Here is a 51669-nt window from a genome sequence, read left to right as displayed (position 1 = left end):
GGCCGACGCCCCCGGAGGGGGCGGGTGGGTGGGAGATGGGCAGGGGAGAGGAACCGAGGTTGACGGCATTGCGCCTGCTGAGGAGCAGGTGGAGGGCGCGGGGCAACCGGGCCCGCTCGTGGGCGAGAGGCACGAGCCCGAAGGGCGACGGGGTCCGGGGTGCAGCCCCGAGGCGTGGGAACGGTTGGCCGTGACGCCGGCGGAGCCCTGAGGTGTGTGGTGGGTGGCCGGGGCGGCGGCGGGGTCTTGGGGCTGCACCGCGGTTGGGACCGGGGTGGAGGCCCGGGGCCGGGGAGCGGTCCCGGTGGGGCCGGAGGCCGTGGCGGAATGCGTACGCTGAAGCGTGCAGAGCGGGCGAGGAAAGGCGGCTGGGGTGGGCGGCGAGGTGCGGTCCGGGGTGGTGCGGCAGAAGAGGATGCCGCGGGCCGAGCGGGAGCGGCAGATGCTGGACGCCGCGGTGCGGGTGTTCGGGAAGCGGGGGTACCGGGCCGCGTCGATGGACGAGATCGCCGAACTGGCGGGCGTGTCCAAGCCGTTGGTGTACCTGTACCTGAACTCGAAGGAAGACCTGTTCAGCGCCTGCATCCGACGCGAGGCGAAGGCCCTGGTCGACGCGGTGCGGGCGGGCGTACGTACGGACGTGGCCGCAGACCGGCAGCTGTGGGAGGGCCTGACCGCCTTCTTCACGCACACCGCCGAACGACCCGACGGCTGGGCGGTGCTGCACAGCCAGGCGCGCTCCGGCGGGGGGCCTGCGTCAGAGTCTCAGCTTCCTTCGAGCAAGGGAGAGCCCGTTGTCGCGGAGGTCGGCGCGATGCGCGAGGAGATCGTGGCGTTCGTGACCCATCTGATCGCGGAGGCCGCACGCGAGGCGCACGACAATCCGGAGCTGGCCGAGCGGGAGGTCGCGGGCCTCGCCCAGGCCCTCGTCGGCGCGGCGGAGGCACTGGCGGACTGGGCGAACGGCGACGCGTCGGTGTCCGCGAAGGAGGCCGCCACGACGTTGATGAACTTCTCCTGGTCGGGCCTCGGCAACCTGATGGACGGGGAGCGCTGGTCGGCCCGTTAGGGCCCTAGTCCGCCAACCCGTGCACCTCGCCGGTGACGTGCACCCGGTCGCCCTCGGCGGCCCGCAGCTCGAAGGCCGGGCCCTGCGCCGCGTACACCACCTCGCCAGGCAGCAGCACCGGCGCCTTGAAGCGCGCCTGGACGTGGACGGGCCCGTTCGTCTTGTGCTCCGCCAGGCAGCGGGCCACCGTCCACATGCCGTGGGCGATGGCGCGCGGGAACCCGAAGAGGCGGGCCGTGAGCGGGTGCAGGTGGATGGGGTTGCGGTCGCCGGACGCGGCGGCGTAGCGGCGGCCGAGGTCGTCGCCGAGCCGCCAGCGGGCCTGCTCGGGGAGCGGTTCGGCGGGGGTGTCCTGCTGGGGTGTGTCCTGCTGGGGTGCCGCGCCCTTCGGCGCGGACGTCTTGTGGCGGGCCAGATACGTACTGGTCGACTGCCACACCGGAGCCCCCTCGGCATGCAGCTCGGTGACGACGACGGCCTCCGTGCCGCGGCGGTGCGGCTGCAACTCCCTTACGTAGACGCTCAGTTCGAACGTTTCGGTGGGTGACAGGTCGCGCTGCTGCGTGATCGCGATCGACGTGTGGACGAGGCCGAGCACCGGCAGTGGGAACGCGCGCTCCGACATCAGCCGCATGGCCAGGGGGAAGCCCAGGATGTGCGGATACGTGACGGGCAGCTCGGGCCGCTCGGTCGCGAACCCGCAGGCACGTTCGTACGCGGTGAGGTGGTTCTGCGCGATGCGGAGGCCGGGGACGGTGAGCCGGGTGTCGGGCAGCGGTGCGTCCTGGCGGGGCCGCTTGAGCGGGGAGAGGGCGGCGCCGCGGAGCATGAGGGGGAGGAGGGAGGGGGTGCGGTCGAGGGTGACGGTGCGGGGGGTCATGGCGGGTCCTCGTGGGGTGAGGGGTGCGGGTGGCGTTGCGGGGGTTGTGGTGTGGGCTGCGACGGGGCTGGGGCCGGTCGGAGGCGCTGCCCGCGCCGGGGTGCCGCCTTGCCCACCCTGCCGCCCCTGGCGGCAGATTGCCCAAGGCGGCCGGGGCGGCGGCGGATTGCCCAAGGCGGGGTCACCCCGGAGGGCTTACGCGCCCAGCAAGGACTGCCCGCACACCCGCACCACCTGGCCGTTCACCGCCCCCGAGCCCGGGGATGCGAACCACGACGTCGTTTCCGCCACGTCCACCGGAAGCCCGCCCTGGCCAAGGGAGTTCATCCGCCGTCCGGCCTCCCGGATGAACAGCGGGACGGCCGCCGTCATCTTGGTCTCGATGAAACCGGGGGCCACCGCGTTCACCGTCACACCGTGCTCCGCGGCGGCCCGCGGCGCGAGCGACCGTACGAGGCCGACGATGCCCGCCTTGCTCGCCGCGTAGTTGGTCTGCCCGGCGTTGCCCGCGATCCCGGCGATGGAGGCGGTGGCGACGATCGACCCGCCGCGGCGCACGGCCCCCGCCTCGAGCAGCGAGTCCGTCGTCCGCAGCACGCTCGCGAGGTTGACCTCGAGCACCGAACTCCAGCGCTCCGCAGGCATGTTGGCCAGGCGCCGGTCGCGCGTGATGCCCGCGTTGTGCACGAGCACGTCCAGGCCGTCCGGTACGAACTCCGCGATCCGCTCGCCCGCGTCGGCCGCCGTGATGTCCAGCGGCAGCGCGCGCCCGCCGAGCCGCTCCGCCACCTTCGCGAGGTCGGCCTCGGCGGACGGCACGTCAAGCAGGACGACCTCGGCCCCGTCCCGTACGAGGGTCTCGGCGACGGCCTCGCCGATGCCGCGGGCGGCGCCGGTGACGAGCGCGGTGCGCCCGGCGAGCGGCCGGTCCCAGTCCCCGGGAGCAACCAACTCGCCCTCGACGACGCCGACTTGAATCACCTGCCCGCTCACATACGCCGACTTCGGCGACAGCAGGAAGCGCAGGGTCGACTCGGCGCCGGCCACCGGCCCCGCGACGCGCACCAGGTTCACGGTGCGGCCGCGCCCGATCTCCTTGCCGAGCGAGCGCACGAAGCCTTCGAGGCCCTGCTGCACGGCCGCCTGGTGGTGGTCGTCGGCCGATGGCTGCGCGCCGAGGACGACCACGCGGCCGCCCGCCGCGAGGGAGCGGACGACCGGGTGCAGCGCGGCGTGCACATCGGCGAGGGAGTCGAGGCCGGTCACGGCGGTGGCGTCCACGACGGCGGCGACGGGCCGCGCGCCCGCGGAGGCGGTCGACACGACGTCGAGGCCGGTGCCGGAGAGCAGCTTCGCGAGTTCCTCGCGGTGCGTGGACTCGCCCGCCGTGAGGTGCAGCAACTGCCCTTCCAGGCGCGGGCGTTCAGAGCTGAAGCGGTGCAGCGGCGCCGGCTGCGGCAGGCCGAGGCGGCGGGTCAAGAAGCGGCCGGGGGCCGTGCCCGTGAAGTTCAGATAGCGGTCGGCCATTGTCCAGCTCCCAGCTCGGTCGTAAATTTACTACAGAGTAAGGTTACTCATTGGTCAGAACTTGTCGAGAGCTCAGGAGCTGCCGAACATGGCGCGAACCCCGAAGGCCTCTGCCGCAGGAAAGGGGCCGGCCGCCCCGCTCGTAGGAAACGCCCCGCGTCGTGTCGCCGTCGTCGCCGGCAACCGGATCCCGTTCGCGCGCTCCGACGGCCCGTACGCGACCGCGTCCAACCAGGACATGCTGACCGCCGCGCTCGACGGCCTCGTCGGGCGGATGAAGCTCCACGAGCCGGGCGCCGTCGGCGAGTTCGTGGCGGGCGCCGTGCTCAAGCACAGCCGCGACTTCAACCTCGCGCGCGAGACCGTGCTCGGCTCGATGCTGGATGCGCGCACGCCCGCGTACGACATCCAGCAGGCCTGCGGCACCGGTCTGCAGGCCGTGATCGCCGCCGCCAACAAGATCGCGCTCGGCCAGACCGAGAGCGCGATCGCGGGCGGCTCCGACACCGCGAGCGACGCCCCGCTGGGCGTCAACGACGAGCTGCGCAAGATCCTCCTCGAGGCCCGCCGCGCCAAGTCGACGGGTGCCAGGATCAAGGCGCTCACCAAGGTCAGGCCGGGGCACCTGATCCCCGACATCCCGCGCAACGCCGAGCCGCGCACCCGCCTGTCCATGGGCGAGCACGCCGCCGTCACCGCGCGCGCGTGGGGCATCGCGCGCGAGGCCCAGGACGAGCTGGCCGCCACCAGCCATCAGCGGCTCGCGGCGGCGTACGACCGCGGGTTCCTGGACGAACTCGTCGTGCCGTACCGGGGACTTGAGCGCGACCAGAATCTGCGGCCGGGCTCGACGGTCGAGAAACTCGGCACGCTGAAGCCGGTGTTCGGGGTCAAGGGCGACAACCCGACCATGACGGCCGGGAATTCGACGCCGCTGACGGACGGCGCGGCGGTGGTGCTGCTCGCGAGCGAGGAGTGGGCGGCCGCGCGAGGCCTTGAACCCTTGGCGTACCTGACCGCGTACGAAACGGCCGTGGTGGACTTCGTCGACGGTGACGTCACCGGTGGCGACGGCGACGGGCTGCTCATGGCGCCCGCGTACGCCGTGCCGCGGATGCTGGAGCGGGCCGGGCTCGGGGTCGAGGACTTCGACCTGTTCGAGGTCCACGAGGCGTTCGCCTCACAGGTGCTTGCGACGCTCGCGGCGTGGGAGAAGGCGGGGCTCGCGCCGGTCGACCGGGAACGGTTGAACGTGGCGGGGTCGTCCCTCGCGACCGGGCATCCCTTCGCGGCGACGGGGGCGCGGATCGTTGCCACGCTGGCGAAGTTGCTTGCGGAGCGCGGGGGTTCGGGTCGTGGGCTGATCTCGATCTGCGCCGCGGGTGGGCAGGGCGTGACGGCGATTCTGGAGCGCGCCTAACGGGGTTGACGCCTCGGAGCTCTGCCCCGGCCCCCGCGCCTCAATCGCCGGCGGGGCTTGAATGGGCCGGGTCCAACTTCAGCACCGCCTCCTCGTCCGCCGACCCCGCAGGGGCCTGGTAGACGACCATGCGCTGGCCGCCCGTACGGGCCAGTTGCATCACCTCGAAGGTGAGCGTCATCGCGCCGACCTTCGGGTGGTCGAAGGACTTCGTGCCGCCGCTGCGCTCATGGACGTCGTACCGGTCCCAGATGCGGGCGAAGTCCGGTGACTTCAGGAGGAGTTCGCCGACCAGCGCCGCCATCCGCGGATCGTCCGCGTCCGTGCCGCCGATGGCCCGCAGGTGGGCGACCGACGCGGTCACCGTCTCCTCCCACGGCACGTACAGGGACCGCCCGACCGGGTGCAGGAAGAGATAGCGGGTGATGTTGCGCTGCTCGGCCGGCAGGTCCCACAGGCCGGGCAGCAGGCGGCGGCCCGCGGGGTTCGCCGCGAGTACGTAGTTGAAGCGGCTGACCACGTACGCGGGCAGCGGCCGCAGCGCCTCCAGCATCCGGAGCACGGACTCGCGCACCGTGTCGTCGGTGGTGGGGCGGGGCTCGGTGTGCCGGCCCGAGGCCATCTCGGCCAGGTCGTGCAGCCGCTCGTGCGCGTCGCCGCGCAGCCGCAGCGCGTGGGCGATGGCGTCGATCACGGCGGGGGAGGGGTTCGTCTCGCGGCCCCGCTCCAGACGCGTGTAGTAGTCGACGCTCACTCCGGCGAGCGTCGCCAGCTCCTCGCGCCGAAGCCCCGGCGTGCGCCGCAGGCCCGTGCCGGCGGGCAGGCCCGCGTCGGCCGGTGTCACCTGCCCCCTGCGGGCCCGCAGGTAGCGGCCCAATTCCGTGGTCTCAGCCATACGTGCATTGTCCATCGTCGTCGAGTGCGGTGGGGGGCCGTGTCAGGGCCAGGAACGCGGCACCCCGGTGCGGCACGGTCTGCCACCTTTCGCGCGGCGGCCGCAGAGTTGTCCTCGCTGCGGGTGGCCGGCAGGCAAGGGCCCTTCACGTAAGGGCCCGGGGGCCCAGGGAGTGCATGTCACAGGGCCGCGGCCCGTGCCTGCCGCCCACCCGCACTTCGCACACCGCGCCCCAGGAGGACAGCGTGACCACCGTCGCCGCCAGAGCCCGTACTCGTACCCGTACGCAACCCGTACGCGAAGCCGGGGCCGCACCCGGCCGCACCGGCCGGACCCCCGCCCTCCTCGCCGCGCTGCTCGGCTTCGCCGTGATCACGATCGACGTGTCGGCCGTGAACATCGCCCTGCCCGGCATCCGCGACGACCTGCACGGCGGCATGACCGGACTGCAGTGGGTGGCGGACGCGTACACGCTGATGTTCGCCGGTCTGATGCTGTCGGCCGGCGCGCTCAGCGACCGCACCGGTGCCCGCCGCGCTTACGTCCTCGGCACCACCCTGTTCACCCTCGCCTCGCTGGCCTGCGCCGTCGCCCCCGGCCTCGGCGCGCTGATCGCGGCCCGCGTCGTCCAGGGCGGGGCGGCGGCCGTCCTGATGCCGGCCTCGCTCGCGCTGATCCGGGAGGCGTACGACGACGCGCGGCGGCGGGCGCGGGCGATCGCCCTGTGGACGGTCGGCGGTTCGGTGTCGATGGCGGCGGGCCCGGTGCTCGGCGGCGTACTCACCGAACACGTGGGCTGGCGTGCGGTGTTCTTCCTCAACCTGCCCGTGGGCGCGGCCATCCTGCTCCTGCTCACGAAGGTCGCCCCCTCGCCGCGTCGCCCCGCACCACTGGACATCCCCGGCCAGATCACTGCGGTCCTCACCCTCGCGGGCCTGACCTTCGCGGTGATCGAGGGCGGCGGCGCGGGTCTCGCGGCGCTGGCGGTGGCGGTGGTGTCGGCGATCACCTTCTACGTGACCGAGAAGCGCCACCGAGCCCCGATGGTCCCGCTGACCATGCTGCGCGACCGCACGGTCTCGGTCTCCCTCGCGGTCGGCTTCGCCATCAACGTCGGCTTCTACGGTGTGGTGTTCCTGCTCGGCCTCTACCTTCAGCAGCTCCGGGGCATGTCCGCGACGGCGGCGGGCCTGGTCTTCGTACCGCTGGCCGTACTGATCACCGGCACGAACCTGATCTCCCCGCGCGTCGCCGAACGCTTCGGCCGCCGCCCGGTCGTCGTCATCGGCCAACTCGTCCTGGCCCTCGCGATGTTCGCGCTGCTGCCACTGACCGCGCACACCCCGACCTGGCTGCTCCTGACCCTCCTCGTCCCGACGGGCCTCGGCGGAGCGTTCGCCATCCCGGCGGTGACGGCGATGCTGATGGACTCCGTCCCCGGCCCGCGCGTGGGCACGGCATCCGGCCTCCTCAACGCCCTCCGCCAAACCGGCGGCGCCCTCGCGGTAGCCCTCTTCGGCACCCTCCTCGCATCCAACGGCGAGGGAACGTTCTCCCTGACCGGCATGCGGGTGAGCCTGCTGGTGGCGGGCGTACTGCTGGTGGCGACGGCGGTGCTGAGCGGGGTGGCGCTGCGCAAATCAAGCCCCGCCGGCGATTGAGGCGCGGGGTCCGGGGCAGCGCCCCGAGACGTCAACCCCGCCTGGGCGCAACGTCACCGGCCCCGCGCATAGCGCCCCGGCGGAACCCCCACCACCCGCTTAAAGCACCGCGTCAAATGCGCCTGATCGTAAAACCCACACGCCTCCGCCACCCCGGCAGGCGCCTGCCCATCGAGCAACATCCGCCGCGCCCGATCCACCCGCCTCGACATCAGGTACCGGTGCGGAGCAATCCCGTACGCCGCACCGAACGACCGCACCAGATGCGCCGGATGCGCATGCACAAGCCCCGCCGCCTCCTTCAGCTCGACGCCCTCGACGAGCCGCGCGTCGAGCAGCTCCCGCAGCGCCACCGCCACACGCCGGTCGGGCACGGCCTTCGGGGCGTCGGCGAGCGCGGGCCGCAGCCGCTCACGGAGCCGCTCCCCGACGAGCGCGAGCCGCGCCGCCGCCTCCAACTCGTCCCCGGGGTGCGCGAGCGCGGCGTGGAGCTGCCCGATACGTCGCCGTAGCAGCGGATCAACGAGGTCGGGCGTGTCCACCGCGGCACCGATGAACGACGCGTCCAGCGGCCCGTCGTCCCCCGCCGCCTCCAGATACAGCACCCGCTTGCGGAACCCCTCCGGCGTGGCGGCCTGCCCATTGTGCGGAACCTGCGGGGGCAGCAGCGAGACGGTGCCGAGCGGCGTCCCGTGCTCGTGCCGCTCCAGGTCGTAGCGGACGGCGCCCTCGTCGACGATGAGCAGCGTCCAGGTGTCGTGCACGTGCATCGGGTAGGCGTGCCGCGTGAAGTGGGCGTGGAAGACCTCCGTGACGCCCGGTACGCGGGGCCGCCACGCTGTGATCTCTTCCCCCGTAGAACCGCCGACTGCCATGCAAAAAACGTACAAGACCGGACGGGAAGGTGGGCGGCAGTCTCAAGCCATGAGCACCGAGATGACCACCACCCCCGCCGCCCCCGCCCCCGTCCGCTTCGACACGAAGATCGCCGTGCTGCTCCGGGACGACCTGGAGACTTGGCAGCGCCTGAACGTCACGGCGTTCCTCGTCAGCGGCCTCGGCACCCAGCTGCCCGAGGTGATCGGCGAACCGTACGAGGACGCGGACGGCACACCGTACCTGCCGATGCTGCGGCAGCCGGTGCTGGTTTTCGAGGGTGGCAAGGAACTCCTGAAGACCGCCCACGAACGCGCCCTGCGCCGCGCCCTGCCCCGCGCCGTCTTCACGTCCGACCTGTTCGCGACCGGCAACGACACGGACAACAGGGCAGCCGTACGAGCCGTGGGGACGGCCGACCTCGACCTGGTGGGCCTCGCGGTCTACGGCGCGCGCAACGCGGTGGACAAGGTGCTGAAGGGGGCCCGGATGCACCCGTGAGGAACGACGGGACCGGGAACGGGGTGACCTGGACGGTCGGGACACAGGGGGTCGGCACAGGACACGGAGTGGCCGGCACGATTACGGAAGCCCCGCCAGCCGCAGCAGCCCCGTGACCGCCGCCGCCCCCACGACCACCACCGCGAACGGCGCCCGCCGCCACACGAGCACCCCGCCCACCAGCACCCCGGCGGGCCGCGCCCACCCGGCGAACTCGTGCCCCTCCATCAGGGCGCCGGTGGCGAGCAGCGCGACGAGCAGGACCGTCGCGCCGTCGGTGAGCAACTCCTGTACGCGTACGGGGAGTTGGACCCGGCCGTGCAACAGCGGCCCGGCCAGGCGGAAGACGTAGGTTCCCGCCGCGAGCGCGAGTACGGCGATGAGCTGGGCGTTCACACGGCCCTCCCGGCGGACTCCTCGGCGGTCTCCGCGGGCGACAGCGTGCACAGCAGCCCGGCGAGGGCGAGCAGCACCGGCACGCCCGCGGGCAGGAACGGCGTGGCGGCGACCGCGAGCACGGCACCCGCCGCAGCGGCCCGCCGCACCCCGCGCCCGTCCCGCAGCGCGGGCAGCACCAGGGCGAGCAGCACCGCGGGGAACGCGGCGTCGAGCCCGAACCGGTTGGTGTCCCCGAGGGCGGATCCGGCGAAGGCGCCGAGCGCGACACTCACGTTCCAGGCGACGAAAAGGCCGACGCCCGAGACCCAGAAGGCGGTGCGCCGCCGGGCCGGATCCTTCTCCGCCATCACGAACGCGGCCGTCTCGTCGGTCACCAGGTGCGCGCCCACGAGCCGTGCGAACCAGGACGTGCCGAGCGCGTCGGAGATCGCGAGGCTGAAGGCGGCGTTGCGGGTGTTGAGCACCAGCCCGGTGACGGCCGCGGCGAAGGGCCCGCCCCCTGCGGCGAACACCCCTACGGCGCTGAACTGCGCGGACCCCGCGAACACGAGCAGCGACATCGCCACGGGCACCCACACGGGCAGCCCGCTCGCGACCGCGACCGCACCGAACGACAGCCCTACGACGGCGTCGGCGAGCCACACAAGGGCGCAGTCGCGCATCAGTCGGGGGTCGGTGACGGGTGTTCGGTGTGACGGGCTGAGTGTTCGGTCTGGCGAACGCATGACAGGAGAATGCGCGCACTCCCGCCCGTTCGTCAAGCCGAACGATAGGCTCGCTACGGCGAACGCCGTGACCGGCCGAGGACAGGAGTACTCATGGACGAGCGCAATCCAGCCCCGCCGGCGTTTGAGGCGCGGGGTCCGGGGCGGAGCCCCGAGTCGTCAACCCCGCCCCGCCTCCCCCTGGACCGCATCGCCGCGGCCCTCCGCCGCGAACGCACCCGCGCCGGCCTCTCCCTCTCCGAGCTGGCCAAACGCGCCGGCATCGCCAAGTCCACGCTGTCCCAGCTGGAGGCGGCGAACGGCAAGCCGGGCCTGGAGACCTTGTGGGCGCTGAGCGTCGCCCTGGACGTTCCGCCGAGCGTCCTGCTCGACCCGCCGCGCGCCGCCGTCCACGTCATCCGCGCGGGCCAGGGCCCGGCCGTCCCCTCCGAAGTGGCCAACTACAGCGCGGCGTTGCTCTCCGCGAGTCCGCCGGGCGCCCGCCGCGACCTGTACTTCCTCCAGGTCGAGCCGGGCAGTCCGCGTGACTCGGACGCGCATTCGCCCGGCACCACGGAACACCTGATCGTCGCGACGGGCCGGGTCCTCGCGGGCCCGACGGAGGACCCCGTCGAGCTCGCCCCCGGCGACTACCTCTCGTACCCCGGCGACGCGCCCCACACGTGCCAGGCCCTGGAGCCGGGCACAACCTGCGTACTGGTGATGCAGCACACGTAAGGGACCCGGGAGGCCCCGGAAGGTTTACTTCTTCTTCGGTCGCAGCAACTGCTCCCGCAACACCGTGAGCTGGTGCGACGTCGCCACGGCGCGCCCCTCGTCCAGCGTCGTCATCGCCAGCAGCAGCGCGTCCGCCACCACCAGCGCCGTCAGCGCCTCCGTGGTGATCCCCGTGGGTGTGTGCGGGGCGGTGAGCACCGCGTCGACCCGGTCCCCGTACCGCTCGGCCAGCTCGTCCGTGACCAGGACGACCCGCGCGCCCACCGCCCGCGACGCGGTCGCCGCCCGCGCCGCACTCACGTAGAGGACACCGCGTAGAAGACACCAGGAGAAGGGCAAAAAAGGCAGGAGCCCCGCTGCCGTAAGGCGCGGGGCTCCTTGGGTACTGCACTAGGTTCCGGATCAGAACACGGCAACTACCACCGTGTGATCGCGAACGATCAGACGGGGGTGACGTTCTCCGCCTGCGGGCCCTTCGGGCCCTGCGTGACGTCGAAGCTCACGGCCTGGTTCTCCTCGAGGGAGCGGAAGCCGCTTGCGTTGATCGCGGAGTAGTGGACGAAAACGTCCGGGCCGCCGCCTTCCTGGGCGATGAAGCCAAAGCCCTTTTCAGCGTTGAACCACTTCACGGTTCCGGTAGCCATAAGCCCTCCTATGGGCCATAGGGTCGCCCTGCTCCAGAACCTGCAAATGCACTTGCGAACAACTGCAAAAGTCTGAAAACGACGAGAGCCCGCGGTCACATGCTCCGCAGGCTCTGTACTGCAAGGGAAACCAAACTGCAACTTGCGGCGAGCCTAGCACGCAGGCAGCCGAATGCAATAGAGGGCAAGATCACGTCACTCGCAGGTTTGAAGGGGTCCCGGTGAGGGTTGACCCGAGGACGTGGCTGACCCGGATCCTGCACCGTACCGCATGGGGTTTAGTGTCGCGATGTGGACAATTCTCCCGAGACCCTGAAGGCCGCGCGGCGCACTCGTCCGCGAGTGGGCCACATCCAGTTCCTGAACTGCATGCCTCTGTACTGGGGACTTGCCAGGACGGGCTCGCTCCTGGACTTCGAGCTGACGAAGGACACGCCGGAGAAGCTGAGCGAGCAGCTGGTGAACGGTGACCTCGACATCGGTCCCATCACCCTCGTCGAGTTCCTCAAGGCGGCCGACGACCTCGTCGCGTTCCCGAATCTGGCCGTGGGCTGCGACGGCCCCGTGATGTCCTGCGTGATCGTCTCGCAGGTCCCTCTCGACCAGCTCGACGGCCGGCGGGTGGCCCTCGGGTCCACCTCCCGTACGTCGGTCAGGCTGGCGCAGCTGCTGCTGGCCGAGCGCTTCGGCGTACAGCCCGACTACTACACGTGCCCGCCGGACCTCGGCCTGATGATGCAGGACGCGGAGGCGGCCGTGCTCATCGGGGACGCGGCGCTGCGGGCCAATCTGCACGACGCCCCGCGGCTCGGCCTCCAGGTGCACGACCTGGGCGCGCTGTGGAAGGAGTGGACGGGGCTGCCCTTCGTCTTCGCGGTGTGGGCGGCGCGCAAGGAGTACGTGGAGCGCGAGCCGGAGATCACCCAGAAGGTGCACGAGGCGTTCCTGGCGTCGCGCGACGTCTCCCTTGAGGAGGTCGCCAAGGTCGCAGAGCAGGCGGCGCGCTGGGAGGTCTTCGACGAGAAGATCCTCGAGGAGTACTTCACGACGCTCGACTTCCGCTTCGGGCCCGCGCAGCTGGAAGGCGTCACGGAGTTCGCGCGGCGGGTCGGCCCCACGACGGGATTTCCCGCGGATGTACGGGTCGAGCTGCTGACGCCGTGAATTCCACCTGAGCGCTCTCGTGGTCCGGCGGAGTTCGTCGCCTTCGGTGTTCTACGGCGTTCCCCGGCGCGGGATTCCCGGAACCTTGTACGGGAATTCCGCGCCGGTGGGTGAATTCGGTATGAATTCACGGTGATCGGCCCTGTGGTCCCGATTGGTTCCGGATGTGTTCCGGAGCGTTCGAGAGGCATGTGCGCGGACGATGCGCGGGGCTACGCTGCTGGTGCGTGCGTGCACATTGGGGGAGGTCCGCATCATGCAGCCGCTTCAGACCGGCGAACCCACGGCTGTGGGGCCCTACCGGTTGCTGGGCAGGATCGGTTCGGGCGGCATGGGCCGGGTGTATCTGGGCCGCAGCGCTGGAGGGCGCACCGTCGCCGTGAAGATCGTGCACCCGCACTTCGCGCTCGACGAAGAATTCCGGGCGCGCTTCAAGCGTGAGGTGCAGGCGGCCCGCCGGGTGGGCGGCGCCTGGACGGCGCCGGTGCTCGACGCCGACCCGGACGCCGAGGTGCCGTGGGTCGCGACGGGATACGTCGCGGGCCCCTCGCTCACCCAGGCCGCGGGCGACGGCGCGGGCCTGCCCGAGCGCTCCGTACGGGTCCTGGGGGCCGGCCTCGCCGAGGCGCTCGCGGCGGTGCACGGCCTGGGGCTCGTGCACCGCGACGTAAAACCCTCGAACGTGCTGCTGACCCTGGACGGGCCGCGGCTCATCGACTTCGGCATCGCCCGCGCCACCGACGGCACGGCCTCGCTCACGTCCACCGGCGTCTCCATCGGCTCGCCCGGCTACATGTCGCCCGAGCAGATCCTCGGCAAGGCCGTCACGGGCGCCGCCGATGTCTTCTCGCTCGGCGCGGTCCTCGTGTACGCGGCGTCGGGGTCGTCCCCCTTTCCCGGTGACTCGTCGGCCGCGCTGCTCTACAAGGTCGTCCACGAGCAGCCCGAACTGGGCTCGCTGACCGGGGAGCTGCGCGAGGTCGCCGCGGCCTGCCTCTCGAAGGACCCGGCCGCGCGCCCCACTCCTGAGGAGGTCGCCCGGCGCCTCGCCCCGGACGGCGCGGCGCGTCTCGTACAGGCGGGGTGGCTGCCGGGCCCGATGGTGGAGGAGGTCTCGCGCGGCGCGGTGCGGCTCCTGGACCTGGACGGCGCACCGGCCGACGTCCCGCACTCGGGGCCGACGCAGTTCAGCAGCCCTGCGGTGTCAGGGAGTTCGCGGCCTTCGGAGTTCAGTAGCCCCGCTGGCCCCGGGAGTTCGCGGCCGGGAGAGTTCAGCAACCCCGCCACTCCCGGGAGTTCGCTGCCTGCGGGTGTCTTCGGGCCGCCGGATCCCGCGTACGCGTCCGTGCCCACGCCCCGTACGGAGGGGGCACCCACCGAGGGGGCGCCGCAGGACGCCGTGCCGGGGCGTCTGTCGATGTCCGTGACGGCGACCTCGACCCCCGACAAGCCGAACGGCCGGGGTCGCCGGGTCAGTTGCACGCTGGCGCTCTCCGTGGCGGGCGCGCTGGCGGCGGTGACCGTCGGCGGGGTGGTCCTGCTCAACGTGCTGCCGGGCGACGGCGGCGGCGACCAGGGCAGCGCGAGCGATGCCAGGCCCACGGCTTCCGCCGCGTCGAAGGCACCGGGCGTGCCGAAGTTCTACGTGGGGTCGTGGAACGGGCCCGCGAAGCAGGCGGGGGTCTCCTTCGGCACGTTCCGTGTCGACCTGAAGCAGGCCTGGGCGGGCAAGCAGGTCGGCAAGGTGACGTCGACGGACCCGCTGGGCATCCAGTGCGTCGACGTACTGACCCTGAAGTCCGCCGACGGCAGGGCGCTGGTCGCCGAGGGGAAGGCCGCACCCGGCAATCCGGGGACCTGCGCGACCGGCCCGCACACCGTGCGCCTCACCCGGCACGGCGCGTCCCTCAAGTACACCTCGCAGTACCCGGCCGCCGGCAATCCCACGGCGGACCTCGACCGGGTCAAGAGCGGCTGAGACGGCGCGGGGGACAGGGGGCAGGGGAACGTGGTGCAGGGGGACGTACTGATCGCCACCGAGGCCGGTGCACCGGTCGTGCTGGTCGCGCTCGCCGCACTGTGGGGCGCGGCCTGCGGGCTGCTCCTGCCGCGGCCCGCGTACCGGCTGTCCGTCGAACCGGGGGAGCCGTGGCGCATGGCGCGCGGCTGGCTGGGGGCCCGGCCGGGGCCGAGCGCGCTCGGGCTCGCCGCCGTCACCGCGCTCGTCTGCGCGCTGCTCGCCGTCGCCACCGGCACCCGCCCCGAACTCGGCGCCTGGCTGCTGCTCGCGCCGCTCGGCGTGCTCCTGGCCACCGTCGACTTCGCGGTGAAGCGGCTGCCGGACGTGCTCACGCTGCCGCTCGCCGGGCTCACCCTGCTCGCGCTCGGCGGGGCGGCGCTGCTGCCGGAGGCCGGCGGATCGTTCAGCGGCGCGCTGTGGGGCGCGCTCGGGCTCGGCGGCGGATATCTGCTGCTTCTGCTCGCCTACCCGAAGGGGATGGGCTTCGGGGACGTGAAGCTGGCGGTGGGGCTCGGCGCGGCGCTCGGCTGGTACGGGTGGGGCGTGCTGTTCCTGGGGGCGTTCGCCGGGGTGTTGTTCAACGGCCTGTACGCCCTGGTGCTCGTCGTCGCGCGGCGGGCGGGGCGCAAGAGCGAGATCCCTTTCGGCCCCTTCATGATTCTGGGCGCCCTCACGGGGGTTCTGCTGGGTGGCCTGGGGGCCTGACGTACGCTGAGATTTCAGCTCAGACTCGTCGAGACTCCGGCTCGGACTCGGCAGAATCCTCCGAAAGGGGCTCGCCCGGTGACCGAGAAGGCCGCGCTTCAGTCCGTCCTCGACCGCGCCGCCGACGGTGGGCGGATCACCCCCGAGGAGGCCGTCGCCCTCTACCGCGACGCCCCGCTGCACGCGCTCGGCGCCGCCGCCGACGCGATCCGCCGCCGCAAGTACGCGGGCATCGAGCACATCGCGACGTACATCATCGAGCGGAACATCAACTACACGAACGTGTGCGTCACGGCGTGCAAGTTCTGCGCCTTCTACGCGGCCCCCAAGGACACCAAGAAGGGCTGGAGCCGCGACCTCGAGGACATCCTGCGCCGCTGCGCCGAGACCATCGAGCTCGGTGGCACGCAGATCATGTTCCAGGGCGGGCACCACCCGGACTACGGGGTCGAGTACTACGAGAAGCACTTCGGCGCCATCAAGAAGGAGTACCCGGAGCTCGTCATCCACAGCCTGGGGGCTTCGGAGGTCGAGCACATGGCGCGGATCAGCGGTGTGTCGGTCGAGGAGGCCATCACCCGCATCCACGCCGCCGGGCTCGACTCCTTCGCGGGCGCCGGCGCGGAGCTGCTGCCCGCGCGGCCGCGCAAGGCGATCGCCCCGCTGAAGGAGTCCGGCGAGCGCTGGCTGGAGATCATGGAGACCGCGCACCGCCTCGGTGTCGAGTCCACCTCCACCATGCTCATGGGTACCGGCGAGACGAATGCCGAGCGCATCGAGCACCTGCGCATGATCCGCGACACGCAGGACAAGACGGGTGGCTTCCGCGCCTTCATCCCGTACACGTACCAGCCGGAGAACAACCACCTGAAGGGCCGCACGCAGGCGACGCTCTTCGAGTACCTGCGGATGATCGCGATCGCCCGGATCTTCCTGGACAACGTCCAGCACATCCAGGGCTCGTGGCTGACCACCGGCAAGGAGGTCGGCCAGCTGTCGCTGCACTACGGCGCGGACGACCTCGGCTCGATCATGCTGGAGGAGAACGTCGTCTCCTCCGCCGGTGCCAAGCACCGCTCCAACCGCATGGAGATCATCGAGCTGATCCGCAAGGCGGGCCGCGTCCCCGCGCAGCGCGCCACCACGTACGAGCACCTCGTCGTGCACGACGACCCGGCGAACGACCCGGTCGACGACCGCGTCACCTCGCACATCTCGTCGACGGCGATCGACGGCGGGACGGCTCACCCCGAGCTGAAGCTCGTCTCCACCAACTGAGCCCGCCTTGGCGACACTTCACGTCGACGGCGACGGATTCGCGGTGCTCGTCGAGGGCGAGTCCGTAAAGGCGCTCGGACCGTACGAGGAGCTGGCCGACGCCCTTCCCCAAGCTCTCGGCTCCGCTCGAGCAGGGGAGACCCCATTGCAGGCGCGGGTGCGGCGCTGGCCCGGCATCCTGACGCCGGGTCTCCTCAACCCGTACGGTCCCGAGATCCTCGAGCACACGTACCACCCGGACCCGCGTGAGGCGGACACGTACGGGACGGTGCCGATCGGTGGCGAACGGGCGCGGGAGATCTTCCGCGCGGACCCGTCCCGGCTGGGCGCGAGTGCGCGGCGGGGCGTGCAGCGGTTGTTCGCGCACGGGACGGTGGCCCTCGCGGGCGAGCTGCGCTCCAAGGCGGTCCTCGAGGTGGCCCGGCGCTCCGGGCTGGCGTTCGGCGGCCGTCCCGAGCGGCTGCCGGGGCCGGTGTCCCTGTCCCCGAGGCCGATGGTGCTGTTGCCTGCGCTGGCGGTGGGCGGGGCGGCGCGCTTCGCGGTCTTCGACGTCGCGGACCGCGCGGAACTGGTCGCCAAGGGGGCGTCCACGTGCGTGGCGACGGTCGTCGCGGGCCGCTTGGTGTACCGGGGCCGGTAGCCGGGCTACGGGGCGCTGCCTGGACCTCGGCCGGTCCTACGCCACGGGGCTCTGCCCCGGACCCCGCGCCTCAATCGCCGGCGGGGCTGATTGTGCCGAACCGGCGTTACGGGCCGGGGGCGCCGCCCCGACCGGGCCGAATTCACCGACCCGGCGTTACGGCCACGGGGCTCTGCCCCGGCCCCCGCTGCTCAAGCGCCGCAGAGGCTTGATTTGCCCACCCGCCGCGGGGGTTGAATGTCCCGCCACCCGCCGGCGATCGCCCGGCTCCCGCCCATCTCCCACCCACCCGCCCCCTCCGGGGGCGTCGGCCCGCCGGGGTCCCGCACCCGACTTGGGCGATCCGGCGTCGGCCGCGGCTCCCCATCCATTGAGGTCGACGCAGCCCCAGCCTTGGGCAACGCCAACCACGGCTCCCCGCCCGTCGTGGTCGACGCTGCCCCCGCCTCGGGCAATCCGCCGCACGCCCGGCTCCCCACCCGTTGCGGTCGGCCGCAGCCGACTTGGGCAATCTGCCGCCTGGGGCGGCAGGGTGGGCAAGGCGGCGCCACGGTGCCGCGCAATCAGGACGGTGGGCGTCGACCACGGCGCGGTCCACGGGCCCCGGTACCGTCCGTCGGCGACCGGGGGCCGCCTGCCACAATGGCCGGGTGACCCGTGCATCCCTGGACAAGCAGCCCCACGAAGTCGCCTCGATGTTCGACGACGTGGCGGAGAAGTACGACCTCACCAACGACGTGCTGTCCCTGGGACAGACCCGGCTGTGGCGCAAGGAGGTCGCCAGGGCCGTCGACGCCCGCCCCGCGCAGAAGGTCCTCGACCTCGCCGCCGGCACCGCCACCTCCTCGCAGCCCTTCGCCCAGGCCGGCGCCTACGTCGTGCCCTGCGACTTCTCCCTCGGCATGCTGCGCGTGGGCAAGCAGCGCCACCCGTGGATGCCGTTCACGGCGGGCGACGGCACGAAACTGCCGTTCAAGGACGACACGTTCGACGCCGTGACGATCTCCTTCGGGCTGCGCAACATCCAGGAGACCGAGGCCGCGCTGAGCGAGATGCACCGCGTCACCAAGCCGGGCGGCCGCGTCGTCATCTGCGAGTTCAGCCACCCGACGTGGGCACCCTTCCGCACCGTGTACACCGAGTACCTGATGCGCGCCCTGCCGCCGGTCGCGCGCGCGGTGTCCTCGAACCCGGACGCGTACGTCTATCTCGCCGAGTCCATCCGCGCCTGGCCCACGCAGCCCGAACTGGCCACGCTGATGCAGAACGTCGGCTGGCAGCAGGTGGCCTGGCGGGACCTCACCGGCGGCATCGTCACGCTGCACCGCGGCTACAAGAAGGCGTGACGCGAGAGGGGCACAGGGCTCAGGCTCAGCCCGACCCCGCGCGGCCTACCGACACGGACTGAACGACCCCGTCCGCGTCGGCGGCTCCTCCGGTTCGCCGAGCTCCCTGCGCATCCCGCCGCCCCGCGGCCCCGGCGCCCGCGGCACCCGCACGCCCGCGCCGCCACCGCCCTCGCCCTCACCGAAGTCGAACCAGACCGTGACGACGGCGTCCCGCGGCACCTCGACGCCGGGCAGCGGGTACTGGCGCACCACGTACTCCACCGCCACCCGGTCGAAGTCGTCCCGGTCCGCCGCCGCGATCAGCACGCCGTACTCACGGGCCGCCTGCCGCGCGTCGACCGCCATCAGGCCGACAAGCTTCGGCACGGGCACGTCCGGCGGCCCGGCATCCGGCATCTTGGGCGTCTTGGGTGTCTTCACCACAGATGTCACCCCCAGGAGGTACCGGGAGGATAGCCCTTGGGATGTGGTGTCCGGAAGGTTCCGGTCCCGGCTCCGGGCAGCCCCAGACCTCCGGGCGGCCCCGGAGCCTCGGGCGGCCCAGAACCCCGAGCGGTCCCTAACCTCCGGGCGGACCCAGAGCCCCGGGCGGTCCCTGACCTCCGGGCGGTCCCGGAGCCTCGGGCGGACCCAGAACCCCGAGCGGACCCAGAACCCCGAGCGGACCCGGAGCCCCGAGCGGACCCGGAGCCCCGGGCGGTCCCGGAGCCTCGGGTGGCCCCAGACCTCCGGGCGGACCCAGAGCCCCGGGCGGTCCCTGACCTCCGGGCGGTCCCTGACCTCCGGGCGGTCCCTGACCTCCGGGCGGCCCCAGACCTCCGGGCGGTCCCAGACCTCCGGGCGGCCCCAGAACCCCGCCCGGACCCACAGCCCCGCCCGGACCCACAGCCCCGCCCGGACTCACAACTCCAGGCGGAAGCAGTGCCCCTTCTTCCCCGTCGGCGTCACGAACGTCTCGGCCAGCTCCATGCCGAGCCGCCGGGTCACCGCGATCGAGCGCTCGTTGCGGGCGTCGACCATCGCGACGACGCTGCGCAGGCCCGTCGCCCGTACGTGATCCAGCGTCAAACCCGCCGCCGCCGTCGCGTACCCCTGCCCCCAGTACGCCCGCCCGAGCCGCCAGCCGATCTCGATCTCGCCGGTCGGCCCCCACTCCCGCTCCCAGGGCTGCGCGCCCGTGAACCCGATGACGTCCCCCGCGCCGTCGGTCATCGTCCACAGGCAGAAACCGTGCTCCGCCTCGTGCCTGCGCTGCCGCGCGGTCAGCTCCTCGTACACGGAGAGCTCCGCCGACGCGCCTCCGTGGAACTCCATGACATCGGGGTGGTCGAACACCCTGTGCCAGGCGAGCGCGTCCTCATGGGTGGGGACACGCAGATCCACGGCGGGCAGAACTCGACTCATGGGCTGGCCCTTCGGCTGAGTGGTCACGGTCGCTGAATAGACTGCCCATGTCCGTGCCGGACGGCACACCGTTTTCGAGCCTGGGGAGAACCCGCCGTGACCGAGCAGCCCAAGCCCCTCTCCGAGCACAGCGCGGACGTGATCGTCGTCGGGGCCGGACCCGCCGGTTCGACGACCGCCTACTACCTCGCCAAGGCCGGCCTCGACGTCCTGCTGCTGGAGAAGACAGCGTTCCCGCGCGAGAAGGTGTGCGGTGACGGCCTCACCCCGCGCGCCACGAAGCAGCTCGTCTCCATGGGCATCGACATCTCCGAGGAGGCCGGCTGGCTGCGCAACAAGGGCCTGCGCATCATCGGCGGCGGCGTCCGCCTCCAGCTCGACTGGCCCGACCTCGCCTCGTTCCCGGACTACGGTCTGGTTCGCAAGCGCGACGACTTCGACGAGCAACTCGCCCGGCAGGCCCAGAAGGCGGGCGCCCGCCTCTACGAGCGGTGCAACGTCGGCGCCCCGATCACCGACGAGCGCACCGGCCGCATCACCGGCGTGCACGCGAAGCTGGGCGAAGAGAAGCGCGAGGTCACCTTCCACGCCCCGCTCGTGGTCGCCGCCGACGGCAACTCGACCCGCCTCTCTCTCGCCATGGGCCTGCACCGCCGCGAGGACCGCCCCATGGGCGTCGCCGTCCGTACGTACTTCACGTCGCCGCGCCACGACGACGACTACCTGGAGTCCTGGCTGGAGCTGTGGGACCGGCGCGGCGCCGAGGACCGGCTGCTGCCCGGCTACGGCTGGATCTTCGGCATGGGCGACGGCACGTCCAACGTCGGCCTCGGCATCCTCAACTCCTCCAAGGCCTTCCGCGAATTGGACTGGCGCGAGGTCCTCAAGGCCTGGTGCGCGTCGATGCCGGAGGACTGGGGGTACACCCCGGACAACATGACGATGCCGATCCGCGGCGCCGCCCTCCCCATGGCCTTCAACCGCCAGCCGCACTACACCAAGGGCCTGCTCCTGGTCGGCGACGCGGGCGGCCTGGTCAACCCGTTCAACGGCGAGGGCATCGCGTACGCCATGGAGTCCGGCCAGATCGCGGCTGACGTCATCGTGCAGGCGCACGCGCGCGCCACCGACGCCCAGCGCGAACTGGCCCTGCAGCGCTACCCGAAGGTCCTCAAGGACACCTACGGCGGCTACTACACGATGGGCCGCGCCTTCGTGAAGATGATCGGCAACCCGAAGATCATGAAGATCGCGACGCAGCGTGGTCTGACCCACCCGATGCTGATGAAGTTCACGCTGAAGATGCTCGCGAACCTGACGGACCCGACCGGCGGCGACGCGATGGACCGTGTCATCAACGGCCTGAGCAAGGTCGCCCCGAAGGCCTGACCGAGGCCTGGTCGATCCTGACCCGTACCTGACCTGGGCCCCGCGCCCGGCCCGACTTTGCCGGGCCGGGCGGCTCGGGGCAGGGTGGACCCATGATTTTCATCGCCGTGAAGTTCACCGTCCGCCCCGAGCACGCCGACTCGTGGCTGGAGAAGACCGCCGCGTTCACCGCGGCCACCCGCGCCGAGGAGGGCAACCTCTTCTTCGACTGGTCCCGCAGCGTCGAGGACCCCAACCAGTTCGTGCTCCTGGAGGGCTTCCGGGACGGCGACGCCGGCGCCGCGCACGTCGGTTCCGACCACTTCAAGGCGGGCCTGGACGCCATGGCTCCGCTCATCGCCGCCACCCCGGAGATCATCAACGCCGATATCCCGAACGAGGGTTGGGGCGAGATGGGCGAACTCTCCCCGCAGGCCTGATCCGCAGCTCCGGCACAGCGCAGCCCCCATGCAATGCTGTCCCGGTTTTTCCTGACAAATACCGAAGGCCGCCGCACCCCGCAGGGGGAGCGGCGGCCTTCGGCCTTGCACGCTGGGAAGCCCTCAAAGGGCCTCAGGCGGCTGTGTGCGGCCTTTGAGTGCCGCAGGGGCCCCAGGGGGCCCGGGAGTTCACCAGAACCTCGGAGAGGCTCAGAGAACGCGAACCGCGCCGGTCGGCGGGTCGTAGGAGAGCGGCTGCTCGACGACACCGGTCGAGGAGTTCTGCGCGCCGACGAACTTGCCGCCGCCCACGTAGATCGCGACGTGGTAGGCGCTGCCGGAGCCACCCCAGTACAGGATGTCGCCCGCCTGGAGGTTGTCCAGGCCGACCTGGGTGCCCTGCGTGGACTGGTCCTGCGAGACGCGCGGCAGGTCGACACCGGCCTGCTTGTACGCGGCCTGCACCAGGCCCGAGCAGTCCCACGAGCTGGGGCCCGTGCCACCGGACACGTAGGCGTCACCGATGTGCGACTTGACGAACGAGACCACGGCGGCGGCGGATCCGCTGGCCGGGGCGGGGGCCTCGTCGGAGGAGGACGCGGTGGTCGCCTGGAGCGTGGTGCGCTCGCTGGAGCGGGAGGCCTCGGCCTTCGCCTCGGCCTGGCGCTTCGCCTCGGCCTCGGCCTTGGCCTTCGCTTCGGCCTTCTTCTTGGCCTCGGCCTTCTTCTCGGCGGCGACCTGGTCCTTCTTCGCCTGGTCCGCGGCCTTGTCGAAGGCGGCCTCGCGCTCGGCCTGGACCTGGTAGTTCGCCGCGGCCTGCTGGGTGGCGTCCGCGGACTGGGCGACCTGCGAGGACAGGTCGGTGGTGAGGGTGGGCATCTCCATGGTCTGCGTCACCGGCTCGGCGGCGTTGGCCGAACCAGCCGCACCAGCGACTGCCAGGGTGCTGAGGACGCCACCGGTAACTCCGGCGCGCAGGGCCATCTTCGAGGCGCTGCGACGGGGCTTCCGGTGGCTGGGTATGTGAGCGGTGTGGGACATGAGACCAACCGGTATCAGGGCCTCCCCGATCCCTTCAAGAAACGTGTGGTGCGCCACAGTTGTGAAGCGCGGGAGTGAAACCCCGGCTCGACAGGCTTTATTGACGCCGTAACGGGCAAAGCGGACAGCCCTCCACGAGGCCCTGAGCATGGGTTTTCCGCGATACGCCCGAATTGCCCCACGCTTACCACCCGTTGAGGCAGTTGGCCAAGCCCGGTTTCTGACGGTGTGACTACCGCGTGACGCAGGTCACAAGTGGACCCCTAGGGGGTGCGGTGCACACGCGATGAACACATCTCGCGTCCACTTCCATTCACACGCATCACGCCAACGTGTGAACGCCGTCCACTATCAGCCAACCGCGTCCAGCACCAATTTGCTTGCAGTCGCCACGTCTTGATAGTGGGCGCACCTCTGCGACCAGGGGTAACGCGCCAAGTTGTCACCACTGGTGATCACTCAGGTGCTTCGCGTGTGAAGATCACCGCTCATCCGACTTCATGATCCTTCGTCAGGTGGTGGAGATCACAAAGTAGTTGGCGCACCCCGTGTCGCAGATCACAGAGTTGCAGGCATAGGATGCGGGGCAAGTTGGGCTTGTGACCCGCTTCACATGTAGGCGATCTTCGACTGTTCGCGGGACGTGGGGGCGGGGCGCGAGTTCATGCAACCGCCAGCAGTCAGTGCCGACTGAGAGGAGCGAGGAGCGGTGAACGCCTATGCGCCCATCCTCGTACTGGGAGCCCTCGGGGCAGGCTTTGCGATCTTCTCCGTGATCATGGCCTCCCTGACCGGCCCGAAGCGGTACAACCGGGCCAAGCTCGAGGCCTATGAGTGCGGGATCGAGCCCACCCCCACGCCGGCCGGTGGCGGGCGCTTCCCCATCAAGTACTACCTGACGGCGATGCTCTTCATCGTCTTCGACATCGAGATCGTCTTTCTCTACCCCTGGGCCGTCACCTTCGACGCCCTTGGGGTGTTCGGGCTCGTAGAGATGCTGCTCTTCGTGCTCACCGTCTTCGTCGCGTACGCGTACGTATGGCGGCGCGGCGGCCTGGAATGGGACTGAGCCCCGTATAGGGGAGACCAGGAGCCACAGACCAATGGGACTCGAAGAAAAGCTGCCGAGCGGATTCCTGCTGACCACCGTCGAGCAGGCCGCGGGCTGGGTGCGCAAGTCGTCCGTCTTTCCTGCCACGTTCGGCCTCGCCTGCTGCGCCATCGAAATGATGACGACGGGTGCGGGCCGCTACGACCTGGCACGGTTCGGCATGGAGGTCTTCCGCGGATCACCCCGCCAGGCGGACCTGATGATCGTGGCCGGGCGGGTGAGCCAGAAGATGGCGCCCGTCCTTCGCCAGGTCTATGACCAGATGCCGAACCCCAAGTGGGTCATCTCCATGGGCGTCTGCGCCTCGTCGGGCGGGATGTTCAACAACTACGCGATCGTTCAGGGCGTCGACCATGTCGTCCCGGTCGACATCTATCTGCCCGGCTGCCCGCCCCGGCCCGAGATGCTGATGGACGCGATTCTCAAGCTCCATCAGAAGATCCAGTCCTCCAAGCTCGGCGTGAACGCCGAGGAGGCGGCCCGCGAGGCGGAGGAAGCGGCGCTCAAGGCGCTCCCGACGATCGAGATGAAGGGGCTGCTGCGGTGAGCGACGCGCACAGCGACAAGGGATCGAACGGGGTCAACCCCGAAAAGGACCTCAGCGCTTCCAACCTCCCTGGCCAGCGCGGGGACCAGGGCGAGGAGATCCGCGTCCAGCGCGGCATGTTCGGCGCCAACAACGGCGGCGACACCTCCGGCTACGGCGGCCTCGTCCGCTCGATCCGGCTGCCCGGCGAATCCTCCCGCCCCTACGGCGGCTGGTTCGACGAAGTGGCGGACGAGCTGGAGGGCGCCCTGGAGGAACAGGACCTCGTCCCCGAGAACGCCATCGACAAGACGGTCGTCGACCGCGACGAGCTCACCTTCCACATCGAGCGCGAGCACCTGGTCCGCGTCGCCCGCACCCTGCGCGACGACCCGGCCCTGCGCTTCGAACTGTGCACGGGGGTCTCGGCGGTGCACTACCCCGGGGACAAGGGCCGCGAGCTGCACGCCGTCTACCACCTGCGCTCGATCACCCACAACCGGCTGATCCGCCTCGAGGTCTCCGTGCCCGACGCGGACCCGCACATCCCGTCCCTGGTCCCGGTGTATCCGACGAACGACTGGCACGAGCGCGAGGCCTACGACTTCTTCGGGCTCATCTTCGACGGCCACCCCGCGCTGACGCGGATCATGATGCCGGACGACTGGCAGGGCTTCCCGCAGCGCAAGGACTATCCCCTCGGCGGCATCCCCGTTGAGTACAAGGGCGCCCAGATCCCGGCTCCGGACCAGCGGAGGTCGTACTCGTGACAACTCCCCACGCAACCCCGCGCGCGACCACGGAAGGCACCGTCTACACGGTCACCGGTGGCGACTGGGACGAGATCGCCGAGGCCGCGGTCAAGTCCGACGACGAGCGCATCATCGTCAACATGGGCCCCCAACACCCGTCCACGCACGGAGTCTTGCGCCTGATCCTGGAGATCGACGGCGAGACGGTCACCGAGGCCCGCTGCGGCATCGGCTACCTCCACACCGGCATCGAGAAGAACCTCGAGTACCGCACGTGGACGCAGGGCACCACGTTCGTGACGCGCATGGACTACCTGACGCCGTTCTACAACGAGACGGCCTACTGCCTCGCCGTCGAGAAGCTCCTCGGCATCGAGGACGAGATCCCGGACCGCGCCAGCATCATCCGCGTGCTCCTCATGGAGCTGAACCGGTTGTCCTCGCACCTGGTGGCCATCGCCACCGGCGGCATGGAGCTCGGCGCGACCACGATCATGATCTACGGATTCCGCGATCGTGAACTCGTTCTCGACATCTACGAGTTGATCACCGGCCTGCGCATGAACCACGCGTACATCCGGCCCGGCGGACTCGCCCAGGACCTGCCGCCCGGCGCGGTGGACCAGCTCCGCGAGTTCGTGAAGAAGATGAAGAAGAACCTTCCCGAGTACGACAAGCTCGCCACCGGGAACCCCATCTTCAAGGCCCGTATGCAGGACGTCGGCTACCTCGACCTCGCGGGCTGCATGGCCCTCGGCGCCACAGGACCGATCCTGCGCTCCGCCGGCCTCCCGCACGACCTGCGCAAGGCGCAGCCGTACTGCGGCTACGAGAACTACGACTTCGACATCCCCACCGCCGACACCTGCGACTCCTACGGGCGCTTCCTGATCCGCCTGGAGGAGATGCGCCAGTCGCTGCGCATCGTCGAGCAGTGCCTGGACCGCCTGGAGCCGGGCCCGGTCATGGTCGGGGACAAGAAGATCGCCTGGCCCGCCCAACTGGCCCTCGGCCCGGACGGTCTCGGCAACTCGCTCGACCACATCAAGAACATCATGGGCACCTCCATGGAGGCCCTCATCCACCACTTCAAGCTGGTGACCGAGGGCTTCCGCGTCCCGCCCGGACAGACGTACGCGGCCGTGGAGTCGCCCAAGGGCGAGCTCGGCGTGCACGCCGTGTCCGACGGCGGCACCCGCCCGTTCAGGGTCCACTACCGCGACCCGTCCTTCACCAACCTTCAGGCCATGGCGGCGATGTGCGAGGGCGGCCAGGTCGCCGACGTCATCGTCGCCGTCGCGTCCATCGACCCCGTGATGGGAGGCGTCGACCGGTGACCACCAGTTCTTCGGAGCAGGGCGTAAGTCTGGGCATGCCACAGCTGCCCGCGCCCGCTTACCCGGACGACGTCCGAACCCGCCTGGAGGCCGACGCGAAGGAGATCATCTCCCGCTACCCCGGCTCCCGCTCGGCGCTGCTTCCGCTGCTGCACCTCGTGCAGTCGGAGGAAGGCCATGTCACGCGCACCGGAATGCAGTTCTGCGCGGACATGCTCGGCCTGACCACCGCCGAGGTCACGGCCGTCGCGACCTTCTACACGATGTACCGCAGGAAGCCGAGCGGCGACTACCAAGTGGGCGTTTGCACCAACACGTTGTGCGCCGTCATGGGTGGCGACGCCATCTTCGAGTCGCTCCAGGAGCACCTCGGCGTCGGCAACAACGGCACCACGGACGACGGCAAGATCACGCTGGAGCACATCGAGTGCAACGCCGCTTGTGATTTCGCTCCCGTGGTGATGGTCAACTGGGAGTTCTTCGACAACCAGACGCCCGAGACCGCCAGGCAGCTCGTCGACGACCTGCGCGCGGGGTCCGAGGTGTCACCCACGCGCGGCGCTCCCTTGTGCACCTTCAAGGAGACCGCGCGAATCCTGGCCGGGTTCCCCGACGAGCGCCCCGGCGCCGTCGAGGCAGGCGGCAGCGCCGGGCCCGCCTCGCTGATCGGGCTCCGCCTGGCCAAGGGCGAGACGGAGCCCGCGCGCGTGGTCCACCCGCGCGGCGAGGGCATCGAGGGCGAGGCGCCCCACGACCCGTCGCCCACCGAGCACTTGAGCTCGCACGACGCGCCGCAGGACACATCGGCCTCCGACCCGCAGCACCCAGCGGGACCGACCGCCGAGGAGGGGGAGTGATGACCTTGGCAGCCGAGATCGAGAACAACGACACCAGCCCGGAGAAGCTGCTCTCTCCGGTCCTGTCGGCCTTCTGGGACCAGGACAAGTCCTGGTCTTTGGATGTGTACCGCCGGCACGAGGGATACGAGGGGCTGCGAAAGGCCCTCGCCATGGCACCGGACGACCTGATCGCGTATGTGAAGGACGCGGGGCTCCGCGGGCGTGGTGGCGCCGGGTTCCCGACCGGGATGAAGTGGCAGTTCATCCCGCAGGGAGACGGCAAACCGCACTATCTAGTTGTCAACGCCGACGAATCGGAGCCGGGGACCTGCAAGGACATCCCGCTCCTCTTCGCGAACCCGCACAGCCTCATCGAGGGCATCGTGATCGCCTGTTACGCGATCCGTTCCGAGCACGCGTTCATCTACTTGCGCGGTGAAGTGGTCCCCGTACTGCGGCGCTTGCACGAGGCCGTGCGCGAGGCCTACGCCGCGGGGTATCTCGGGCAGAACATCCTGGGCAGCGGTCTCAACCTTGAACTCACCGTGCACGCCGGCGCGGGCGCGTACATCTGTGGTGAGGAGACCGCACTCCTGGACTCGCTCGAAGGCCGCCGTGGTCAGCCGCGACTCCGTCCCCCTTTCCCTGCCGTCGCGGGCCTCTACGCCTGCCCCACTGTGGTGAACAACGTCGAGTCCATCGCGTCGGTTCCCGCAATCATCAATCGGGGCAAGGACTGGTTCAAATCGATGGGCAGCGAGAAGTCCCCGGGCTTCACGCTCTACTCGCTCAGCGGCCACGTCGCGAGCCCCGGCCAGTACGAGGCCCCGCTCGGCATCACGCTGCGCCAGCTGCTCGACATGAGCGGCGGCATGCGGCCGGGCCACCAGCTCAAGTTCTGGACTCCCGGCGGCAGTTCCACGCCGATGTTCACCGAGGAGCACCTCGACGTACCCCTCGACTACGAGGGAGTCGGCGCCGCCGGATCGATGCTCGGCACCAAGGCGCTGCAGTGCTTCGACGAGACGACCTGCGTTGTGCGCGCGGTCACAAGGTGGACCGAGTTCTACGCCCACGAGTCCTGCGGCAAGTGCACGCCGTGCCGTGAAGGAACGTACTGGCTCGTGCAGTTGCTGCGGGACATCGAGGCCGGCAAGGGCACGATGTCCGACCTCGACAAGCTGAACGACATCGCCGACAACATCAACGGCAAGTCGTTCTGCGCCCTCGGCGACGGCGCCGCCTCGCCGATCTTCTCCTCGCTCAAGTACTTCCGCGAGGAGTACGAGCAGCACATCACGGGCAAGGCCTGCCCCTTCGACCCGGCCAGGTCCACGCTGTGGGCCGGCCGGGGCGACAAGCACCGCACGGAGGTGAACGCGTGACCGTCACGACCAACGCTCCCTCCGGGGGCGGCGAAGCGGCTGTTCCGCCGGAGGACCTCGTCTCCCTCACCATCGACGGCATCGAGATCAGCGTCCCCAAGGGCACGCTGGTGATCCGGGCCGCCGAGATGCTGGGCATCGAGATCCCCCGGTTCTGCGACCACCCGCTGCTCGACCCGGCCGGCGCCTGTCGGCAGTGCATCGTGGAGGTGGAGGGCCAGCGCAAGCCGATGGCGTCCTGCACCATCACCTGCACCGACGGCATGGTGGTCAAGAGCCAGCTCTCCTCCCCGGTCGCCGAGAAGGCGCAGAAGGGGGTCATGGAGCTGCTGCTCATCAACCACCCCCTCGACTGCCCGGTCTGCGACAAGGGCGGCGAGTGCCCGCTGCAGAACCAGGCCATGTCGCACGGCCAGTCCGACTCGCGTTTCGAGGGCAAGAAGCGCACCTACGAGAAGCCGGTCCCGATCTCGAAGCAGGTGCTGCTCGACCGCGAGCGGTGCGTGCTGTGCGCGCGCTGCACCCGGTTCTCCAACCAGATCGCGGGCGACCCGATGATCGAGCTGATCGAGCGCGGCGCGCTCCAGCAGGTCGGCACGGGTGAGGGCGACCCCTTCGAGTCGTACTTCTCCGGGAACACGATCCAGATCTGCCCGGTCGGCGCGCTGACCTCGGCGGCGTACCGGTTCCGCTCCCGCCCCTTCGACCTGGTCTCTTCGCCTTCGGTGTGCGAGCACTGCGCGGGTGGCTGCGCGACGCGCACCGACCACCGGCGCGGCAAGGTGATGCGCCGTCTCGCGGCCAACGACCCTGAGGTCAACGAGGAGTGGATCTGCGACAAGGGCCGCTTCGGCTTCCGGTACGCGCAGAAGCCCGACCGACTCACCAGCCCCCTCGTACGGGACGCGGAGAGCGGTGAACTGCGGCCCGCTTCCTGGCCGGAGGCGCTGGAGGTTGCCGCGCGCGGGCTCGCCGCCGCCCGCGGCCGCACCGGTGTCCTCACCGGTGGCCGCCTCACCGTCGAGGACGCCTACGCGTACAGCAAGTTCGCGCGCGTCGCCCTCGACACGAACGACATCGACTTCCGCGCGCGCGTGCACAGCAGCGAGGAGGCCGACTTCCTGGCGGCACGCGTCGCCGGTCGCGGTCGCGACCTGGACGGCAGCGGGGTCACGTACAAGGCGCTCGAAAAGGCGCCCGCGGTCCTCCTCGTCGGGTTCGAGTCGGAGGAGGAGGCGCCCGGCGTCTTCCTCAAGCTCCGCAAGGCGTGGCGGGGACACGGGCAGAAGGTCTACTCGCTTTCTACGTATGCGACGCGCGGCCTGGAGAAGGCGGGGGGCACGCTGCTGCCCGCCGCTCCCGGCACCGAGCCCGAGTGGCTGGACGCACTCGCCTCCGGTGTCGGCCTCGAAGGTGGCGGAGCGGACGCCGCACAGGCGCTGCGCGGCGAAGGCGCCGTGATCGTCGTCGGCGAGCGCGTCGCGGCCGTGTCGGGCGGTCTCACCGCCGCCGTACGGGCCGCGTCCGCGACGGGGGCCCAGCTGGTGTGGATCCCGCGCCGGGCCGGTGAGCGCGGCGCCGTCGAGGCGGGCGCGCTGCCGTCGCTGCTGCCGGGCGGCCGGCCCGCGACCGACCCGCGCGCGCGGGACCAGGTCGCCGCCGCCTGGGGTGTGGCCGAACTGCCGCACCGCTTCGGGCGGGACACCGGGCAGATCGTGGAGGCCGCGGCCACCGGTGAACTGCAGGCCCTTGTGGTCGCCGGGGTCGAGGTCGCCGACCTGCCGTCCCCGGCACGCGCGCGTGAAGCCCTTCACGAGGTGGGCTTCCTGGTCTCCCTGGAGCAGCGTCCCAGCGAGGTCACCGACCACGCCGACGTCGTCCTTCCGGTGGCCGCGGTCGCCGAGAAGGCGGGCACGTTCCTCAACTGGGAGGGCCGCGCCCGGATGTTCGAGGCCGCGCTGAAGCCCGACCAGATGACGCGGCGGGTCGCGCCCACGGACGCGCGCGTGCTGCAGATGGTGGCGGACGCCATGGACGTCCACCTGGGACTGCCCGATCTGCGCTCGCTGCGCGGCGAGTTGGACCGCCTGGGCAACTGGGACGGGCCGCACGCCACGGAGCCCCTTGAGACGTCGGGCCAGCTGCCGCGCCCCTCCTCCGGAGAGGCCGTCCTCGCCGGACACCGGCTGCTGCTCGACCAGGGCCGCCTCCAGGAGGGCGACGACGCGCTCGCCGGGACCCGGCACGCCGCCCACGCGCGCGTGTCCGCCGCGACCGCCGCGGAGGCGGGCGTGAAGGACGGCGACGTACTGACGGTCACCGGGGCCCTGGGCAGCGTCGCGTTCCCGCTCCAGGTCACCGAGATGCCCGACCGCGTCGTGTGGCTGCCGCTCAACTCCGAGGGCGGCGGCGTCGCTTCGGACACCGGGGCCGTCCCCGGCGACCTGGTGAAGATCGGCCCGGCCGTCGCCGCCGGAGCCCCGGAGGTGCAGTCATGAGTCCCATGGCCCTGAGCCCGACAGCACTGAGCCCACTGGCGCTCGAAGACCTCTCCATGTTCGGCCGCGACCCCTGGTGGCTCGTCGTCGTCAAGGCGGTCTTCTGCTTCGCCTTCCTGATGGTGACCGTGCTGTTCTCCATCGTGTGGGAGCGCAAGGTCGTCGCCTGGATGCAGCTGCGCATCGGCCCGAACCGGCACGGCCCCTGGGGCATGCTCCAGTCGCTCGCCGACGGCATCAAGCTGATGCTCAAGGAAGACGTGGTCGTCAAGCGCGCGGACAAGGTGGTCTACATCCTTGCACCGGTCGTCGCGGCGATCCCCGCCTTCATGGCGATCGCCGTGATCCCGTTCGGCCCGGCGGGCAACGAGATCTCGATCTTCGGCCACCGCACGACGATGCAGCTCACCGACCTGCCGATCGCGATGCTCTACATCCTCGCGGTCGCCTCCGTCGGCATCTACGGCATCGTCCTCGCGGGCTGGTCGTCCGGGTCGACGTACCCGCTGCTCGGCGGCCTGCGGTCCTGCGCGCAGATGATCTCGTACGAGATCGCGATGGGTGCCGCGTTCGCCTCGGTGTTCCTGTACTCGGGTTCGATGTCGACCTCGGAGATCGTCGCCCAGCAGCACGACCGCTGGTACATCGTGCTGCTGCCGGTGTCGTTCCTGATCTATGTCGTGACGATGGTCGGCGAGACGAACCGTGCTCCGTTCGACATGCCGGAGTCCGAGGGCGACCTCGTCGGCGGCTTCAACACCGAGTACTCGTCCATCAAGTTCGCGATGTTCATGCTCGCCGAGTACGTGAACATGGTGACGGTCTCGGCGGTGTCCGTGACGCTCTTCCTGGGCGGCTGGCGGGCACCGTGGCCCATCTCCACGTTCTGGGAGGGCGCGAACCACGGCTGGTGGCCGATGCTCTGGTTCGTCATCAAGGTCCAGCTGCTGTTGTTCTTCTTCATCTGGCTGCGCGGCACGCTGCCTCGCGTCCGCTACGACCAGCTGATGAAGCTCGGCTGGAAGGTCCTCATCCCGGTCTCCGTGGTGTGGCTGATGCTGGTGGCGACCGTGCGGACGCTGCGCAACGAGAACTACGACTTCGCCTCCATCGCCCTGTACGTCGGAGCCGCGATCCTTGTGGTCCTGATCCTGTCGTTCGTCGTGGACATCTTCCGCGACCGCGGGGCCAAGCGGCGCGAGGCCGCCGAAGAGCCCGTCGCCTTCGACCCGATGGCGGGCGGATTCCCCGTCCCGCCGCTGCCCGGACAGACGCTGCCGCCCGTTCCGCGCAGGCGCTCCCGCCGGGAGCGGGAGCTGATTGTCAGTGGTGGCCCCGATACTCAGAGTGACGAGTCGCTTGGCGGATCTCACGATGGAAAGGAGGCGTCCGATGGCTGACGAGACCGACTCCGGCCAGCAGAAGGACACCGAGCCGGGGTTCCAGAACCCCGTCGCCGGCTTCGGCGTGACCTTCAAGGCCATGTTCAAGAAGCGGCTGACCGAGCAGTACCCGGAGCAACCGAAGACCACTGCTCCCCGCTTCCACGGCAGGCACCAGCTCAACCGCCATCCGGACGGCCTGGAGAAGTGCATCGGCTGCGAGTTGTGCGCCTGGGCCTGCCCGGCGGACGCGATCTACGTGGAGGGCGCGGACAACACCGAGGAGGAGCGCTACTCGCCGGGTGAGCGCTACGGCCGCGTCTACCAGATCAACTACGCCCGCTGCATTCTGTGCGGACTGTGCATCGAGGCGTGCCCCACGCGCGCGCTGACGATGACGAACGAGTTCGAGCTGGCCGACAGCAGCCGCGCCAACCTCATCTACACCAAGGAGCAGCTGCTCGCCGGGCTCGACGAGGGCATGGTCGACAGCCCGCACTCGATCTTCCCCGGCATGGACGAGCAGGACTACTACCGGGGTCTCGTCACCGAGGCGGCGCCCGGCACAGAACCCCAAGTGGCCGTCTCCAAGGGCGAGAAGCCCAGTGAAGACGCCGAGGGGGTGGACGTATGAGCGCGCAGCTCACCGCGGCGACCACGCTCGCTGCGAGCACGTCCACCGGTGAGGCCTTCCAGTTCTGGATCCTCGGCACGGTCGCCGTCATCGGCGCCCTGTGCACGATCCTGATGAAGAAGGCCGTGCACAGCGCCCTGTGCCTGGCCGGCACCATGATCATCCTGGCGATCTTCTACCTCGCCAACGGGGCGTACTTCCTGGGCATCGTGCAGATCGTCGTCTACACGGGCGCGATCATGATGCTGTTCCTCTTCGTGGTGATGCTCGTCGGCGTCACCGCGGCCGACTCCCTGACGGAGACCATCAAGGGGCAGCGCTGGCTCGCCGCCCTGTGCGGGCTCGGCTTCGGGGTGCTGCTCATCGCGGGCATCGGCCAGGCCTCGCTGACGCAGTTCAACGGACTCGGCAAGGCGAACGCCGGGGGGAACGTGGAGGGCCTGGCGGCCCTCATCTTCACCAAGTACGTCTTCGCCTTCGAGATCACCGGCGCCCTGCTGATCACGGCCACCGTTGGCGCGATGGTGCTCACGCACCGCGAGCGCACCGAACGAGCCAAGACGCAGCGCGAGTTGGCGGAGGAGCGGGTGCGCGAGGGCAAGCACCTCCCGCCGCTGCCCGCCCCGGGTGTCTACGCCCGGCACAACGCGGTGGACATCGCGGGCCTGCTGCCCGACGGCACCCCCTCGGAGCTCACGGTCATGCAGACGCTGCGCGAGCGCGGTCAGATCCGGGATGTCTCCGGTGAGGCGATGAGCGATCTGAAGGCTCTGGAGCAGCGGTCGTCCGACCGTCTGGAGCGCTCGGACCGCGACCAGGCCGAGGAGGCGTCGAAGTGAATCCGGTCAACTACCTGTATCTCGCCGCCCTGTTGTTCACGATCGGCGCCACCGGCGTGCTCATCAGGCGGAACGCGATCGTCGTGTTCATGTGCATCGAGCTGATGCTGAACGCGTGCAACCTCGCGTTCGTCGCGTTCTCCCGGATGCACGGCAATCTCGACGGCCAGATCATCGCGTTCTTCACGATGGTCGTCGCCGCCGCCGAGGTCGTGGTGGGGCTCGCGATCATCGTGTCGCTGTTCCGTTCCCGCCACTCGGCCTCGGTCGACGACGCCAGCCTGATGAAGCTGTAAGGGGTCGCTGAATCGTGGAGAACCTGATTGCGCTGCTCGTCGCGGCGCCACTGCTCGGAGCGGCCGTACTGCTGTGCGGCGGGCGGGCGTTGGACCGGGTGGGTCATCTGCTCGGCACACTGCTCGCGGCCGTCTCCTTCGTGATCGCCGTCGTGCTCTTCACCGACATGCTCGGGATGGGCCCGGAGGACCGCACGCTCAGCCAGCACCTGTTCAGCTGGATCCCCGTCGAGGGCTTCCAGGCGGACGTCGCCTTCCAGCTGGACCAGCTGTCGATGACGTTCGTCCTGCTGATCTCCGGCGTGGGCACGCTGATCCACCTGTACTCGATCGGCTACATGGAGCACGACGAGCGGCGCCGCCGCTTCTTCGGCTACCTGAACCTGTTCGTCGCGGCGATGCTCCTCCTGGTCATCGCTGACAACTACCTGCTCCTGTACGTCGGTTGGGAGGGCGTGGGCCTCGCCTCGTACCTCCTCATCGGCTTCTGGCAGCACAAGCCGAGCGCGGCCACGGCCGCGAAGAAGGCGTTCCTGGTCAACAGGGTCGGCGACATGGGCCTGTCCATCGCGATCATGCTGATGTTCACGACCTTCGGCACGTTCGCCTTCGGGCCGGTGCTCGACAGCGTCGGTGACACCTCCGAGGGCAAGCTCACCGCGATCGGCCTGATGCTGTTGCTCGCCGCGTGCGGCAAGTCGGCGCAGGTCCCGCTGCAGTCCTGGCTCGGGGACGCGATGGAGGGCCCGACCCCGGTCTCGGCCCTCATCCACGCCGCGACCATGGTGACCGCGGGCGTCTACCTGATCGTCCGCTCCGGCGCGATCTTCAACGGGGCGCCGGACGCACAGCTCGTCGTCACCATCGTCGGCGCGGTCACGCTGCTGTTCGGTGCGATCGTCGGTTGCGCCAAGGACGACATCAAGAAGGCGCTCGCCGGCTCGACGATGTCGCAGATCGGCTACATGATCCTCGCCGCGGGCCTCGGCCCCATCGGCTACGTGTTCGCGATCATGCATCTGGTCACGCACGGCTTCTTCAAGGCGGGGCTGTTCCTCGGCGCCGGTTCGGTCATGCACGGCATGAACGACGAGGTCGACATGCGGAGGTTCGGCGGCCTGCGGAAGTACATGCCGGTCACCTTCGTGACGTTCGGCCTCGGGTATCTGGCGATCATCGGCTTCCCGGGCCTGTCCGGCTTCTTCTCCAAGGACAAGATCATCGAGGCGGCGTTCGCGAAGGGCGGGACGGAAGGCTGGATCCTCGGCTCCGTCGCCCTCCTCGGCGCGGCCATCACGGCGTTCTACATGACCCGCGTGATGATCATGACCTTCTTCGGCGAGAAGCGCTGGCAGCCCGACGCCGAGGGCCACGAGCCGCACCCGCACGAGTCGCCCTCGTCCATGACGATCCCGATGATCGTGCTCGCGGTCGGCTCGGTCTTCGCCGGTGGCTTCTTCTCCATCGGGGACCGCTTCCTGCACTGGCTGGAGCCCGTCACCGGGCACGACCACGGGCACGCGCCCATCAGCGCGGGCGTGGTCACCGGAGCCACCATGGTGTGCCTGGTGATCGGTGTGGCGCTCGCCTGGGTCCAGTACGGGCGCCGCGAGGTTCCCGCCGTCGCCCCGCGCGGCTCGCTGCTCACCCGCGCCGCACGGCGTGACCTGCTCCAGGACGACTTCAACCACGTCGTCCTGGTGCGGGGCGGCGAGCACCTGACGCGCTCCCTCGTATACGTCGACCACACCTTGGTTGACGGGGTGGTCAACGGGACGGCGGCCTCGGTCGGCGGCCTCTCCGGTCGGCTGCGCAAACTCCAGAACGGCTACGTGCGCTCGTACGCCGTCTCGATGTTCGGCGGCGCGGCGGTCATCGCCGCGGTGACCCTGCTGATGAGGGCGGTCTGATACCGATGTCCTTTCCTCTGCTGACAGCGACGGCGGTACTGCCGGCCGTGGGCGCGATCGCCACGGCCGCCGTGCCGGCGAAGCAGCGCACCGCGGCCAAGTGGCTCGCGCTGCTGTTCTCGCTCGCCACCCTGGTGCTCGCGGCGGTGGTCGCGGTCCGCTTCGACCCGGGCGGCGGCCGCTTCCAACTGACCGAATCCCACGCGTGGATCGCGGACTTCGGCGTCCGCTACGAACTGGGTGTGGACGGCATCGCGGTGGCGCTCATCGCGCTGACCGCGCTGCTGATCCCGTTCGTGATCCTCGCGGGCTGGCACGACGCCGACCCGCAGGAGACCGGGAACACGAGGTGGCGGCCGACCCAGGGCTTCTTCGCCCTGATCCTCCTCGTCGAGGCGATGGTGATCATCTCCTTCGAGGCCACCGACGTCTTCCTCTTCTACATCTTCTTCGAAGCCATGCTCATCCCGATGTACTTCCTCATCGGCGGCTTCGGGGACCGGGCGGGCCAGCACGGCGAGAAGGAGGCCGCGACCCAACGCTCGTACGCGGCCGTCAAGTTCCTCCTCTACAACCTGGTCGGCGGCCTCATCATGCTGGCGGCCGTCATCGGCCTCTACGTAGTGGCGGGGAACTTCTCGCTCCAGGAGATCGCCGCCGCGCGGGCCGACGGTTCGCTCGACATGGCGACCAACACCGAGCGCCTGCTCTTCCTGGGCTTCTTCTTCGCCTTCGCGGTGAAGGCCCCGCTGTGGCCGCTGCACACCTGGCTGCCGAACGCGATGGGGGAGGCCACCGCCCCGGTCGCCGTACTCATCACGGCAGTTGTCGACAAGGTCGGCACGTTCGCGATGCTCCGCTTCTGCCTCCAGCTGTTCCCGGAGGCGAGCAAGTGGGCGACGCCGGTGATCCTGGTGCTCGCCCTCATCAGCATCGTCTACGGGGCGCTGGTCGCAGTCGGCCAGCGCGACATCAAGCGCCTGGTCGCCTACGCGTCGATCTCGCACTTCGGCTTCATCATCATGGGCATCTTCGCGATGACCAGCCAGGGCCAGTCCGGCGCGACGCTCTACATGGTCAACCACGGGATCTCGACGGCGGCGCTGATGCTGGTCGCCGGCTTCCTGATCTCGCGGCGCGGCTCGCGGCTCATCGCGGACTACGGAGGCGTGCAGAAGGTCGCCCCGGTGCTGGCCGGTACGTTCCTGATCGGCGGCCTCGCCACTCTCTCGCTGCCGGGCCTCGCGCCCTTCGTGAGTGAATTCCTGGTCCTGGTCGGCACGTTCACGCGCTACCCGGTGATCGGCATCATCGCCACCTTCGGCATCGTGCTCGCCGCGCTCTACACGCTGGTCCTCTACCAGCGCACCATGACCGGCCCTGTGAAGCCGTCGACCGAGGGCATCACGGATCTGCGGGTGCGTGAGCTCGCGGTCGTCGTCCCGCTGATCGGCGTACTGATCTTCCTCGGCGTCTACCCGAAGCCGCTCACCGAGCTGGTGAACCCGGCGGTCAAGCACACCCTGTCCGACGTCCACAAGAAGGACCCGAAGCCGGAAGTGGAGGCGGCTCACAAGTGACCACGTCAGCCGTCCACAGTCTGTGGACAACCGTCGCCGCCGCACCTGTCCAAGAGGGGATCTCCAAGATCCCCTCACCGAAGATCGAGTACGCGCAATTGTCGCCGACCTTGATCGTCATCGGTGCCGCCGTCCTGGGGATCCTGGTCGAGGCCCTGGTGCCGCGCCGGTCCCGCTACTACGTGCAGGTGTTCCTCTCGGTCGTCGCGCTCGCGGCTGCCTTCGCGGCGGTCGTGGGGCTCGCGGCCGGCGGGTACGGGACGACGAAGGCGCACATCGCGGCCATGGGTGCGATCGCCGTCGACGGCCCGGCACTGTTCCTCCAAGGGACCATCCTGCTGTCCGGGCTCGTCGCGATCTTCACGTTCGCCGAGCGGCGGCTCGACCCGGAGGCGCACGGCAACCGCGTCGACTCGTTCGCCGCGCAGGCCGCCTCCGTGCCCGGCAGCGACAGCGAAAAGGCCGCCATAAAGGCCGGGTTCACCACCACCGAAGTGTTCCCGCTGGCACTCTTCGCGATCGGCGGCATGCTGGTCTTCCCCGCGGCGAACGACCTGCTGACGCTGTTCATCGCCCTGGAAGTCTTCTCGCTCCCGCTGTACCTGCTGTGCGCCGTGGCCCGCCGCAAGCGGCTCATGTCGCAGGAGGCCGCGGTCAAGTACTTCCTGCTCGGCGCCTTCGCGTCCGCCTTCACCCTGTTCGGCATCGCGCTCCTGTACGGCTACGCGGGCTCCGTCTCGTACGCCACGATCGCGAGCGTCGTCGACGGCTCGATCCAGAACGTGGACCCGGCCCTCGCCGACACCATGGGCAACGACGCGCTGCTGCTGATCGGCATGGCGCTGGTCGGCATGGGCCTGCTGTTCAAGGTCGGCGCCGTCCCGTTCCACATGTGGACGCCGGACGTGTACCAGGGCGCGCCGACGCCGGTCACCGGCTTCATGGCGGCGGCCACGAAGGTCGCGGCCTTCGGCGCGCTGCTGCGGCTGCTGTACGTCGTCCTGCCGGGGATGCGCTGGGACTGGCGTCCCGTCATGTGGGCCGTCGCCATCGTCACGATGCTGGGCGGCGCGATCGTCGCGATCACGCAGACCGACATCAAGCGACTCCTCGCGTACTCCTCGATCGCGCACGCCGGCTTCATCCTGGCCGGTGTCATCGCGACGACGCCCGACGGGGTCTCGTCCGTCCTCTTCTACCTGGCCGCGTACTCCTTCGTGACGATCGGCGCCTTCGCCGTGGTGACGCTGGTGCGCGACGCGGGAGGCGAGGCGACGCACCTGTCGAAGTGGGCGGGGCTCGGGCGCAGGTCGCCGCTGGTGGCGGCGGTCTTCGCGGTGTTCCTGCTGGCCTTCGCCGGTATCCCGCTCACCTCCGGGTTCGCGGGCAAGTTCGCCGTGTTCAAGGCGGCGGCCGAGGGCGGCGCGGGCGTGCTCGTCGTGGTCGGTGTCGTGTCCTCGGCGATCGCCGCGTTCTTCTACATCCGCGTGATCGTCCTCATGTTCTTCAGTGAGCCGAAGACGGACGGCCCGACCGTGGCCGTGCCTTCGCCGCTGACCATGACGACGATCGGGGTGGGCGTCGCGGTCACGATCGTGCTGGGGCTCGCGCCGCAGTACTTCCTGGATCTGGCGGGCCAGGCCGGGGTGTTCGTGCGGTAGCGGGCGGTACGGCCGCGGGCGGAGGCCCGGTCCCTGGGAGGGGGCCGGGCCTCCATGTGTCCCGGGAATGCCCCCAGCCTGTGGATAACTTTCCGGGGTGTCAGTCCGGACCCCTATCGTTACTGGAGAAGTCGAGACGAGCTGGACGCACGGGGGCACGGCGATGGACGGGACACAGGGTATGAGCGAGGTGACCGGGAGCGAGGCGCTAGCCACGCTCCACCGGGTCTTCGGGTACGACGCTTTCCGCGGCGAGCAGGAAGCGATCATCGATCACGTGGTGGGCGGTGGGGACGCCGTCGTGCTCATGCCGACCGGTGGCGGCAAATCGCTCTGCTACCAGATCCCGGCGCTGGTCAGAGCCGGTACGGGGATCGTCGTCTCGCCGCTGATCGCCCTGATGCAGGACCAGGTGGACGCGCTGCGGGCGCTCGGCGTGCGCGCCGGGTTCATGAACTCGACGCAGGACTTCGAGGAGCGCCGCCTCGTGGAGGCCGAGTTCCTCGCGGGCGAGCTCGACCTGCTCTATCTGGCGCCCGAGCGGCTGCGCCTCGACTCCACGCTCGGACTGCTCTCCCGCGGCAAGATCTCCCTCTTCGCGATCGACGAGGCGCACTGTGTCGCACAGTGGGGCCACGACTTCCGTCCCGACTATCTGACGCTGTCCGTGCTCGGCCAGCACTGGCCCGACGTGCCGCGCATCGCCCTGACCGCGACGGCGACGCACGCCACGCACCAGGAGATCACCCAGCGCCTCGGCATGCCGGACGCCAAGCACTTCGTGGCGAGCTTCGACCGGCCCAACATCCAGTACCGGATCGTCGGCAAGTCCGACCCGAAGAAGCAGCTGCTCAGCTTCCTCAAGCAGGAGCACGAGGGCGACGCGGGCATCGTCTACTGCCTGTCCCGCAAGTCCGTGGAGGCGACAGCCGAGTTCCTCAGTCGTAACGGGATCGAGGCGGTGCCGTACCACGCGGGCCTGGACGCGGGCACGCGTGCGCGGCACCAGTCGCGGTTCCTGCGCGAGGAGGGTCTCGTCGTCTGCGCGACCATCGCGTTCGGCATGGGCATCGACAAGCCGGACGTACGGTTCGTCGCCCACCTCGACCTGCCGAAGTCCGTCGAGGGCTACTACCAGGAGACGGGCCGCGCCGGGCGTGACGGCATGCCGTCGACGGCGTGGATGGCGTACGGGCTGCAGGACGTGGTGCAGCAGCGGAAGCTGATCAACATGGGGGAGGGGGACGAGGCGTTCCGGCGCCGGGCCTCCGCCCACCTCGACTCGATGCTGGCGCTGTGCGAGACGGCGCAGTGCCGCCGGGCCCAGCTGCTCACCTACTTCGGGCAGGAGGGCGCCGAGTCCTGCGGCAACTGCGACACGTGCCTGTCGCCGCCCGAGACGTGGGACGGCACGGTCGCCGCGCAGAAGATCCTGTCGACCGTGGTGCGACTGGAGAGAGAGCGGCGGCAGAAGTTCGGCGCGGGCCAGATCATCGACATCCTGCTCGGCAAGCGCAGCGCCAAGGTCATCCAGTTCGACCACGACCAGCTCTCCGTCTTCGGCATCGGCGAGGAGCTGGCCGAGGCCGAATGGCGGGGTGTGGTGCGGCAGTTGCTGGCGCAAGGACTCATCGCCGTCGAAGGCGAGTACGGGACGCTGGTGCTCACCGAGGAGAGCGGCTCCGTGCTGGGGCGGCAGCGGGAGGTGCGGCTGCGCAAGGAGCCGAAGCCGGCGCCCCGTGCGGCGGTGGCCCGTGAGCGCAAGGGCAAGACGCCCGCGGTCGACCTGCCGGCGGAGGCGGCGCCGGTCTTCGAGGCGCTGCGGGCCTGGCGTGGGGCGCAGGCGAAGGAGCACGGGGTGCCGGCGTACGTCATCTTCCAGAATGCGACGCTCAGCGAGATCGCGCTGCAACAGCCCACGTCGCTGGCCCAGTTGGGCACGATCGGTGGGGTTGGCGAGAAGAAGTTGGCGACGTGGGGGGAAGGGGTTCTGGGGGTTTTGGCGGGTCTTAGAGGTGACGCGGCGCCGGGTGCCTCTCAGGAGGCGGCGCCCTCCCGGGCGGGGCGGGGCGACGAGCCCTGGCCCGATTACGTGGGCCAGGAGCCGCCGCCCGAGGATGAGCCGGTGCCGGAGGACGTGGACTGGTAGCACGGGGTGGGCGTCTCGGGGCTCTGCCCCGGACCCCGCGGGCTCTCGTCCGAAGAGCGGGGCTTAATGCGCCGTGGGCACGATGCGGCCCGTCACCTCGCCCAGTTGGACCCTCGCGCCGTTCGGGCCGGGGGCCCAGGCGGAGAGGGTGACCACGTCGCCGTCCTCCAGGAAGCCGCGTTTGCCGTCGGGGAGGGGGAGTGGCTGTTGGCCGTTCCAGGTGATCTCGATCAGGGAGCCGCGCTCGTTGTCCTCCGTGCCGCTGATCGTGCCTGAGCCGTAGAGGTCGCCGGTGCGCAGGGAGGCGCCGTTGACCGTCATATGGGCGAGCATCTGGGCGCCCGTCCAGTACATGCCGGAGAAGGGGGGTTCGGAGATGACCTGGCCGTTCAGGGTGATAGTGATACGCAGGTCGTAGCCGGCCGGGTCGGCGGCCGACTCGGGGCCGCTGTCGTCCAGGTAGGGGAGCAGCGGCACCGTCCGCTCGGGCGGGGCGACGCGGGCCGCGTCCAGGGCCTCGAGCGGGGTGATCCACGCGGAGATCGACGTCGCGAACGACTTGCCGAGGTGCGGGCCGAGCGGCACCGTCTCCCAGTTCTGGATGTCGCGCGCCGACCAGTCGTTGAGGAGGCAGAGGCCGAAGACGTGGTCCCGGTAGGAGGAGAGCGGGACCGGTGTGCCCTGCCGCGACGGGACGCCGACCACGTAGCCGACCTCCGTCTCGATGTCGAGACGCACGGACGGGCCGAAGACCGGGGCCGGGTCGGTCGGGGCCTTGCGCTGGCCCGAGGGGCGCACCACGTCCGTGCCGGAGACGACGACCGTGCCGGAGCGGCCGTGGTAACCCACCGGCAGGTGCTTCCAGTTGGGCTTCAGGGGTTCCTCGTCGGGGCGGAAGAGGCGGCCGAGGTTCGAGGCGTGGTTCTCCGACGCGTAGAAGTCGACGTAGTCCGCGACCTCGAACGGGAGGTGCAGGGTGACCGAGGACAGGGGGTGCAGGAAGGGGCGGACGACCTCGCGGTGGGCCGGGACCGTGACCCAGGCCGTGAGGGCGCGGCGCACGTCGGACCAGGTCGTACGACCGGCCGCCAGCAGGGAGTTGAGGCTGGGGCGGGCCAGGACCGTGACGTACGGGGAGCCGAGGGCCGCGGCGGCGCCGCCCGCGTCCAGGACGTGATCCCCTATGCGGACGCCCACCGAGCGCCCGGCGCCGCCCGAAGCGCCGCCCGAAGCGCCGCCCGAAGCGTCGCCCGATTCGTCGGAGTCGGCGGAGGCGTCGTCGGCGAGGGAGAAGACTCCGTACGGGAGGTTGTGCGGGCCGAAGGGGTGGCCTTCGGGAAGGTCGAGTGGGTCGAGACGGTCGAGCGGGGTGGGCTCGGACGCGGACTCGGAGGTGGCTGCGGGTGCCATGCCTGCGGCCTCACTTTCCATTCGGGTGCGCCACACGTTACGTGGGAGACGCAGGTTCGCGACGGGGGAGACGACAGTTCGCCGTAGTGCCTAAAGAGTTCGCAATGTCCGAATGACCCGTTGATGGAGTGGTGGGTTCCGGCTTAGCGTCATTGTCCGGTGGGCACGGACGGGGCTGAGCCCTGTATCTAGGTCCGGGTCCAAGGGGGGACACGTGGGGGGACCCGTGGCCAGGAGCACCGGGAGTGACGGCAGCGCCGGAGGCGTGCCGTTCGCCGTGGACAGTGATGTCCCCGGCCTGATCGTCAAGTTCGGCGACTATCCGCTGCACCACGGAGGAGTGGGCGCGATCCGCAGTCTGGGGCGCCTCGGCGTGCCGATGTACGCGATCACGGAGGACCGGTACACGCCCGCGGCGGCCTCGCGTTATCTGTGTCGGGCCTTCACCTGGCGCACGACGGGCACGGAGGAACCGGAGCGGCTCGTCGACGGACTCCTGCGCGCCGCCCGCCGGATCGGCCGGCCGGCGGTGCTGATCCCGACGGACGAGGAGGCGGCGGTCCTCATCGCCGAGCACCAGGACCCGCTCGCCGGGGCGGGCCTGCTCTTCCCGCGGGTGGAGCGGGAGTTGCCGCGCCGCCTCGCGAGCAAGCAGGGGCTGCACGAACTGTGCGTGGAGCACGGCATTCCGTCGCCGACGACCGCGTTCCCGGCGTCGTACGCGGACATCGAGGAGTTCGCGGCGAAGGCCCGCTTCCCGGTCGTGGCGAAGAACCGGGAGGCGTTCACGCGGCGCTCGCAGCCCGCCGTCAACGGGACCACGAGGATCGCGACCCCGGACGGACTGCGTCAACTCGCCCTCGGCTGGGGCGAGAAGCCCGGCGTGATCCTTCAGGAGTATCTGCCGCGCGAGGACGCCGAGGACTGGATCGTGCACGCGTACTTCGACCAGGACTCCACGCCGCTCGCGATGTTCACCGGGGTCAAGGTCCGCTCCTGGCCGCCGCACGCGGGCATGACGGCGAACGCGTACGTCGTCGACAATCCGGAACTCGCGGACATCGCCGCACGTTTCATCAAACAGATCGGCTTCACCGGAATCATCGACCTCGACCTGCGCTTCGACCGGCGCGACGGACAGTACAAGCTGCTCGATTTCAATCCGCGGATGGGCGCCCAGTTCCGCCTCTTCGAGAACGAGGCGGGCGTCGACGTCGTCCGTGCCATGCACCTCGCACTCACCGGCCGCACCGTTCCGGAGGGGGAACAGCGGGCGGGACACCGCTACGTCGTCGAGAACATCGACCTGCCGGCGCTGCTGGCGTACCGGCGCAGCGGCTATACGACCCCGCACGCCCCGTCCCGCGCGAGCGGCACGGAGCTGGCGTGGTGGGCGGCCGACGATCCGCGGCCGTTCTTCACGATGCTCGCCCGGCTCGCACGACCCGGGGCGAAGCATCTGTACCAGCTGTGGCGGACCAACCGCCGCGGCAGCAGCGCCGGTTCGGTCGCCTAGTACGCCCGGCGGCCGGAGCGGAACGAAGTGGACGAAGTACGTGGCACGGCGTCGTCCTGGGGAGGGGCTTCGTGAATCATCCGGTAGCAGTCATTGGTGCGGGTCCTTACGGCCTGTCCACCGCCGCGCATTTGAGGGCGCGCGGGATACCCGTCAGGGTCTTCGGGGAACCCATGGTGAGCTGGCGCTCGCACATGCCCGAAGGCATGATCCTCAAGTCGGTGCCGTCCGCGTCGAACATCGACGCGCCGCAGCGCGGACACAAGTTGGTCGACTACTGCGACGCGGCAGGGATCAAGCGGCTCGTCACGGACGAGGACCTGATATCCGCCGACACCTTTGTGGCGTACGGCGACTGGTTCCAGAAGAAGCTGGTGCCCGAGCTGGAGCGGGTGCGGGTCGTCTCCGTGGACCGGCGCGGGCGCGAGGGCTTCGAGCTGAAGCTGGACTCGGGCGAGCAGTTCACGGCGCGGGCGGTGGTCGTCGCGACCGGCCTGTCGGGCCTTGAGCATCTGCCGGTGGAGTTCGCCGCGGCCGTGCCGGACGGACCCGCCCCCACGGGCCCGGTCTCGCACAGCGCGCAGCATCATGACCTGTCGCGGTTCGCGGGCAAGGAGCTGATCGTCGTCGGTGCGGGCCAGTCCGCGCTGGAGACGGCGGCGCTCGCGGTGGAGGCGGGCGCGAGCGTGACGGTGGTCGGGCGCGGCAAGGGTCGGGTGCGTTTCGGGGCGCCGCCGTGGCAGCAGCCGAGGTTCCGCCCGGAGACCCCGTTCGGCAACGCGTGGTCGCTGTACGCGCTCACGTACTACCCGCACCCGTACCGCCATCTCCCGCCGCAGGCGCGGCACTTCCTGGTCAAGCGGGTGCTGGGGCCGCTGGGCGCGTGGTGGCTGAAGGAGCGGTTCGAGGGCAAGGTCGCGGTGCGCGAGGTCGCGGGGATCGAGCGGGTGACGGTGTCCCAGGGGGCGCCCGTCCTGAGCGTGCGCACGCTGGGCGGGCGCGCCGACGAGCTGTCCGCCGACCATGTCATCGCGGCGACGGGATACCGGGTGGACCTGGCGGCGATGCCGTTCCTGGGGGAGGGGCTGCGCACGCGGCTCGCGACCAGCCGGGGCACGCCGCGGCTCGGCGCCGGGTATGTGTCGTCCGTCCCCGGCCTGTACTTCACGGGCATGCTGGGCGGGTCCTCGTACGGTCCTGTCATGCGCTTCGTCTGCGGTACGGAGTTCGCCTCGCCGCGGCTCGCCCGGCATCTGGCGTCGGCGCACGGTTGACGGGTGTCACTCGCAAGTACCGTTGTGTACGCCCCGGTTGACCGGCCCGGGGCGTAACCCGAACAGATGACACGACCACGTCGTGACCGGCCGAATCCTGCCAGGGTGGCCGGTACTCGACGGGTCGGGGGCGCGGCCGGTCCGTATTCTTCGGATCATGTCCGCACCCGCATATGCACTCATCGCCACTGACCTGGACGGCACGCTGCTGCGCGCCGACGACACGGTCTCCGACCGGACCCGCGACGCCCTGGCGGCGGCCGTCGCCGCGGGCGCCCGGCACATCGTGGTGACGGGGCGGCCCGCGCCCCGCGTGAAGCCGATCCTCGACGACCTCGGCGGGAGCGGACTCGCCGTGTGCGCGCAGGGGGCGCAGCTGTACGACGGCGTACGGGACCGGCTGCTGTGGTCGTTGACGATCGACCGGGACCTCGCCGAGCAGGCCCTCGGGAAGATCGAGGCGGAGGTCGGGCAGGTGTACGCGGCCGTCGACCAGGACGGGGTGGAGGGCCTCACGCTCATCGAGCCCGGCTATCTCATGCCGCATCCGACGCTGCCGGCGGTACGGGTGCGGGGGCGGGCGGCGCTGTGGGCCGAGCCGATCAGCAAGGTGCTGCTGCGCCATCCGTCGTTGTCCGACGACGAGTTGGCGGCGGTGGCGAGGGCCGCGGTGGGGCCGCTCGCCACCGTCACGATGTCCGGGCCCGGGACGGTCGAGCTGCAGCCGCGGGGCGTGACGAAGGCGACCGGGCTGAGCCTTGCGGCGGAGCGGCTCGGGGTGGGGGCCGTCGACACGGTTGCCTTCGGCGATATGCCGAACGATGTGCCGATGTTCGCGTGGGCGGGGCGGGGGGTGGCCGTGGCCAACGCGCATCCTGAGCTCAAGGCGGTCGCCGACGAGGTGACTTCGTCGAATGAGGAGGACGGGGTGGCGGTCGTCCTGGACAGGCTGCTGGCCTGACGGACCCACGCCACGGGGCTCCGCCCCGGACCCCGCCCCTCAATCGCCGGAGGGGCTGGAACTGCTACCCCGCCGTTCGCGGAATCCGCCTCTCCCACGTCCGGTGGAACACCACCTCCGCGCCGTCGCGGCAGATCACCTCGCTCGACGTGACGAACTCCGTTGCCGTGCAGGTGATTTCGGAGTGGGTTTCGACGTGGGCGTCCCAGCCCTGGTCCGGGCGGTGCAGGCGGATCGTCCAGTCGGAACGGGTGCGGGCCGACAGGGGATCGGACTCGTTGATGACGTACGTCTCCAGCGCGTCCTCGGTGAACTCCAGGCCGTCCGGGTACAGACGCGTGCCGCCGTACCGCGGGTCGACCTCCAGGCGCCATTCGCCCGCCGCGACGTCCCGTACGACGAGGCGTTCCGGGCGCGGCCCCTCCAGCGTCTCCGGGTAGACCACCCCGAGCGGCTCCGACTGCTCGGGGCCGGCGAAGGCGATGTCACCGCCCGGTTCGGCGCCGCGCACCGGGAGTTCGAGCGTGCTGCCCACCGGGTCGAGCGTGAACCCGGCCTCCGAACCGGCCTGCGGCCAGATCCACGGCCAGTACGCGGACGACACCGCGAGCCGGATCCGGTGCCCGGCCGGGAAGGCGTGGCCGATGCCGTTCAGGTCGAAGGTGACGTCCTCCGTCGCCCCCGGCTCCCACGGCACGTTCTCCGAGCGGCCGTGGCGCGACGACAGATTCAGCACACCCCGCGTCACCAGCGTCGAGGAGCCGTCCGGCGCCACGTCGCACACCCGCGCCACGACCTGCCCGCGCTCCACCGGACACGTCAGCCGCAGCGTCACGCGCGGCCGGCCGAGCACCTGTACGTCCTGCGGCACCTCGAACTCGAAGCACGCCGACTTCGCGTCCTCCTCGCGCTGGTCGGGCGGCAGGTCCGCGTCGTTCCCGAACGGGAAGAAGCGGCCCGCGTCCAGGCCCGTGTGCTGCGGCGACCGCACGATCTGGGGCGGTCCCTGGAGCGCGTACTGAACGGGGGAGACGTTAGGCGACGGCCAGGACGGCTCGCCGACCCAGCGGCCCGGCAGCTGCTCGTACACGGTGGCCGGCGGGTGCGAGTCGCTGATGTACGAGCGGAGCTTGGGCTCCTGCATCACCCCGTTCTCGTCGCCCTTGAGCCAGTGGTCCCACCAGCGCAGCGTCTCCTGGAGGAAGCCGATGGCCGGGCCCGGCGGCAGTCCGCGGTCCGGGTACTGGTGCGACCAGGGGCCGATGATCCCGCGCATCTGGTCGTCCGGAAGGTGTTCCGCGAGCCGCAGCACCGTGTCCCGGTACGGGTCGTGCCAGCCGCCGACGGCGAGCACGCCCGCCTTGATCGCGGAGTAGTCCTCGCAGACGCTGCCGTGCCGCCAGTAGTCGTCGCGGGTCTGGTGGTCGAGCCACGTGTGGATGAACGGGTCGACGGCGTCGAGGCGCTTCGTCCACATGTCCTTCCACGCGTCCCCGACGTACTGCGGGTCCGGCGGGCGCGACACGAACGCGAGCATCGTCGCCGCCCACGCGTGCATGTCCACGGCGAGCACGGAGCCGCCCATGTAGTGCACGTCGTTGTCGTAGCGGTCGTCCGCCGAGCAGACGGTCACGATCGCCTTCAGCGGCTCGGGGGCCAGCGCCGCGATCTGGAGCGAGTTGAACCCGCCCCAGGAGATGCCGAACATGCCGACCTTGCCGGACGACCAGGGCTGAGCGGCGAGCCAGTTCACGACCTCGACGCCGTCGGCGAGCTCCGTCTCGGAGTACTCGTCGGTCGGCATGCCCTCGCTGTTGCCGTGCCCGCGCACGTCCACGCGGACGGAGGCGTAGCCATGACCCGCGTACCAGGGGTGCCGCTGCCAGTCGCGCGGCGCCGTCCAGTCGGAGGCCCGGTACGGGAGGTATTCGAGGAGGACCGGCACCGGATCGTCGGTGACGGGACGCCATATGCGGGCGAAGAGCGTCGTCCCGTCCGACAGGGGTACGCGGATGTCCTCGCGGACCGTTCCGAACGGGAACTCGGTCCGGATCGACGGCGTATTCGGCAGGGGGGTCGTGGAAGTCATGGGGAAACCTCAGTGAACGGGGTGCATGGTGCGGCGCAGCCACGGCGCCAGGGCGACCACGGCGATACCGACCGCGACCGCGATCGCGCCGTTGACGCCGAAGTAGGCGGGGTTCGAGACCTCGCCGTAGAGCTTGACGACCTGCGCCTGGATCCCGTTCGCAAGTGCGAGCGAGAGGAACCACAGGGCCATGGTCTGGCTGGCGAAGGCCTGCGGCGCGAGCTTGGTCGTCGCCGACATGCCGGACGTCTCGACGAGGATGTCGCCGAGCCCGAGCAGCAGATACGAGCCGACGATCCACCAGGCCGCCATCTTGTACGTGCCGTCGCTGTGGCCCGACGTCGGCAGCACCATCAGGAGGAACGACAGGCCGCCCAGGATCACGCCGATCGCGATCTTGTTGGAGGCGTGCGGCTGGCGCTTGCCCATCCGCACCCACAGGCCCGCCACGACCGGCGCGAGAGCCACCTCGAAGGCGCCGAGCGCGGAGGCGTACCAGCTGGTGGGGAAGTCGAAGCCGAGGATGGTCGACTCGGCGTTCGTCGAGGCCAGGAGCATCATCGTCGAGTACGCCTGGAACAGGATGAAGTTGAAGGCGACCGAGGCGATGAAGAGGACCAGATAGGGCCTGAGGCGGCCGCGCTCCTCCGCCGTGACCCGGGGGCTCTTGAACATCACCACGAAGTACACGACCGGCGCGATCACCGAGATGTACGTGAGGACGTCGACGAAGCGGCCCATGGTCAGCCACCCGGCCAGGGCCAGGACCACCGCGAGCGCGGCCACCACGACCGCGCCCACGATCATCAGCCGCACCGCCCTGCGCATCCCCTCGGGCGGCAGCGCGTACTCGGCGGCCTCAGAGCGTCCCGCCAGGTGGCGGCGGCCGACGACGTACTGGATCAGGCCGAGCGTCATGCCGATGGCGGCGGCCGAGAAGCCCCAGTGCCAGCCCTTGTGGTCGCCGAGCCAGCCGGTGATCAGCGGTCCGGCGAAGGCACCGATGTTGATGCCCATGTAGTAGAGCGCGAAGCCGGCGTCGCGGCGCTCGTCGTCGGTCCGGTACAGCTTGCCGACCATCGAGGCGACATTCGGCTTGAGCAGGCCGGTACCGGCGCTGATCAGGCCGAGCCCGACCCACGTCATCGTGGGTGTCGGCACCGCCATCGAGTAATGTCCGCAGGCGATGAGGATGCCGCCCCACAGGACGGCGCGGTACGAGCCGAGGATCCGGTCGGCGAGCCAGCCTCCCGCGACCGAGACGAGGTAGACGAGCGTGCCGTACGCCGCCGAGACCGAGGCCGCGTTGCCGGGGTCCATGCCCATGCCGCCGTGCGCGACGGTGTCGGCGAAGTACAGGACGAGAATGGCCTGCATGCCGAGGAACGAGAACCGTTCCCAGACCTCCAGGCCGGACAGCGTCAGCAGGCCCCTCGGTTGGCCGAAGAAGGCCGTGTCGTCGCCAGGGGGCGGTGCGGTGCCCGTGTCGTTCTCGGTGTGGGACAAAGTGCGTACTCCAGGTCGTCTGTGCTGATCAAGAACATACCGGTGGTGTCGTCAAGCCGCCTGGTCCGGGTTGTTCGGGCAGGTGCCACCTGTGATCGAAACGCGACCGGATACGCTGACTTGAGTGATGGCAGCGACACATCGACAAACCGTGTCATCGACCGAATGATCGACCGAGTTCGCCATGTGAGCGTCGTGATCGTCAGCAGACAGGAGAACCTCTCGTGACCGTCGTCGGGACTTTCGGTCTGAGCGTGCGGGACCAGGCCCTCGAGGCTGATGTTCAGGCTGGTTTGGCGGCTGTCGAGGAGGGACTGCTCGAAGCCACCAAGAGCGAGGTTCCCTTCATCACGGAGGCCGCCCAGCACCTGGTGCGCGCCGGGGGCAAGCGGTTCAGGCCGCTGCTCGTGTCCCTCGCGGCCCAGTTCGGCGACCCGTACGCCCCGGGCATCGTGCCCTCCGCCGTCGTCGTCGAGCTCACGCACCTCGCGACGCTCTACCACGACGACGTGATGGACGAGGCGGACGTGCGGCGCGGGGTGCCGAGCGCCAACCAGCGCTGGGGCAACTCCGTCGCCGTCCTGACCGGCGACTTTCTCTTCGCGCGCGCCTCGCACATCCTCGCCGACCTCGGCCCGGACGCGGTTCGGATCCAGGCGGAGGCGTTCGAGCGGCTCGTCACCGGCCAGATCCTGGAGACCGCCGGGCCGGCCGACGGGCGGGACCCGGTCGACCACTATCTGGACGTGCTCAGCGGCAAGACCGGCTCGCTCATCGCCGTGGCCTGCCGCTTCGGCGCGATGATGTCCGGGGCCGACGAGACCGTGGTCGACGTGCTGACCCAGTACGGGGAGCGGCTCGGCGTCGCCTTCCAGCTGGCCGACGACGTCCTCGACATCGCGTCCGACTCGCACGAGTCCGGCAAGACGCCCGGTACGGATCTGCGTGAGGGCATCGCCACGCTGCCGGTCCTGCGGCTGCGGGAGCGGGCCGAGCGGCTCGGGCTCGCCGAGGACAAGGAGCTGGTCGAGCTCCTCGACTCCGACCTCGGGGACGACGACCGGCTCGCGGAGGCGGTTTCGCGGCTGCGGGTCCACCCGGCGCTGGAGCAGGCCCGTCGCGACACGGTTCGCTACGCGGAGGAGGCGAGGTCGGCGTTGGCGCCTTTGCGGGAGTGCGAGGCGAAGGCGGCGCTGGTGGAGCTGTGCGACGCGGTGGTGCATCGGGCGGGGTGAATCCGCCGGTTGCGGGGCTCCGCCCCGGACCCCGCGCCTCAAACGCCGGCGGGGCT

45 protein-coding genes and 1 pseudogene are annotated in these 51669 nt (G+C 70.5%); 32 read left to right on the top strand and 14 right to left on the bottom strand.

Going from position 1 to position 51669, the window contains the following annotated elements:
* Window positions 1-415 precede the first annotated feature (415 nt).
* Window positions 416-1069 carry a TetR/AcrR family transcriptional regulator gene (locus tag ACYSUO_RS39890; protein ID WP_461781103.1) on the top strand — a complete coding sequence of 218 codons (654 nt, stop codon included), beginning with the start codon at window positions 416-418 and terminating at the stop codon, window positions 1067-1069.
* Between the two features lie 4 nt (window positions 1070-1073).
* Here ACYSUO_RS39890 and ACYSUO_RS39885 read toward each other — a convergent pair whose 3' ends face one another.
* Complete coding sequence (locus ACYSUO_RS39885) at window positions 1074-1949, bottom strand: MaoC family dehydratase (protein ID WP_461781099.1); 876 nt, start codon at window positions 1947-1949, stop codon at window positions 1074-1076.
* Window positions 1950-2144: 195 nt separating this feature from the next.
* Window positions 2145-3476, bottom strand: a complete 1332-nt coding sequence (locus ACYSUO_RS39880; RefSeq protein WP_461781098.1) for a 3-oxoacyl-ACP reductase — start codon at window positions 3474-3476, stop codon at window positions 2145-2147.
* An 88-nt stretch (window positions 3477-3564) separates the two neighbouring features.
* On the opposite strand from ACYSUO_RS39880, the gene ACYSUO_RS39875 reads away from it, so the two are divergent.
* Window positions 3565-4896, top strand: a complete 1332-nt coding sequence (locus ACYSUO_RS39875) for an acetyl-CoA C-acetyltransferase (RefSeq protein WP_461781097.1) — start codon at window positions 3565-3567, stop codon at window positions 4894-4896.
* A gap of 40 nt (window positions 4897-4936) precedes the next feature.
* Here ACYSUO_RS39875 and ACYSUO_RS39870 read toward each other — a convergent pair whose 3' ends face one another.
* On the bottom strand, window positions 4937-5791 hold the full coding sequence (locus tag ACYSUO_RS39870) for a helix-turn-helix domain-containing protein (RefSeq protein ID WP_461781096.1): 855 nt from the start codon (window positions 5789-5791) through the stop codon (window positions 4937-4939).
* A 245-nt stretch (window positions 5792-6036) separates the two neighbouring features.
* Between ACYSUO_RS39870 and ACYSUO_RS39865 the strand changes: the two genes are divergently transcribed.
* A complete protein-coding gene (locus ACYSUO_RS39865) occupies window positions 6037-7452 on the top strand; it encodes an MFS transporter (protein ID WP_461781095.1) in 1416 nt (471 codons plus the stop codon).
* A gap of 53 nt (window positions 7453-7505) precedes the next feature.
* Here ACYSUO_RS39865 and ACYSUO_RS39860 read toward each other — a convergent pair whose 3' ends face one another.
* Entirely contained in the window at window positions 7506-8327 is an 822-nt protein-coding gene (locus ACYSUO_RS39860; RefSeq protein WP_461781094.1) for a helix-turn-helix domain-containing protein, read from the bottom strand.
* Between ACYSUO_RS39860 and ACYSUO_RS39855 the strand changes: the two genes are divergently transcribed.
* On the top strand, window positions 8326-8829 hold the full coding sequence (locus ACYSUO_RS39855) for a DUF2000 family protein (RefSeq protein ID WP_461781093.1): 504 nt from the start codon (window positions 8326-8328) through the stop codon (window positions 8827-8829). The genes ACYSUO_RS39860 and ACYSUO_RS39855 overlap by 2 nt on opposite strands.
* 81 nt (window positions 8830-8910) lie before the next feature.
* Here ACYSUO_RS39855 and ACYSUO_RS39850 read toward each other — a convergent pair whose 3' ends face one another.
* A complete protein-coding gene (locus ACYSUO_RS39850; RefSeq protein WP_461781092.1) occupies window positions 8911-9225 on the bottom strand; it encodes an AzlD domain-containing protein in 315 nt (104 codons plus the stop codon).
* Complete coding sequence (locus tag ACYSUO_RS39845) at window positions 9222-9953, bottom strand: AzlC family ABC transporter permease (protein WP_461781091.1); 732 nt, start codon at window positions 9951-9953, stop codon at window positions 9222-9224. Before ACYSUO_RS39845 ends, ACYSUO_RS39850 begins: the two co-directional genes overlap by 4 nt.
* A gap of 93 nt (window positions 9954-10046) precedes the next feature.
* Here ACYSUO_RS39845 and ACYSUO_RS39840 point away from each other — a divergent pair, with 93 nt between their 5' ends.
* On the top strand, window positions 10047-10670 hold the full coding sequence (locus ACYSUO_RS39840) for a helix-turn-helix domain-containing protein (protein ID WP_461781090.1): 624 nt from the start codon (window positions 10047-10049) through the stop codon (window positions 10668-10670).
* Between the two features lie 24 nt (window positions 10671-10694).
* Here ACYSUO_RS39840 and ACYSUO_RS39835 read toward each other — a convergent pair.
* Together ACYSUO_RS39835 and ACYSUO_RS39830 are read right to left on the bottom strand one after the other, a co-directional pair.
* Window positions 10695-10943 (bottom strand): annotated as a pseudogene (locus ACYSUO_RS39835) (MurR/RpiR family transcriptional regulator); the annotation flags it as partial.
* 167 nt (window positions 10944-11110) lie between these two features.
* The gene (locus tag ACYSUO_RS39830; RefSeq protein WP_003998944.1) at window positions 11111-11314 is read right to left on the bottom strand and encodes a cold-shock protein; all 204 of its coding nucleotides are present in this window, start codon (window positions 11312-11314) and stop codon (window positions 11111-11113) included.
* Window positions 11315-11605: 291 nt separating this feature from the next.
* On the opposite strand from ACYSUO_RS39830, the gene ACYSUO_RS39825 reads away from it, so the two are divergent.
* From ACYSUO_RS39825 to ACYSUO_RS39800, 6 genes are all read left to right on the top strand, one after another.
* Window positions 11606-12478 carry a menaquinone biosynthetic enzyme MqnA/MqnD family protein gene (locus ACYSUO_RS39825; protein ID WP_461781089.1) on the top strand — a complete coding sequence of 291 codons (873 nt, stop codon included), beginning with the start codon at window positions 11606-11608 and terminating at the stop codon, window positions 12476-12478.
* Between the two features lie 256 nt (window positions 12479-12734).
* Window positions 12735-14456: a serine/threonine-protein kinase gene (locus ACYSUO_RS39820; RefSeq protein ID WP_461781088.1), complete on the top strand. Its 1722-nt coding sequence runs from the start codon at window positions 12735-12737 to the stop codon at window positions 14454-14456.
* A 33-nt stretch (window positions 14457-14489) separates the two neighbouring features.
* Window positions 14490-15203, top strand: coding sequence for a prepilin peptidase (locus ACYSUO_RS39815; protein WP_461781087.1), 714 nt, complete (start codon window positions 14490-14492; stop codon window positions 15201-15203).
* 78 nt (window positions 15204-15281) lie between these two features.
* Entirely contained in the window at window positions 15282-16481 is a 1200-nt protein-coding gene (mqnC, locus tag ACYSUO_RS39810) for a cyclic dehypoxanthinyl futalosine synthase (protein WP_461781086.1), read from the top strand.
* A gap of 7 nt (window positions 16482-16488) precedes the next feature.
* On the top strand, window positions 16489-17121 hold the full coding sequence (locus tag ACYSUO_RS39805) for a hypothetical protein (RefSeq protein ID WP_461781085.1): 633 nt from the start codon (window positions 16489-16491) through the stop codon (window positions 17119-17121).
* A gap of 650 nt (window positions 17122-17771) precedes the next feature.
* Window positions 17772-18467, top strand: a complete 696-nt coding sequence (locus ACYSUO_RS39800; protein WP_266712899.1) for a demethylmenaquinone methyltransferase — start codon at window positions 17772-17774, stop codon at window positions 18465-18467.
* Window positions 18468-18512: 45 nt separating this feature from the next.
* On the opposite strand, the gene ACYSUO_RS39795 is transcribed toward ACYSUO_RS39800, so the two are convergent.
* Both ACYSUO_RS39795 and ACYSUO_RS39790 read right to left on the bottom strand, forming a co-directional pair.
* Window positions 18513-18866: a PASTA domain-containing protein gene (locus ACYSUO_RS39795; protein ID WP_461781102.1), complete on the bottom strand. Its 354-nt coding sequence runs from the start codon at window positions 18864-18866 to the stop codon at window positions 18513-18515.
* A gap of 504 nt (window positions 18867-19370) precedes the next feature.
* Window positions 19371-19874: a GNAT family N-acetyltransferase gene (locus ACYSUO_RS39790; protein ID WP_461781084.1), complete on the bottom strand. Its 504-nt coding sequence runs from the start codon at window positions 19872-19874 to the stop codon at window positions 19371-19373.
* A 96-nt stretch (window positions 19875-19970) separates the two neighbouring features.
* Here ACYSUO_RS39790 and ACYSUO_RS39785 point away from each other — a divergent pair, with 96 nt between their 5' ends.
* Both ACYSUO_RS39785 and ACYSUO_RS39780 read left to right on the top strand, forming a co-directional pair.
* Entirely contained in the window at window positions 19971-21263 is a 1293-nt protein-coding gene (locus tag ACYSUO_RS39785) for a geranylgeranyl reductase family protein (protein ID WP_266712903.1), read from the top strand.
* 92 nt (window positions 21264-21355) lie between these two features.
* Window positions 21356-21682, top strand: a complete 327-nt coding sequence (locus tag ACYSUO_RS39780) for a putative quinol monooxygenase (protein WP_327662056.1) — start codon at window positions 21356-21358, stop codon at window positions 21680-21682.
* 210 nt (window positions 21683-21892) lie between these two features.
* On the opposite strand, the gene ACYSUO_RS39775 is transcribed toward ACYSUO_RS39780, so the two are convergent.
* Window positions 21893-22723 (bottom strand): C40 family peptidase, encoded by an 831-nt coding sequence (locus ACYSUO_RS39775; RefSeq protein WP_461781083.1) that lies wholly within the window; start codon window positions 22721-22723, stop codon window positions 21893-21895.
* Between the two features lie 709 nt (window positions 22724-23432).
* Between ACYSUO_RS39775 and ACYSUO_RS39770 the strand changes: the two genes are divergently transcribed.
* The 15 genes from ACYSUO_RS39770 to recQ all read left to right on the top strand — a co-directional run bounded on the left by ACYSUO_RS39770 (window position 23433) and on the right by recQ (window position 41622).
* Entirely contained in the window at window positions 23433-23792 is a 360-nt protein-coding gene (locus tag ACYSUO_RS39770) for an NADH-quinone oxidoreductase subunit A (protein WP_266712909.1), read from the top strand.
* A 34-nt stretch (window positions 23793-23826) separates the two neighbouring features.
* The gene (locus ACYSUO_RS39765; RefSeq protein ID WP_006133126.1) at window positions 23827-24381 is read left to right on the top strand and encodes a NuoB/complex I 20 kDa subunit family protein; all 555 of its coding nucleotides are present in this window, start codon (window positions 23827-23829) and stop codon (window positions 24379-24381) included.
* Window positions 24378-25130, top strand: coding sequence for an NADH-quinone oxidoreductase subunit C (locus ACYSUO_RS39760; protein ID WP_461781082.1), 753 nt, complete (start codon window positions 24378-24380; stop codon window positions 25128-25130). Before ACYSUO_RS39765 ends, ACYSUO_RS39760 begins: the two co-directional genes overlap by 4 nt.
* Window positions 25127-26449 (top strand): NADH-quinone oxidoreductase subunit D, encoded by a 1323-nt coding sequence (locus tag ACYSUO_RS39755; protein ID WP_461781081.1) that lies wholly within the window; start codon window positions 25127-25129, stop codon window positions 26447-26449. The genes ACYSUO_RS39760 and ACYSUO_RS39755 overlap by 4 nt, the downstream gene beginning before the upstream one ends.
* Window positions 26446-27306, top strand: coding sequence for an NADH-quinone oxidoreductase subunit NuoE (gene nuoE / locus ACYSUO_RS39750; RefSeq protein WP_461781080.1), 861 nt, complete (start codon window positions 26446-26448; stop codon window positions 27304-27306). Before ACYSUO_RS39755 ends, nuoE begins: the two co-directional genes overlap by 4 nt.
* Window positions 27306-28673, top strand: a complete 1368-nt coding sequence (gene nuoF, locus ACYSUO_RS39745) for an NADH-quinone oxidoreductase subunit NuoF (RefSeq protein WP_461781079.1) — start codon at window positions 27306-27308, stop codon at window positions 28671-28673. Before nuoE ends, nuoF begins: the two co-directional genes overlap by 1 nt.
* Window positions 28670-31171 (top strand): NADH-quinone oxidoreductase subunit G, encoded by a 2502-nt coding sequence (locus tag ACYSUO_RS39740; RefSeq protein ID WP_461781078.1) that lies wholly within the window; start codon window positions 28670-28672, stop codon window positions 31169-31171. The genes nuoF and ACYSUO_RS39740 overlap by 4 nt, the downstream gene beginning before the upstream one ends.
* Before the next feature lie 26 nt (window positions 31172-31197).
* Window positions 31198-32571, top strand: a complete 1374-nt coding sequence (nuoH, locus tag ACYSUO_RS39735) for an NADH-quinone oxidoreductase subunit NuoH (RefSeq protein ID WP_461781101.1) — start codon at window positions 31198-31200, stop codon at window positions 32569-32571.
* A complete protein-coding gene (gene nuoI, locus ACYSUO_RS39730; RefSeq protein ID WP_461781077.1) occupies window positions 32564-33187 on the top strand; it encodes an NADH-quinone oxidoreductase subunit NuoI in 624 nt (207 codons plus the stop codon). The genes nuoH and nuoI overlap by 8 nt, the downstream gene beginning before the upstream one ends.
* Window positions 33184-34026, top strand: a complete 843-nt coding sequence (locus ACYSUO_RS39725) for an NADH-quinone oxidoreductase subunit J (RefSeq protein ID WP_461781076.1) — start codon at window positions 33184-33186, stop codon at window positions 34024-34026. The genes nuoI and ACYSUO_RS39725 overlap by 4 nt, the downstream gene beginning before the upstream one ends.
* Window positions 34023-34322 (top strand): NADH-quinone oxidoreductase subunit NuoK, encoded by a 300-nt coding sequence (nuoK, locus tag ACYSUO_RS39720; protein WP_003974374.1) that lies wholly within the window; start codon window positions 34023-34025, stop codon window positions 34320-34322. Before ACYSUO_RS39725 ends, nuoK begins: the two co-directional genes overlap by 4 nt.
* Before the next feature lie 14 nt (window positions 34323-34336).
* Window positions 34337-36232, top strand: coding sequence for an NADH-quinone oxidoreductase subunit L (gene nuoL / locus ACYSUO_RS39715; RefSeq protein WP_461781075.1), 1896 nt, complete (start codon window positions 34337-34339; stop codon window positions 36230-36232).
* A gap of 5 nt (window positions 36233-36237) precedes the next feature.
* On the top strand, window positions 36238-37812 hold the full coding sequence (locus ACYSUO_RS39710) for an NADH-quinone oxidoreductase subunit M (protein WP_461781074.1): 1575 nt from the start codon (window positions 36238-36240) through the stop codon (window positions 37810-37812).
* On the top strand, window positions 37809-39473 hold the full coding sequence (gene nuoN, locus ACYSUO_RS39705; protein WP_461781073.1) for an NADH-quinone oxidoreductase subunit NuoN: 1665 nt from the start codon (window positions 37809-37811) through the stop codon (window positions 39471-39473). Before ACYSUO_RS39710 ends, nuoN begins: the two co-directional genes overlap by 4 nt.
* Before the next feature lie 181 nt (window positions 39474-39654).
* The gene (gene recQ, locus ACYSUO_RS39700; protein WP_461781072.1) at window positions 39655-41622 is read left to right on the top strand and encodes a DNA helicase RecQ; all 1968 of its coding nucleotides are present in this window, start codon (window positions 39655-39657) and stop codon (window positions 41620-41622) included.
* Between the two features lie 63 nt (window positions 41623-41685).
* Here recQ and fahA read toward each other — a convergent pair whose 3' ends face one another.
* On the bottom strand, window positions 41686-43032 hold the full coding sequence (gene fahA / locus ACYSUO_RS39695; RefSeq protein ID WP_461781071.1) for a fumarylacetoacetase: 1347 nt from the start codon (window positions 43030-43032) through the stop codon (window positions 41686-41688).
* Between the two features lie 265 nt (window positions 43033-43297).
* Between fahA and ACYSUO_RS39690 the strand changes: the two genes are divergently transcribed.
* The 3 genes from ACYSUO_RS39690 to ACYSUO_RS39680 all read left to right on the top strand — a co-directional run bounded on the left by ACYSUO_RS39690 (window position 43298) and on the right by ACYSUO_RS39680 (window position 46783).
* Window positions 43298-44548: a carboxylate--amine ligase gene (locus tag ACYSUO_RS39690; RefSeq protein ID WP_461781100.1), complete on the top strand. Its 1251-nt coding sequence runs from the start codon at window positions 43298-43300 to the stop codon at window positions 44546-44548.
* 71 nt (window positions 44549-44619) lie between these two features.
* Window positions 44620-45822: an FAD-dependent oxidoreductase gene (locus ACYSUO_RS39685; RefSeq protein ID WP_461781070.1), complete on the top strand. Its 1203-nt coding sequence runs from the start codon at window positions 44620-44622 to the stop codon at window positions 45820-45822.
* A gap of 157 nt (window positions 45823-45979) precedes the next feature.
* The gene (locus ACYSUO_RS39680; RefSeq protein ID WP_461781069.1) at window positions 45980-46783 is read left to right on the top strand and encodes an HAD family hydrolase; all 804 of its coding nucleotides are present in this window, start codon (window positions 45980-45982) and stop codon (window positions 46781-46783) included.
* Window positions 46784-46847: 64 nt separating this feature from the next.
* On the opposite strand, the gene ACYSUO_RS39675 is transcribed toward ACYSUO_RS39680, so the two are convergent.
* Window positions 46848-48872 (bottom strand): CocE/NonD family hydrolase, encoded by a 2025-nt coding sequence (locus ACYSUO_RS39675; protein WP_461781068.1) that lies wholly within the window; start codon window positions 48870-48872, stop codon window positions 46848-46850.
* 9 nt (window positions 48873-48881) lie between these two features.
* Window positions 48882-50378, bottom strand: coding sequence for a peptide MFS transporter (locus ACYSUO_RS39670; protein ID WP_461781067.1), 1497 nt, complete (start codon window positions 50376-50378; stop codon window positions 48882-48884).
* Between the two features lie 224 nt (window positions 50379-50602).
* Between ACYSUO_RS39670 and ACYSUO_RS39665 the strand changes: the two genes are divergently transcribed.
* Window positions 50603-51613 (top strand): polyprenyl synthetase family protein, encoded by a 1011-nt coding sequence (locus ACYSUO_RS39665; protein WP_461781066.1) that lies wholly within the window; start codon window positions 50603-50605, stop codon window positions 51611-51613.
* Window positions 51614-51669 lie beyond the last annotated feature (56 nt).

The sequence above is a fragment of the Streptomyces sp. UC4497 genome, from assembly GCF_054871485.1.
This window is presented reverse-complemented; position numbering and strand designations above follow the sequence as displayed.

Bases quoted from the DNA above. Each gene is read 5' to 3' on its own strand.
- ACYSUO_RS39890 (WP_461781103.1), top strand. From the start codon at position 416: ATGCCGCGGGCCGAGCGGGAGCGGCAGATGCTGGACGCCGCGGTGCGG.
- ACYSUO_RS39885 (WP_461781099.1), bottom strand. From the start codon at position 1,949: ATGACCCCCCGCACCGTCACCCTCGACCGCACCCCCTCCCTCCTCCCC.
- ACYSUO_RS39880 (WP_461781098.1), bottom strand. From the start codon at position 3,476: ATGGCCGACCGCTATCTGAACTTCACGGGCACGGCCCCCGGCCGCTTC.
- ACYSUO_RS39875 (WP_461781097.1), top strand. From the start codon at position 3,565: ATGGCGCGAACCCCGAAGGCCTCTGCCGCAGGAAAGGGGCCGGCCGCC.
- ACYSUO_RS39870 (WP_461781096.1), bottom strand. From the start codon at position 5,791: ATGGCTGAGACCACGGAATTGGGCCGCTACCTGCGGGCCCGCAGGGGG.
- ACYSUO_RS39855 (WP_461781093.1), top strand. From the start codon at position 8,326: ATGCAAAAAACGTACAAGACCGGACGGGAAGGTGGGCGGCAGTCTCAA.
- ACYSUO_RS39860 (WP_461781094.1), bottom strand. From the start codon at position 8,327: ATGGCAGTCGGCGGTTCTACGGGGGAAGAGATCACAGCGTGGCGGCCC.
- ACYSUO_RS39845 (WP_461781091.1), bottom strand. From the start codon at position 9,953: ATGCGTTCGCCAGACCGAACACTCAGCCCGTCACACCGAACACCCGTC.
- ACYSUO_RS39840 (WP_461781090.1), top strand. From the start codon at position 10,047: ATGGACGAGCGCAATCCAGCCCCGCCGGCGTTTGAGGCGCGGGGTCCG.
- ACYSUO_RS39830 (WP_003998944.1), bottom strand. From the start codon at position 11,314: ATGGCTACCGGAACCGTGAAGTGGTTCAACGCTGAAAAGGGCTTTGGC.
- ACYSUO_RS39820 (WP_461781088.1), top strand. From the start codon at position 12,735: ATGCAGCCGCTTCAGACCGGCGAACCCACGGCTGTGGGGCCCTACCGG.
- ACYSUO_RS39795 (WP_461781102.1), bottom strand. From the start codon at position 18,866: ATGCCGGATGCCGGGCCGCCGGACGTGCCCGTGCCGAAGCTTGTCGGC.
- ACYSUO_RS39790 (WP_461781084.1), bottom strand. From the start codon at position 19,874: ATGAGTCGAGTTCTGCCCGCCGTGGATCTGCGTGTCCCCACCCATGAG.
- ACYSUO_RS39780 (WP_327662056.1), top strand. From the start codon at position 21,356: ATGATTTTCATCGCCGTGAAGTTCACCGTCCGCCCCGAGCACGCCGAC.
- ACYSUO_RS39775 (WP_461781083.1), bottom strand. From the start codon at position 22,723: ATGTCCCACACCGCTCACATACCCAGCCACCGGAAGCCCCGTCGCAGC.
- ACYSUO_RS39765 (WP_006133126.1), top strand. From the start codon at position 23,827: ATGGGACTCGAAGAAAAGCTGCCGAGCGGATTCCTGCTGACCACCGTC.
- nuoF (WP_461781079.1), top strand. From the start codon at position 27,306: ATGACCTTGGCAGCCGAGATCGAGAACAACGACACCAGCCCGGAGAAG.
- nuoI (WP_461781077.1), top strand. From the start codon at position 32,564: ATGGCTGACGAGACCGACTCCGGCCAGCAGAAGGACACCGAGCCGGGG.
- ACYSUO_RS39725 (WP_461781076.1), top strand. From the start codon at position 33,184: ATGAGCGCGCAGCTCACCGCGGCGACCACGCTCGCTGCGAGCACGTCC.
- ACYSUO_RS39710 (WP_461781074.1), top strand. From the start codon at position 36,238: ATGTCCTTTCCTCTGCTGACAGCGACGGCGGTACTGCCGGCCGTGGGC.
- recQ (WP_461781072.1), top strand. From the start codon at position 39,655: ATGAGCGAGGTGACCGGGAGCGAGGCGCTAGCCACGCTCCACCGGGTC.
- fahA (WP_461781071.1), bottom strand. From the start codon at position 43,032: ATGGCACCCGCAGCCACCTCCGAGTCCGCGTCCGAGCCCACCCCGCTC.
- ACYSUO_RS39680 (WP_461781069.1), top strand. From the start codon at position 45,980: ATGTCCGCACCCGCATATGCACTCATCGCCACTGACCTGGACGGCACG.
- ACYSUO_RS39675 (WP_461781068.1), bottom strand. From the start codon at position 48,872: ATGACTTCCACGACCCCCCTGCCGAATACGCCGTCGATCCGGACCGAG.